This is a genomic window from Paenibacillus agaridevorans (genome assembly GCF_018604145.1).
GTDB classification, from domain to species: Bacteria; Bacillota; Bacilli; order Paenibacillales; family Paenibacillaceae; genus Pristimantibacillus; species Pristimantibacillus agaridevorans.
Map to the genome: position 1 here is coordinate 7,803,530 of NZ_CP075889.1, position 41,471 is coordinate 7,845,000.

Sequence of the window (41,471 nt, forward strand, 5' to 3'; positions counted from 1 at the left end):
TCGACGATAAAACGCGCGAATATGGAGATCCGAATCCCGTCTTCACGAGTACCAGTGTCGGACTCCGCAACGGGGACACGTTCCCGGTGTCCTATTCGACTTCGGCTACGGCGGACAGTGCTGTTGGCGAGTACGACATTATCCCGTCCGTCGCGGATCAAGGAGGCAAGCTGGCGAATTACGAGGTTCAGACGGAGAAGGGGAAGCTGACGATCTCCAAGGCGTCTTATACGGTGACGGTCGATGATAAAACGCGCGAATACGGAGAGCCGAATCCCGTCTTCACGAGTACCAGTGTCGGACTCCGCAACGGGGACACGTTCCCGATATCTTATTCGACTACCGCTACCGAGGTCAGTGGGGTCGGGACCTATGCAATTACGTCAAACGTGATGGATTTGGACAATACACTCAAGAACTACGAGGTGCAATCCGTTCCTGGCACGCTTGCCGTAACGAAAGCGCCGCTAACCGTGACGGCTGATAATCAAACGCGAGAATACGGCGAAGCTAATTCCGACTTCACGGGCACGAGCGTCGGTCTTCGCAACGGGGATACATTCCCGGTGTCTTATTCGACTTCTGCTACGTCGGACAGCGCCGTCGGCAAGTACGACATTATCCCGTCCGTTGCGGATCAGGGAGGCAAGCTGGCGAATTACGAGGTCCAGATGGAGAAGGGACAACTGACGATCACGAAGGCGCCTTTTACGGTGACGGTCGATGATCAAACACGCGAATACGGAGATCCGAATCCGGTCTTCACGAGTACCAGTGTCGGACTTCGCAACGGGGATACGTTCCCGGTATCTTATTCGACTTCTGCTACGGCGGACAGCGCCGTCGGCGAGTACGACATTATCCCGACCGTCGGGGATCAGGGAGGCAAGCTGGCGAATTACGAGGTCCAGACGGAGAAGGGGCAGCTGACGATCTCCAAGGCGCCTTATACAGTGACGGTCGATGATAAAACGCGCGAATACGGAGAGCCGAATCCCGTCTTCACGAGTACCAATGTCGGTCTTCGCAACAGAGACACGTTCCCGATAACTTATTCGACCGAGGCCGTGCCAGGCAGCGCCGTGGGTCAGTATGACATAACCCCGACCGTTGCGGATCAGGGAGGCAAGCTGTCGAATTACGAGGTCCAGACGGAGAAGGGGAAGCTCACGGTTACCCAAGCGCCGCTAACGATTCGGCCTACCGATGCCAGTCGGTTATACGGCGAAGTTAACCCCGCGTTCACGGGAACGCTCGACGGGCTGAAAAATTCGGATGATATCCCCGTCGCTTATACGACAGCGGCCACGGCCGAAAGTCCCGTTGGGGATTATCCCATTACATCGGCGGTGACGGAGCCGGACGGAGCGGCGAGCAATTATCGGATTACGTTTCAGCAGGGGAGTCTTGCTGTCGGGAAGGCAGAGCTCAGCTTTGCCGCCACGGATGCGGAGCGTGTATACGGACAACCGAACCCGTCATTAACCGGAACGTCTTCCGGGCTTAAGAACGGCGATGCGATCACGGCCGATTATAACACCGCCGCCTCGGAGGCCAGCTCCGTCGGCAGCTATGAGATCACAATCGGCCTGAACGATCCGGACGGCAGGCTAGTCAATTATTACGCAACGCTCGTTCCGGGTACGTTGACCGTTACGAAAGCGAGCTTGCTGGTCACTCCTCATAACGCTGTCCGTTGGACCTCTCACCCGAATCCGGATCTGACCGGGGCGATATCAGGCCTGGCCAATCAAGACGAGATAACAGCGCGGTACCGTTCAATCGCGGTCGAGGATAGTCCGGCAGGGGAATATCCGGTCACGGCGGAACTCGACGATCCGGACGGCAAGCTGAGCAATTATGACGTTCAATTGATGGAAGGAACGCTTAAGGTATACGATCCGCCGCGCATCGGGTTCTCGGGTTCGGACGGACCGCATGAGGTGACGGGAGATATTTCGCTGCCTTCGCATGACGCCGAAGGGTACGAGGTCGTCTGGACGTCGTCCTCCCCTGACACGGTGGTCACCGCTACCGGGAAGGTCAATCGTCCTGCATTCGTGCCCGGAGATTCGGGCGATATCCGCGTTATAGTAACCGCGGAGACGAGGATAGACGGTTCGGATTACTCAGTCGAGTATGAGATCGTGGTCAAAGAAGCCGATTTGACGAATGAACAAGCAGTGGAGTGGGACTTGGATGCATTAGAAATCGGCTATGCGGATGGCGATAGCGCGGATCAGGTGACAGGACCTCTGCAGCTTCCGGTTGCCGGAGAATGGGGCAGCGGCATCATTTGGACATCATCCCGTCCGAACATCGTAAATGCGGAGTCCGGAGAAGCGAGCAGGCCCGCTTACACGGAAGGGGATGCTTCCGTCGAACTAACGGCGACCGTAACGAAAGGCACCGTAAGCGAGACGAAGAAGTTTACGGTCCGGGTGCTTCGCCTCGATCCCGTCGCGGTGAGCTTGCATACGGATCTATCCCGGTACACGATGATTTACGGTCAAGAGAAAACCATTGAGGTTACGGCAACGTATTCGGACGATACCGTCAGAAGCCAACTATCCGGGGTAACCTATACCGTGCTTGACGCTTCGATCGTCGAGGTCGATTCGAACGGGCAAGCGCAAGCTAAGGCGCCAGGCACGACCAAGGTGACGATAGGCTATGAAGGGCTGACCATCGAGGTCGAGCTGACGGTTTACCTGCCGTATACGGGCACGCCTCAAAATCGTCCGACCGCAACGATCATCCGGCCGGACGGGACTGAGACGACCGTCGACATCGGAATCGACCGGATAGAGGAAGGCGTCGTGACGATTAAAGAATCCGGTATGGTTATACTGGATCAAACGACAGTCGACAAATTGCTTGCCATGAATCCGGAGGCGGCGCTCCTCCTTCAAGGAGACAGCGCGACGATTGGCGTAAAACTGGCGGGCCTTCAGTCGGAAACGGAGTCGGAAGCTCGGACGACTTGGATGTTCGGAGCGGAACGACTAAGCGAGGCTCCCGAATCCGTTAAGGCGAGTGGACTGCGCAGTGAGTTGCTTACGGATTACGTACGTTTCTCGGCCGGCTTGAACGACGAGGTGCCTTTCCAGATGCAAACGCTGCTGCTTGGCGATGGCGAAATGCCGGACGGCGCGGTTCTCGTTCGCATCGACGAGCAGACGGGACAATTCCGATTCGTGCCGGCGAGCTTCGCGATGAAAGACGGACGGCCGGTCGCCGAATTCAAGGTGACTGGCCCCGGCATCTATGCCGTCTTGACCCATCAGGTTTCCTTCAAAGATATGGACGGGCATTGGGCGGACCGGGAAGCCGAGCTCTTGGCTTCCAAACTGATTGTTCAGGGACGCGGCGACGGAGGTTTCGATCCGGAGGGTCGGCTGACTCGCGCCGAAGCCGCGGCGCTGCTCGTAAGGGCGCTGGGGCTTCGTCCTACTGCATCGGGCCAGGGGGATGGAACGTTCTACGACACGGCCGGGAAGTGGTATGAGGACGAGGTTGCGGCGGCTTATGGCGCCGGTTTGATTCAAGGTTACGCAGCCGGGGAGTTCCGCCCGGATGAAGGCATCTCCCGCGAGCAACTGGCCGTCATGATTATGCGTGCCGTTCGTTCGGCGGGAACGGACTTTGGCAATGTCCGTCAGGGAGTCCGGCTTACCGATGCCGCCGACGTTTCCGATTGGGCCGCGGATGCGGTCCGGGAGGCGGCGGAAGCGGGTATCGTGCAGGGCAACGAGAGGGGAGAATTTCAGCCGAATCGTTCCGTTACCCGGGCCCAAATGGTTGTTATGCTATACCGGATGTTATCCGGCATGCAGTACATTTAGAACGCCTATAGAAGCGAGAAGGGGCCCTGCGCGTCAATCATGATGACGCGCAGGGCCCTTTTGCCCTTTAGACCGATTCGCAGTACCTTATCCATAAACCCTATTACCAAGGAATCGAAAATCTATAACGCGCGTTCCTCCAGGTCAACGTTCCCGTCACGATCAGAGCGGCTAGATAGATCAGTAGGGAGCAGGCGATCGAGGTGATGACGCACCAAACTTGCGGCATACCCTGGCCGACAAAGTAGGTATAGGACCAATGTCCGCCTATCGCCATGAGCATGGAGCAGATCCCGACCTTAATATAAGGGCGAATGCTCCAATAGAAGCCGATCGAGCTTGAGATGGACACAAAGTTCAGGAGCGTCTGCATCACAATGCCGATACCGATGCCGAAGGCAACGCCGCTGATGCCGAATTGGCTGCCTAATACGAAGATCGAGATCCCCCGGAATACGGTGGCGATGACATAATTCCATAACATCGTTGTCGCGCGGCCGAGTCCGAGCATAATGGCATGAAGCGGGGCGTCGAAATAATGCAGGAAAAACATCGGCGCCAATATGGCCAAGAGCACGCCTGCTTCGGGCGCGTTGTAGATCAGCGTCGTGATCGGAGTGGACCATTCGTAGAGGATAACGGTGGCCGGGGCGCCGATGAGAAGTCCCAAGTTGATCGCTTGATTCATCCGTTCATGGATGAGCAGACTGTTCTTGTTCGCCGCAGCCTCGCCAATCGCGGGGATGAGAGCGGTGGACAAGGACTGCGTAATGAAGCTCGGCATAAAAAGAAGCGGGAACGCATAGCCGGCGAGCAGGCCGAATTGCTTCGTTGCCGCAGCCGTCCCAATGCCGGCCAGCGCCAGGCTGGTCGTAATCAGCAAGGGTTGGAACGTGTTGTACAACGAATGAACGACGCCGTGCCCCGTCGTCGGTAGTCCGATCTGCAACAGCTCTCCGAGCGTGCGCCGGCCATGCTTGAGGTGACGCGCCCAGGTCTCGCCCGGCAGCTTGGACTCGCCGTACAGCTTGTAGCTTAGAGCCAGGAAAGAGAGGCTGATCAACTCGCTGACGACCGAGGCAGCCATGGCTCCGGCAGCCGCATAAGCAACGCCATATGGCATCAATAGGTGAACCAATGCAAGTACGATAGCGATCTGAACGGTATGCTCCAGCACATCGGAAGCGGCAATGGTCTTCATCTGCTGCATCCCGCGGAAGTAGCCCTTTAATACGGCCGATACGGCAACGATCGGCGCGATCGGCGTAATGGCGAGCATCGCGTAATAAGCGCGCTGATCGCTTAACAGGATGGAGGCAATCCACTCCGAACCAAGCAAGACGACGGTCGTGAGCGTGACGCTCAAGAAGCCCGTGACAGCGAGTGAGACATGCAGGATACGCCTCACTTTCTCGCGTTCGCCGCGAGCGTGCGCTTCTGCGACAAGCTTGGAGATGGCCACTGGCAAGCCAAGCTCCGTAATCGTAATGACGAGCGGGACGAGCGGATGCGCCATCATCAGGATGCCGATACCTTCCGCGCCCAGTACGCGAGCGATATACATGCCGCTGATGAAGCCAAGAATACGGTTGATAAAGGCAGCGGCAGACAAGACCAGCGTACCTCTCATAAACGATTGCCCGTGTTGTGACATGATGGATGTCCTCCTGTTTCTCGAATATTCTAATGTATTCAGAAATCGGAGAAGCATGCGAACAAGCCGATTGCCGGATAAGTCCGGCAACGCCAAAAGCACCGACCCTTCAGCAGGGACGGTGCTTTTGAGCTTCATATTTATGGGAATTCTTTATTTCGACACGGATTGGAACCACTCGTTAACTTCCTTCGTCACTTGCTCGCCGCCGTTGGCGTTCCAATTGGCAACGAATTCGTCGAAGGCGTCAACCGGCAGTTTGCCGTAGATGATTTTGTTAAACGTCTCCAGCTCGGATTGGCGAAGCAAGTTCCACTTCTCGATCATCGCCGGCGTAGCCGCACCCGTAAAGTAGTTTTGCTTGCGGATGTCGATTTGGTCCATGACGACTTTCGCTGCGTACCAGTTCTCAGGTTTGCGGAATGTCTCCTGCTGCTTCTCGTAAGGCGTCTCCGCCTTCTCGCCGTTCGCGAGCTTAACAAGCGACTCCATGTAGAGGCCGGGAATACGTGCCGGCCCGGTGATGAACGGGAACTTATCAAAGAAGTCTTTGATCTTTTCTTTGTCGTTGGTTGGCTGGCCATCGATGATATCCCAGTCGTAGCCTTGGGCGAAACCGTATTCGTAAGGGCTGCCTACAGCTGGATTGGCCAAATTGTCGAGCAAATAGTTGTAATACAAAATAATGGCTTCCGGATGTTTTGCGTCTTTATTGATCATAAAGCTGCTGTTGACGCCGGAGTTCTGCCATTTGGTGCCGATCAAGCCGTCCGGTCCTGCAGGAATCGGGTATGCTTTGTATACCGATCCCGGCACGTTATTAATCAAATCCGGTGCCGGCCAGTCCGGAACCCAGTTCGCGCCAGGCAAGACGCCGGCGTTGCCTTTGGTCCAGATTTCAGCCGATTTGCCTTCGTCCCATAGCGCGGAGTCCGGGTGAATGTAGCCTTTGTTCATCCATTCCTGCAGCTTGGCCAGCGCCTGCTTGGCGCCAGCATTAACGGAACCGTACTCCAGGTTGCCGTTCGCGTCCAGGTTCCATTGCTCTTGCACGGCGCCGTAGGCGCCGAACAGCCAGTCCAGTCCGCCCATCCAGGTATTGGTGTTGTTTTTCAAGGAGATCGCCAGCGGATAGACGTCTTTCGGAGCCAATCCGTCCGGGTTCTCGTTTTTAAATTTATCCATAATGACTTCGAGCTCGGCAATGGTGGTCGGAGCCTCGAGCATCAGCTTCTGCATCCAGTCTTCGCGGAGCCATAGCAGCGTGTCGTCATTGTCGGTGTATTCCATGATCGGAAGGTTCCACTTCTTGCCGTCCTTCGTGAACGGGTACCACAGCTCAGGATTGTTCGCGGCATGCTCCTTCCAGATCGGGCTGGCGTATTTTTCGAACAGCTCGTCGACCGGAATGAACTGCTCGGAATCGATTAGTTGGTTCGTCAATACCGGGTCGGTAGGGACGAATACGAAGTCCGGCAGCTTCTCGCCCGATGTCAGGGCAAGCTGAAGCTGCTGTTTGTATTGATCCGCGCCGGCAGGATACCAGGTGCCCTTGTGCTTCATGCCGAGCGTCTCTAGCATCCAACGGTCATGAACGTTGTTTTCGTTGGTTTCGCCTTTCGTATATTCCTTCGGCATAATAACCGTGCTGATCTCGATCGGCGGATCGTATTTGCCATTGTCGAATGCGGCATCGGATTCGGACGTCGCGGCGCCCGGACTAGCCGTAGGGTCGGCCGCACTCCCGCTGTTATCGGCATTGCTGCTGCATGCCGATGCGATGAGCGTCATTGCGACAAGCGGCAGCCATAACTTCTTCATGTTCCCCATTTCGAATATCCCCCTGCTGTGTAAGATGTGGTTACAATAGCTACTTTACCAACAGGCACGCGGGGTCTTCTATAGGATTTTCTCAGTTTCCATAGGACTCTGTCATGTTGTTAGTGACCTTCGCGGAATTCTTGCGGCGTCTGTCCGTACTGCTTCTTGAACACTTTGATGAAGTAGGCGGGGTCCAAATAACCGATCTCCATGCTGATCTCGTACACCTTCTTATCGGTCGTCTTCAGCTTGTGGCAAGCCGTCTCCATGCGGAGTCGGTAGACAAAATCGCTGACCCCTTCGCCGGTCTCGATCTTGTACAGCTTGGAGAGATGCGTCGGATGCAGATTGACATGATCGGCAAGGGCGCGCAGCGAGACGTCGAGACGCAGATTCGCTTCGACGAAGCTCTGAATTTTCCTGACGTAGACGGAACGTATGTCCTTGACATCGTTCGAAGCCGTCTCTTTCAGCTTGCCCAGCGCGCCAAACGCCCAATTGCGAAGCTTGCCGATCGAAGCAAATGCTTCTCCGGTACGCAGGAGCTCGATGTCCCCGCCAAGAAGACCTTCCAGCGTATGGCCATGGCGATGGCAGTAGTTCGTAAATGAGGAGGCGATCAGATACCCGGCCTCCAGACAATGCTCCCAGGAATCGGACCATCTCTCGTCGAGCTCCGCGAATACTTCCGTCAGCTTCTCCTCGGCGGACTCCCATCTTCCGGCCTCGAGCAGGGCCCCCAGAACTGGCGGCGCATGGATGACATCAAGCACCCCGTTTGTCGCTCCGCCGCCCAAGTCGCCCGCGCGGATAACGAATTCTCTTTCGTCCCCGACAATCTGCCTGAAGTAGGCCAGCGCATGGCGGTACCGATCCGACAGCTTGTTCGGGAAGTCGAAGGAGTCCGTCATGACGATGGACAAGGAACCGTTTAAATATTGTTTCACCTTCGCTTGCAGGTGCATGGCAGCCTTCTCCAGACTGCTTTCTTTGCCCGCAATCGCCGGATTCTCTTTGAACTGAAGCAGGAAGGCCAGATAACCGTGTTCTTCCTTCACGCCCCACGCGTGCGCGAAATCGCCGAATATCTCCTCGGCTATATTCATGATGGCGTATTCCATCAGATGCTGGCCGTTGTTGCGGTATTGTCCGAATTCCTCTTCCATGCGGACAAGCATGAGCGCGCATTCCCCGAAGCGGTAGGGAAGCCCGTAACTATCGAGCCGCCGCTCCCACTCGTCTAGCGGCAGTCTCTCTCCCCGAAAGGCGCTCAGCAGAAGCTGCCCGCGCAAGAACGGCATATTTTCCCGCAGAATATGCCGGGTACGTTCGAGCGAACTGACCGTTCCCCACTCGGTTTCCAATTGCTCGATGGCCAGCTTGACCGCTCCGAGCAATTCTTGATCCGTAGGAGGCTTGAGCAAATAATCCACGGCTTGGTTGCGCAGCGCTTCCTTGGTATATTCGAAGTCGGAATAACCGGACAAAATGATGCATTTTACCCTTTGATCGGACTCGCGGATTTTCTCCATGAGCTCGATTCCGGTCATCTCCGGCATAAGCACGTCGGAGATCACGATATCGATGGGATGCGACTCCATGATTTGCAGCGCCTCCTGCGCGGAATACGCTTTATGAACGACATCGATGCCCAGCGTATGCCAAGGCTTGGTCGTGGATAGATTGTCTACCCAGTGGGCTTCGTCGTCAACGATGATCATTTGCATGTACTTGTTCTCCTCCTTGTGCGTATGGAACCGGCCCCGCGTCAGCGGAAGGAAGCTCCCATATCATCTCCGTCCGGAGTCCACCCAGTCCCGATTTCGTAAATGCGATCCGGGATTTCCCGCCGAATTGATGCATGATCCGCTGATTCGTATTCCAGAAGCCGTATCCCGTATCATCCTGGAGCGGCTGCCTCATCTTGTGGTTCAGCGCGTCTAATTGCTCCTCGGACATCCCGGGGCCGTCATCCTCCACATAAAGCTTGCAGAACCCGCCCGACATCTCGCCGGTGATGCGAATCTCTCCGGACGAGTAGGTTTTGCCGACGCCGTGGATGACGGCGTTCTCGACGATCGGCTGAAGCATGAGTCTTGGAACATGCTGCTTCAGCATCTCCTCGGGTATATCGATATGGTAATGAATGCGTCCATTGCGGAGCTTCTGGATATCCAAATAATTGACGATCAACTGAACCTCCTCGCTCAAGGAGGCGGTGGGACGTTCCAAACGGGTCATATACCGGTAGTAGGCGCTTAAATTGTGACCCATCGAAACGACGGCCTCTTCTTCCTTCATTTGGGCCATGTTAATCATGTATCCAATGCAATTGTACAGAAAATGCGGGTTAATCTGGGCCTGCAGCTGCTTTAACGTTGCTTCCCGCGCCTGCAGCTTCTCCTTCAGGACGTTTTCGATCAACTCCTGAATTTGGTTGGACATATCGTTGAACCGGTAAAACAGAAAGGCGAATTCGTTGTTGACGTTCGAGTTCATCCTGACCGAGAAGTCGCCCCGCTGCACGCTTTGCAAGCCGAGTATGAGCTTGCGGATGGGACGCTGCACGTTGCGATACAAGAGCACGGAAGCGGATATGCCTACCGCGAATAGCAGCGCCATCGCCGCGTAGAACAGGTTGCGGCTAAACGAGATCGGTCCGAGAATGCGGTCGAGCGGCACGATGTCCACCAAATGCCAGCCCAATGGGGCGGACACTACCGAGCTGACGAGGTACCGTTTATCGTCGAGCTCCACGACTTCCTGCATGGTATCTCCCAGCTCCTGTTCGTCCAGCAAGCGGACCAACTGATTCGCGAGCTCCGCATCGGCGCTTCGATTAAGGATTAAAGCCTCGCCCTTGCGATAGAGCATGGGATCGCCTTGCCCGCCCGCCTTATAGGTATCGAGCAGATTCTGGATGTTGGCTGGATAGAAGCTGGCTTGTACGACCAGATTGCTGCCGGTAAGCGAGCCTTGCTGCCCGAACGAATCGGCATAGAACCAATGAAATGCCTTCGGCTGCTCGGGTGTTGCGGTCGTCCCGTCTCCGTACAGCCATCTGCCCGTCCCGTTCCGTCTCAAATAATCTTCGTCGTACACCGCTATGCTGTCCGTATTGGAGAGCGCCTCTTTGTTCTGCTGCGAGTAGACGGTGAACTGCACCGGCCAAATGTTCATGACGCCGGATTGCAGCGCCATTTTCTCCTGAATGACGTATCTCGTCTGCATGCGGTCGTACAGATCGTCCCAGACATTAAGACCATTAAACTTCTGGACGTTCGGGTCCTTCGAGAAGGTCAGGACGAAGTCCATTGTCTGGTCGACGCGCGACTCGATCTGACTGGACAGGAACGAAAGCTGCTTAATATTCGACGACTTGAGCTCCTTGTCGATAACGTTCGAGGAGACGCCGTTGGAGTAGGCAAAAAAAAGGATAACCGGGACGAACAGGATGATAAGCAGCCCGTTTATTTTTGCGAACAAACTCATTTTGGAACTTACTTTTTGTCTGACCATGCTTATGCCTCTTCCGAGCCCCATTACCGATTCTCCCTCCGCAATTTCCATAACAAAACCCTATCGATCCTAACAATGTCCTATAGTTCGGTTATCGTACCTGTTGCTATTATATAAAGCAAGACTACGACCCGGATACAAGAAATGTTTAGAAAGGGAGAGAACCATGGACTCAATGACTTCAACAGATCCCAGTCTCAGGGCCAAAAGGGGAGCGGGAAAACGAACGGGATACCGGGTGCCTTGGGTATTGCATCTGATGGTGCTGCCTGCCGTGCTGTCCGTTTTCGTCTTTTCCTATCTGCCGATGGGAGGCATCGTGATGGCCTTCCAGGACTACAAAGCGAGCTTGGGTTTTACCGGTTCTCCGTTTGTCGGCCTGAAGCACTTCCGATACATGTTCGAGAATGATTATTTTATGAAAATAACGATGAATACGCTCATATTCGCCTGCTCCAAGATCGTATTGAACCTCATTATTCCGTTCTTGTTCGCCTTGCTGCTGAACGAAGTGAGGAATATGGGCTTCAAACGATCGATTCAGACGCTGGTGTATTTGCCGCACTTTCTATCATGGGTGACGCTTGGAGGCATCCTGATCGATCTGCTTGCGCAGACAGGCATCGTCAATCAACTGCTCACGTTTTTGTTCGGCACCAAACCGATCTTCTTCCTCGGAGACGGCACCTGGTTCCGCCTGACGATTATCTTTAGCGATGTCTGGAAGGAGTTCGGCTTCAATACGATTATTTTCCTCGCTGCGTTATCCGGCATCAACCCGGCTCTGTACGAAGCGGCGGAAGTCGACGGCGCAAGCCGGCTTAAGCAAACGCTGCATATTACGATTCCGTCGCTCACGCCCATTCTTATCGTGGTCGCCACGTTGGCGCTCGGCAACGTGCTGAACGCGAACTTCGACCAGGTGTTCAACCTGTATAGCCCGATGATCTATCAGCAGGGCGATATTATTGACACGTTTGTTTATCGCGAAGGTCTGCTCAGCGGCCAATTCAGCTTTGCGACGGCGGTCAGCCTGTTCAAGTCGATGATCAGCCTGGTGCTTATCGTCATATCGTACCGCTTGGCCTACCGATACGCGGGTTACCGCATTTTCTAGCTATGAACGACCGAATTTGCTTAATTGGGAAGGGTGATCCGCGTGTACCATAAAACGCTGTCTTACCGTATCTTCAGCGTATTCAATTACATCCTGCTTGCGATAGTCTCCATAGGCTGCTTGCTGCCGCTGTACCATCTGCTTATGGTGTCCTTCAGCGATACTTCCGCGGCGAACGCGGGACTCGTGACGCTCTGGCCCATCGGATTTACATGGGATGCCTACGCCCAGACGTTCGGCAACGACAACTTCGTCACATCGCTTTGGGTTTCGCTTAAGAGAACGGTTCTCGGAACGGCGCTTGCTCTGGCCGTGAATTCTGTTGCCGCCTACGCGCTCTCGAAGGACAACCGCGTATTCCGCGGCAGGAACGTCTATCTCTGGTATTTCGTCATCACGATGCTCTTTAGCGCGGGACTCGTGCCCGGCTACATCCTGATTTTGAAGCTGGGCTTGCTCAACAACCTGCTTGCGCTCATCCTGCCGGGTCTCGTGGCGGTCTACAATATTATTTTGCTGCTTAATTTCTTCCGGTCGGTGCCCAAGGAGCTCGAGGAAGCAGCCTTTATCGATGGAGCGGGATACTTCCGCAGCTTCGTCTCCGTCTTCCTCCCGGTATCGTTGCCGGCGATCGCGACCATCGCTTTGTTTACGATGGTAGGCCATTGGAACGCCTATTTCGACGGCCTCATCTATATGAAGGGCGTGGAAAATCTGCCGCTTGCGAGCTTTATGCAGACGTTAATCGTGCAAGGGAGCACGACGGGATTCGATCCGAGCGTCATCGCCAATATGTCGCAGCGAACGCTGAGAGCATCCCAGATCTTTATCAGCGCCTTGCCGATTCTGCTCGTCTATCCGTTCCTGCAGCGCTTCTTCGTAAAAGGCATCGTCATCGGCGCCGTCAAGGAGTAGACAGGTTCTACGGACCTGAGATATCGCAAGGGCGACCGTTCGTTCAAGAGCGGTCTATAGATCGCAAGAAGAGCCGCTTCCTTTATGGGAACGGTTCTTCTTGCGATTGTTGCGGATATTATGCACGCTGTTATAATTGAATCATAATTTCGATTTTTGAATTCACAATAGAACAGGATGGGATCCTTTGAATAAAAACGAAGTGGAAAATGAGTTGCCTCCCAATTATGATCAATTAAAAACAGCTGCGAACCGGACGTCCAATTGGAGAGAACGACTAGCTGCCGTGGAAGAGTTAGGTCAGTGGAAAACGAAACAAACCATTGATGTGCTATTGCATAGACTGAATAACGACAGCGTGTATAAGGTTCGAGAAGCTGCCTTTGGCAAGCTCAAACAATTCGGTGAAGATGTCCAGCTTCCGCCAAGAAAAAAAGGCGACTTAAGCAGAGAGGTTGCCAAAATTCTGGTAAGAATAAAGAAAAGCTTGCCGAAAGGTCATGCTTATCCAGATTTCAAAGAGAAGTTCAAAAAGATGAGACTTGATATTTATGATACCTGCGAAGGCGAAAAGGGCGACGACTTCGATAAGTGGCTTGAAGACGCGTGGGCTTCGTTAGCGACAAGGTAGTCCGGAACTGAGTATGCGGGATATGACAGAAATGCTGGAAGCAAGAGCGGCGGGGTAATAAGAAGTGCAAATAGCGGTGCAGGGATTTCCAATCCTGCGCCGCTATTTGCATTTAGCCGGTTGGCGAACCAATCAACTTCGTATTAATTGGGATGAGGCAACGCGACAGAACGTTTCTCCGTGCTCGAGCGGATGACGGCGTCCAGCACCTCTTGATTGCGATACCCGTCCATGAAGTCCGGAAGGCCGTCCGGGGCGAGGCCGTCCAGCAGCGACAGGAAGTCGCCGTACTGCGACACTTTGCACCGTTCGGGAACGTCGATGACCGCCTTGGCAAGCTGTCCCGGAGCTTCTTCGCGAATCCATACGAGCTGATCGGGATTTAGCGTGGACGCATGCAGCGTTCCGAGATCGCCATAGACCGATACCTCATGCTGATTGCCCGAGCCGATCGCGTTGCGCGACGATTGGAAGATGCCGACGGCATCGCCGGTCATCCGCGCCTGAAAGCTTACGAAATCATCGACCTCGACCTTGACCATCTCCCCGGTAGCGGGATCCCGCCGCTCAGGAACGAAGGTGCGCAGCTGCGCCGACAGCTCCTGAAATTCGCCGAACAGAAACCGCGCCAGATCGATCATATGCGAGCCCAGATCGCCGAGCGTTCCCGTGCCGGTGATGTCCTTGTCGAAGCGCCACAGATACGGCGTGTCGTTCGGGACGGCTCCCCAGCTTTGCAAGTACTGGATCGAGAAGCTGCGCACCGTGCCCAACTTGCCTTCCCGAACGAGCTCGCGCGCATAGCGGAAGGCCGGCGTGTAACGATAGCTGAAACCAACCATGCCGGGCACCGGCTCCCGTTCGTACAGCTTCAGAAGCTGCTCCGCTTCAGCGAAGACGCGGGTGAACGGCTTCTCCGCGAGATAAGGTTTGCCTGCCGCAAGACAAGCGCGCAAGATATCCGAATGGACGTTGTTCGGCGTTACGGATACGATCGCGTCGACCTCGGGGTCTACGATGAGCCTTACAAAATCAGGGTACCTTTTGCCGGACTCAATGCAGAGCTGTTCTCCCTTCTCCGCCAACGCCCGCTCATCCACGTCGCTTACGGCCACAACCTTATAGCGGCGCTCATCCGCCATCCAACGGATATGCGAATGCGCCATGCCGCCGAGTCCGATCAATCCGATTCGATATGTCCTCATAGCTGCTCCTTTAATTGGCTGAGTATTTTCATCACTGTATATTGTCGTAACGCTCGTAAGCGTCCGTATAAATCTTAATCAGCTTCTGCAAGCCCATGTCGTTAAGCTTTTCGACGTAAGCGTCCCACTCTTGATCGACGCCGCCTTTGGTAATCCACTTGGCGCGCGTACTCCTAATATAGCTTTCGATATCGGTGGTCAGCGTCGGAAGCTCCTCGTACTCCTCGACCGTGTACATGACTTCCGGATAAGGCTCCGTCACATAGTCCTTGCTCAGGCTGTCGAGCTGCAGCTTTAAGCCGTCGCCGCTTGAGGGGTCGAGCTTGATGTTTTTCTCGAATTCGGGGCTGACGTATTTCGGGCCGAAGTCGCGCAGGGAGCTGTCCCAGTACCAGGCGTCCGCGCTTGTGCCGTCCGGCGGATCCATAAGCGTGTACGTGCCGTCGGCGTTTTTCTCGATCGAGGTGCCGATGGCGCCCCAGAAGTTCTGGATGCTGGCTTCGCCGGTGTAGAACTGATCCGCCCAGCGCGCGGAAATTTCGGGATATTTGTTGCTTGTCGTAATCAGCACCTCGTTGCGACGGAAGCTGAGACCGTTGGGATCGCCAATCTGATATTTATTTCCGTCCGGTCCGGTAATCGGCACGATCGTTTCGTATTGGTCGCTCCACTGGCCGAATACCGCATCCGGCGTCCACTGGTAGGAGAAGCCGACCAGCGCCGCATCGGGATTTTGGCGTTTGGCCGTCAGCATCGTGTTGTCCTGAGTGAATGTTTCCTTATCGATCAGCCCTTCGGAGAACAATTTGTTTGCCCACTCGATTCCAGCTTTGTAGGCTTCGGAGGTTGGGAAATATTCCAGCTTGCCGTCCTTGACGATCATATGATTGCCGCGAATGTCGGTTATGCCGAACGGCGAGAACAGATTCATGTCGACATCCTTGGAGTCGCTGTACGGAATTTCGTCCGCCTTGCCGTTGTCGTTCGGATCCTGCTCTTTAAACGCCTTCAGCACATTGTACAGGTCGTCAAGCGTCTCCGGCGCCTTCAACCCCAATTTGTCCAGCCATGCTTTGTTGATGACCGGCTGTACGGAGGAGTAGGGGCGCGACGGCAGCCTTGCGGGCAGCGAATAGATTTTGCCGTCCGGGAATGTGCTCAGTTTTTTCATATCCGGCATTTCGGCCATCGCCGCTTTCAGATTCGGCATATATTGTTCAATGTAGTCGTCCAGCGGACGGAACAAATTGAGGTTGTTTACGATATCGGAATCGCCGAAGGCCATGTTGCCGATAATGATGTCCGGCATTTTGCCGCTTGCCAGCATGACGGATTTTTGCGTTTCCCAATCGCTGTTGGAGATGACCTGCCAATTGATCTTGACATTGGAGTTTTTCTCGAGCTCTTGCAGCCAGGTATTTTTCGTAAACGTATCGCCCATGTTGCCCCATCGAATCGTCAGCGCATTCAACGTCACCGGTTTGTCCGTAATCGGCAAACCTTCTTTGTTAAAGCCGCTTCCGGGCTCGCTTGTCGATTTGCTGCCGGACTCGTTCGATCCGCCATTGTCGGGATCCGCTCCGTTGCTGCAGCCGGCCAGCACGGCCGTCCCCAATACGGAGATTAAAGCCAAGCCGGATAACATTTGTTTCATCTTCGCCATGTCGAACTCCCCTTTAATAGAATTAGTGTAACACGCCATGCATTCCCGCTGCTTATCAACTCTTGACGGCGCCGATCATCACCCCCTTGTTAAAGTGCTTCTGCACAAACGGATAGAGGCACATAATAGGGAGCGTCGCGACGATAATGACGGAGTAACGAAGCAGATTGGCCAGGCGCAGCGCGATCTGGGCCGCTTCTCCCGTACCCAGAGCATTCTGCATCTGATTGGTGACCAAAATGTCCCGCAACACGAGTTGAAGCGGATGGAGATCTTTATTCTGCAAGTAGATAAGCGCGTTGAAGTAAGAGTTCCAATGGCCGACCGCGAACCATAAGGCGAGCACCGAAATGATGGCTTTGGACAGCGGCAGCACCATAAGCGCAAAGAATCGAAGATTGCCGCAGCCGTCGATCTGCGCGGCTTCCCATAGCTCGGCCGGTATGCCCGTGCGGAAGAAGGTGCGCGCCACGATGATGTCGAATACGGCGACCGAGAACGGAAGCACCATGACCAGGAACGTATCGTACAGATTGAAATCGCGGATCGTCAGAAAGGTAGGCACCAGGCCGCCGTTAAAGAACATGGTGAAAATAAAGAAAAACGACAGCGGCTTGATGCCGACCAAATCCTTCCTCGACAAGGCGTAGGCCGCCGACAGGTTGACCGCGAGCCCGATTGCGGTGCCGACAACCGTATAAGCTATCGTGTTCCGGTATCCGATCCATATATTCGAATGATTGAACAGCTCCTTGTAGCCGTCCCATGTAAATCCTTGAGGCCAGAGCCACACTTTCCCGTTGCCTACGGCCGACGGATCGCTGAAAGACGCGATAACGATAAAATAAAGCGGATATAATACAAGGATAAGCACAATGACGGACCAGGTATACAATAACGTTTCCAGCAGCTTGTCGTTATCGCGCTTTCTTTTCATAGGCAGAACATGATTCGTTGCAGTCTCCATGGCTGTACGTCCTCCTTTCTGTTACCAGAGACTATTCTCCGAATATTTTTTGGCTATTTGGTTGACCAAGATGAGCAGCGCAAAATTAATGAGCGTATTAAAAAGATTAATGGCTGCCGAGAAGCTGTACTGCGAGCTGAGCAATCCGATTTTGTACACGTACGTCGAGATGACCTCGCTGCCGGAAATATTCAAATTGTTCTGCAAGAGGTAGGCCTTCTCGAAGCCGACGCCAAGCAAGCCGCCGACTCTCAGGATCAATAGGGTAACGATTGTCGGGATGAGCATCGGAATATCGATATACCATATTTTCTGCCAGCGCGTTGCGCCGTCCACTGTCGCCGCCTCGTACAAGCTTGGACTGACCGCCGACAACGCCGCAAGGTAGATAATGCTGTCCCAGCCCGTATGCTGCCAGACGTCGGACCAGACGTAGATGCTGCTGAACAGACTCGCCGAGCCCATGACATTGGGCGCCTCCGCGCCGAATAATCGGAACAGATTGCCCATGAGACCGTTGCCGGGAGACAGCAGAATCATCATGAGACCCGCGATTACAATGGTAGAGATGAAATGCGGCATATAAGTGATCGTCTGGAATACCCGCTTGTACCGGTTCGCTCGCAGTTGATTCACCAGGATGGCGAATATAATCGGAATCGGAAACATCGCGAAGCTGTACAAGCTGATCAGTACCGTGTTTTTGATCGTGATCCAGAATTGATAGGACTGAAAAAACTTTTCGAAGTATTTGAGTCCCACCCAAGGACTATCCATAATTCCCAAAGCCGGCTTAAAATCTTTAAACGCGATAATGACCCCGTACATCGGCTTATAAGTAAAACATAACAGCAGCGTGACTGCCGGGAGCAAAAGCAAGTACAGCCCCCAGTTTTTGCCGATTCGGAGCATATACCGCTGCAGATGGCCCTTCGATGAACTGTTGATCAAGTGTCCGAACCTCCTATTGCTGTGTGATGGGTCATCCCTGTTCGATTTCTTCCCCTCGCCCTGATTATACGGGGCCCTGGCGATACGATTTGGACCATCTAAAGGACATATCTGGACCTTTTGCGGAGGCGGATTCCCTTTTCTCGCTACGGTCCGGCATGAAATATAGCCTAATCCAGACTTTTTACTGTCCATTCCGGACATTTCGCGGCAGGAGCGGAGCAACCGGGTTGCATTTTCGATTTCCGGTATTATAATCATCTGACAACGCTATACATGGCGGTGACGCGAGGACGATCGAAGGGAGCTGCGAAGCAGGTGGCGGAACGGGCCGAGAACAAGCTGTATCCGATCAAACATTATGTCAGGATCATTATTATCATCTCCATATCCGCGCTGATTCTGGACCTTATCATCAGCTTCGCGACGATCGCGATCGTCAAGCAGCAATCCGCGCGGGATTTGCGGGACACGGCGTATTTGTACATCAACAGGATTAACGGAGATTTCTCTTATATCAACCACTTTATGGGATGGACGCTGGCCAACGACGACAATGTCAATATCATGAGCACGCATGAGTTGAACGACACCGAATTCATCAAAGCCAACGATATGTTATTCCGAAGATTCGTCGAGCTTCAAAAAAGTTACGACCGCAATTACAACTTTTTTCTCTTCTTTAGCGAGAAGGACATCATGCTCAACGTGGCGCCGATGGGCTTGACGTACAAGGAATTTCAAGAGCTGAAGGGGCAGATGAACACTTACATGGATCGCAGCGTGGGTTACGATCCGTTTTATTCCCGCTGGTCGACCGTCCAACTGGACGGGACATTTTATATCCTTAATGTTTTCCTTTACCATGGCAACTATATGATCTGCCTGATCGCGGCCGACGATCTGATCGAGCCGCTGCGCCAAATCAATTTGGGCGAAAAAGGTTACGCCTCCTTATGGACCGAGGACGGGAGCCTCGTGACGAGTCCGATGTCGAACAACGGAAAGCGTGCCCCTGTCGAGGAGGGGCGTTACGCTTGGCTCATGCCGTTCCAGACCAAAACAACCGTTAAAGGCGAGTTCGACAACGCGTCGTTTTTCGTCAGGCTGGTCATCCAATTCGGCGCTTTCGAAAAAATCATGATCGCCCAGCTGCTTATCATGCTGATGGCCGTTATCGTGGCCTGCTCCTTAAGCTTTATCATGCTTTATTTCCGAAACAAGGTGCTGCAGCCGATCAAAAGCTTCTCGTACAATCTGGCCTTTTGGACCGAGGATGGCGAACCGATCGACATCGCGAGCAACAATATCGCCGAGCTGGAGAAAGCCAATAAGCAGTTCACGGGGCTGGTTCAGCAAATCAAAACGTACAAAATCGACATTTACGAACGGGAAATCGAGAAGCAACGCATTCAGCTGGATTATATGAAGCTGCAGATCAAGCCGCACTTCTTTCTAAACTGTCTGACGACCATACACAGCATGGCGCAGATGGACATGACCGAAGAGATCCAGCAGATGGCGATGTCCACGTCGATCTACTTCCGATACATCTTCCAGAACGGCCAGGACTTTGTCCGCATGGAAGACGAGATCGAGCATGTCCGCATCTATCTCGAAATTCAGAAGAACCGTTATCGCGACGCCTTTCTTTACCGAATAGAAGGAGCGGAGCAGGTGCCGGATCTGCCGATACCGCCGCTTGTGCTGCAAACCTTTATCGAGAATGCGATCAAATACGCGGTCTCGCGGGATCAGAAATCGCTCATAACGCTGATCGTCAGACGCCGCCGGATCGGGGACGAGATCGCGACCGTCATCCGGATCACGGATACAGGGCCCGGATTCCCGCCGCATGTCCTGGAGAAGCTGCGCCAAAGACTGCCGCTCGATCAGACGCATGGAACGCGGATCGGCATCATGAATACGATTCAGCGACTGGAGTCCCTGTACGGCGGACGCGCTCTGATTCGCTTCCGCAACCGCGCCGGCGGCGGAGCCGGCGTCACGCTGTACCTGCCGGAGCTTCCGGTCCATCCATCCGAGACAGGAGGTCAGCCGAATGCAAGCATTGCTCGTAGATGACGACTACTTTGTTGTGACGGCGCTGGAGAAGAAGGTCGATTGGGCCTCGCTTGGCATCGACACGGTGCACACGGCCCATAATGTGGCGCAGGCGCGCGACATTTTGCAGCGGCATCCGATCCAAATTCTCATATCCGATATCGAGATGCCGCAAGGAAGCGGGCTTGAGCTTCTTGCATGGATTCGCGAGGAGCGTTACAACGTGCAGGCTATTCTGCTCACCAATTACGCCGATTTCAACTATGCGCAGAAGGCGATCGAGCTGCGCAGCTTCGAATATTTTCTAAAGCCGATTCAATTCGACAAGCTTATGCTCATTATTGGAAAAGCGGTCGAACGGGCCAAGGAGCAGCAGCGGGAGGAAGAGGCCATTCAGGAGGGGTATTACTGGAAACGCAATCAGGCGAAGATGCTGGAGCACTTCTGGCGCAAGCTGATCAGCGACAGCGTCTCCGCCCCTTTGAGGCCCGCCGACGTCGCCCGCGCCGCCCGGGAACAAAATCTGTCATACGGCATGGATGATTTTGTTCAGCCGCTGTTGCTTAATTTTTTTCATGCGGCGGGCAGTATGGGGATGGAAGAAAAAAATCTGTTCGATTTTGCGCTGCTAAACGTTTTATACGAGCTTTACCAGCATGCGGAATTTACGGTGGAGACGGCGCTGGAATACAGCGAAAATAATTGGATTGCCGTGCTGAAATGGAAGGGGGCGCCGAATTCTCGATTGCTCGGGGAGTTATGCGCATCGTTTATTCAGCAAGCCAATCGCTCGCTGAAATGCGATGCCTGCTGCATCATCGGCATGCCGTCAAGGCTTGGGGAGTTCGGCGCAAGCATTAGGCAATTGCTGCAACTGAACAAAGGGATTGCCAAGCGGCGCAATCGGGTTTTTGCCGCGAGCGACGTTATTGATCCGGCTGAGGAAGGCTACGCGCCTCCGGATCTGCCTCGGCTGGAGGGGCTGCTGGAGATGGGCCAGCCCGATGTTTTTTTGCGGGAGACGTCCTCGTATTTAAGCTTTCTATCGTCTCGCAATTATATCACTGTCTCTACCCTGGGCCTGTTCCAGCTCGATATGATGCAGCTCGTCTACGCCTTTCTCAAGTCGAAGGGCATTCAAGCGCATCAATTGTACAAAGGCAAGACAGGCGAGCGGCTTTTGGCCGAATCTTTGCATTCGATCGAGGATATGGAGGCTTACCTGCAGCATTTGGTGACGACGGCCTTGTCCTACCGCGATTTCGCCGAGCAGCCTACAACCGTTGCCGAGGAGATCAAACAATATATACATTCGCATTATGGCGAGGACTTGACCCGCCTTAGTCTGGCTGAGGTCTTTTACCTCCACCCCGACTATCTGGCGCGGATCTTTAAAAAGGAAACGGGCGTATCGCTGGGTACCTATGTCATCAGCGCCCGAATCGCGGCAGCCAAGCAATTGCTGCGTACGACGACGATGTCGGTGTTCGCCGTAGCGAAAAAGGTCGGTTATGCGAACTACTCCTATTTCGCCAAGGTGTTCAAGCAAGAGACCGGCATGTCGCCGAACGAGTATAAGCAGGGAGGGCGAGAGGGCTCGATTTGAAATCCCAAGTCTCTTTATCATAATACCTCTTCATAAAGAATAGATTTAGGGAAGGCATGTCTTATTCCTATTGAAGAGGGGTTGAAATACGATGCATCTTTCTGCGGCAACGATTGCGATGTTAGGCATTGGCACAGCCGTGCCCCAATATGTACTCGATCAGACCGACACGGCGCAGCGTTTGACGCACGCCCTTAGCGGGGCGCCGGACGCCGCACGCTGGGCTAAACGGATTTTCAAGAAATGCGGGGTGCAAACCCGCTATACATGCGAGCCCGATTTGCTCGAGCCAGCCGAGAACAACCGTTATTTCGCCCAATTGTCCGGATTGCCGGTTCCGACTACGGCCGATCGAATGTCGACCTATAAGCAAGAGGCGATTCCGCTGGCGCTGCAGGCGGCCAAGAAGGCCATGACCGATGCCGATATCGGACCGGAGGCCGTTACCCATCTGCTCACGGTCAGTTGCACCGGGCAATTTCTGCCGGGACTTGATGCGACGCTCGTCCGGCAGCTTGGACTTCCCCTTTCGGTCAACCGCATTCCGCTGACCTTTCTCGGCTGCGCGGCCGGTCTTAAAGCGATCGGCATGGCGCGGGACATCGTCGCCGGACATCCGGACGCCGTCGCGCTGATCGTCAGCGTAGAGCTGTGCACGATCCATATGCAATCGACATCGGATCGCGAGGCGCTGTTTGGAGCGTCGTTTTTTGGCGATGGAGCTTCCTCATGCGTCATCGGGAGAGCGGAGCAGGGGGATGGCCCGGTATTCGCGCTTGGCGAGGCGCGCAGCAGCCTGATGCCGGGTACGGCCGGCGAGATGATATGGGAGGTCGGCAATCACGGATACGATCTGTTTTTGTCCCCTCGCATCTCCCAGCTGATTGGGGAGAAGATTCCCGGCCAGCTTGCTCCGCTTTTGCGGGATGAGGATCCTTTTCCGGGAGTTTGGGCTATCCATCCCGGGGGCAAGGGCATTATCGACGAGCTTGAAGCAGCGCTAGCATTGTCCCCGGACCATACCCGGTTTAGCCGCGACGTGCTGCGCGATTATGGAAACATGTCCTCAGCGACCATCTTGTTCGTGCTTAAGGCGATCCGTGACACGTTTATTCGGGAAGGGGCCGATAGAACGGAGGGATTTTGTCTGGCCTTTGGTCCGGGACTTTCTTGCGAAATCGTACCGATTGCCTATCTGCCTGCTTCGGAGGACGGTGCGGCGATCGGCGCAAAAGCAGGGATGAGCGCCTATGTTTAGAACGTTTCGCGAACGCGCCTCGGCTTACGAGCTGATGGACGACCGGTCGCAGGGCGGAGAGGAGCTTAGGGAGGCTCTGCGGCATCTGCGCAGGTTGAACCGACTTTTTAGCGCGGCAGCCCCTACCTTGTTTGGAGTAAACCGCTTATGGTCGGGGGCGGGCAAGCCGCGGCGATTGGAGGTGCTCGATATCGGGGCGGGCTCCGGCGACGTCAATGCGGCTTTGCTCAGGTGGGCCGATGCGCAGGGCGTCGAACTGACGGTGACGCTGGTCGATCGGACGCCGGAGGCCTGTGCGGAAGCGGCCGCCTATTTTGCGGACGAGCCCCGGGTCTCGGTGATGTGCCGCGACTTGGCGGATCTCGATGCGCGGGGGGCCGACATCGTGACGGGCTCGCAGTTTCTGCATCATTTTGCATCCGAGGAGCTGCCGGACGTCGCTTCCGCCATGCTGCGGGCTTCCAGGATCGGCATCGTTATTCAAGATATACATCGGCACTGGCTGCCTTGGGCGGCCGTATGGCTCGCGGCCCGACTGGTGTCAACCAACCGGTATATTCGCAATGATGGTCCGTTATCCGTTGCCAAAGGTTTCCGCGCGGAGGACTTTGAGCAATTGGACAAAGCGCTGGGCTCGCCCGGGCTGACCTGCAACTGGCGGCCCTTGTTTCGCTATGTCGTTACCATTGCGGCACAACCGGGAGGCGTCGCGGATGAGTGATCGCGGGACGTTGGACGTTGCCATTCTCGGTGCGGGCATAGCCGGCAGCTGCATGGCGATTCTGATGGCGCGGCGAGGCTGGAAGGTGGCGCTCATCGATCGCCGGACGTTCCCGCGCCATAAAGTCTGCGGGGAGTTTCTATCTCCCGAGGCGGTCGACTCGCTGATCGCCTTGGGACTTGGAGACTGCCTGCAGTCGCTGGAGCCGGCAGTCATCCATCGTGCCCGGCTGATCCTCGGAAACGGCGCTTCGATTATCGCTCCCTTGCCTGGTCCGGCATGGGGCATCAGCCGCTACCGTCTCGATGAAGCTCTGCATGAGGAAGCGAGGCTTGCGGGAGCCGAAGTCGTGACGGAAACCGCCGTTGCCGCGGCCCACTTGGCGAGCGACGGGTACGAGCTGCAGACGCGGCAAGGCGCCAAGTCGGTCCCGATTCGATCGCGGACCGTAATCGGCGCATGGGGAGGAAACGGCCGCGTACCGGATTTTCCGGATGCGGAGCGTAGACGTCCTGCCGCGTGTCCGTACATGGGTATCAAGATGCATTTGTCCGGTATCGAGATGAACGGGGATTTGGAGCTTTATTTTTTCGAAGGCGGTTATTTGGGGCTGTCTTCTGCCGGGCAGGGCATCGTTAACGCAGCGGCGCTGTTGGACAAGCGCGCCTTCCGACATTCGCCATCGACGGTGATCGGTTGGCTCAAGGAAGCCGAGGCTCGTCACCCCGCGTTAGCAAGAAGGATGGAGGAGGCCCTCCCCCTTGAGGAATCGCAAGCGGCGATTGCGCCCGTGCGCCTTTATGACGCTCCGCTCGCCTGGAACGGCATCCCTTTAATTGGCGATGCTTGCGTGACGATACCGCCGCTGTGCGGGGACGGCATGTCGATGGCGATCCGTTCCGCGCAGCTCTGCGCGGAGTCGGCCGATCTGTTTTTGAGGGGCGAAGCGACGCGAGAGCAGTGGAGGCTCGATTACGAGGGGGCGATCGCCCGGCATTTTCGAGGTCCGCTCAGGTGGGGACGACTGCTTCAGCGCACGGCGGGCCATCCCGCGTTTTCGATGCTGGCCGCCACGGCCGCAAGCCGTTTGCCGGGCGTCGTTCGACAATTAGTTAAAGCCACTCGGCTTGGCAAGATGAATACGCCATCATGATAAGCTTGCAAGCTGTAAGCACTGCCGTGACAACCGTATCGCCTGCCGCCGATGAGTATTCCGGCGGCTATTTATATGATTTTTCGGAATACAAGTTGCCATATTGAGAAGTTAAGATCATTTGCTGTGAACCGTATCACAAATAGGGAGAAATTTTTGTTACAATGTAGACTATGGCTAGCAATTAGGGACGGTGATTAACATGGGTAGAAAGCAGGCTTTTACAAGATCAGAGTTGCTTGACCAAACCAAAAGAGTGCTCCTCGAATACGGTTATGAGGGGTTTCAACTTAAGTTGTTATCCAAGAGCCTGGTTGGAGCAAGAAGCACGATTTACCAATATTATGCCAACAAAGAAGAGATAGTTGCTGCATGTATGAAACGATCCATGGAAAGTGTATTACAGAAGGCGTCGGCTATTAATGAAACGGATTGCATGAACGCCCTTCAACATCTGCTAGATGTATATCTGGAGGAAGCTAGTTTCCATCAATTGCTTGGAAATGCTCATAAAATAAATAAAGCCAATTCTGAGGCTGCAGCCAATGACCTTGAATTTGTTGAGCAAGCGCATGTGAATTTAAAAAATCAACTGGAGCGATTGTTTGTTCGTGCTCAAGAAGAGGGACACTTGAATACAAGCATCCCACTTCCTGCCATTATAGGTGTATTTTTTAACCTGATTGAAACTCCCAATATGATGAATATCCCTACACCTCAGTGGAGTAAGCTGTTATACCAAATGTGGCTGGGAGGGGTAGGAAGCCGATAAGGAACACGAATATATTTGACACGCGTGTCGTATAAAACATATAATGAATACGCGCCGGACGAAAAACGATTAATTTGACACGCGTGTCATCTATTTGTGCTGAGGAGAGGAATAGCATATGTTTTTGGCATTGAAAGAATTGAGACACAGCAAGACAAGGTTTTTGATGATTGCTATCATTTTTGTGCTTATTTCTTGGTTGGTGTTTATATTGTCTGGGTTGGGGAACGGGTTATCCACGCTTGCGGCTTCGACGTTTAAGACGATGAGGGCTGATTATGTGGTTTTCGAACAAGGGTCGAAGGCTTCAATGAGTAAGTCTTTATTGTCTAATGATTTGTCGGCTAAATTAGCAGAGATGCCGAATGTAAGCGCCGTTTCACCTATGGGAACCATCATGGCATCGGCAATCAAAGGGAGTAGCAAGTTGAATGAGGATAAAGTAGATATAGCGATTATTGGAATTAATCCGGGGAGTTTTCTAGAGCCGGCGATTATTGAAGGCACGGGGCTGGCAACCGATCAGATGACGAAGGTTATCGTTAATGAGACGATGAAAGACGAGGGATTTAAGCTAGGGGACACCTTCCAATTAGATGGTTTTACGGAATCGTTGACGATTGTCGGCTTTGTCAAGAATCAGACGTATAACCACGTAGCAGCTGTATTTACTTCTATTGAAGAGTGGCGTAGGCTTGCGTTTGCGGCGCCAGGCTCGGACAAGGGAGTCAAGGACCCCGTCAATGCGATTATGCTTCAAGGTAAAGATATTGATCGGAATACGATCAATGAACAGCTTTCGGGTACCGATACGGTTACCCGTGCGGCAGCGGTACAGGGAATGCCTGGATACAAAGAAGAGAATGGCACAATCATGATGATGCTTGCGTTCCTGCTTGCGATCTCAGCCTTCATCATTGGCGTTTTCTTCTATGTATTCACGATGCAGAAGTCCAACCAGTTCGGAATAATGAAAGCGATTGGAGCCAAGAATGGATTTTTAGGTAAAGCCGTCGTCTCACAGGTGTTCGTCCTGTCGCTCTCAAGCATTATCGTTGGCATCTTATTGACTTATGGTACCGCGGCAATCATGCCCAAAAGCATGCCGTTCATGCTGGATACGAAGCTGGTGTTCACGTATTCCATTGTATTGCTGGTGATCTCATTGCTTAGTTCGTTGGTATCGGTTCGCACGATTTCGAAAATTGATCCGCTTAAGGCACTTGGGAGGGTTGAGTAATGACTGAGGGCTTGCAAATAACAGAAGCTTCCAAATATTACAACGAGGGATTGAATCGTATTGCAGCATTAGACCGAGTGTCCATAAAAGTGGAGCCAGGCGAGTTTGTCGCGGTGGTAGGTCCGTCCGGTTCTGGAAAAAGTACCTTCCTATCCATCGCGGGTGCACTGCTCAAAGCTTCCGAGGGAGAGGTCATACTACATGGGAAGGACATATCGAAGCTGTCAGGCAAACAACTATCCGATATCCGATTGCACGAGATTGGTTTCATCATGCAGGCCTCGAATTTGGTTCCATACCTGAACGTTCTTGATCAGCTGCTTGTCGTGAAGCGGATGTCGGGAAAGGTTCGTCCGGCAGACAAAGCTATGGCTATAAAGTTGCTTGAAGAACTTGGTCTAGGCACTAAGCTGAAGAGCTACCCGGAGGAGCTGTCCGGGGGCGAGAAGCAGCGTACCGCCATTGCTCGCGCGTTAATTAACGATCCCAATGTCATATTGGCGGATGAACCTACTGCAAGCCTGGATACCAAGCGCGCCCATGAAGTTGTCTCCTTGATTGCCCATGAGGTGAGATCACGCCAAAAAGCGGCAATTATGGTCACGCACGATGAGCGGCTGCTTACCTACTGCGATAAGATATACCGGATGGAAGACGGAAAATTATCTCCAGCGAACCTGGAGTCCATGGGAGAATATCGATTCCTTTACAGCTTGGAGAAATAGCGATGCCTTTAATTATGCACATAAACGTCCAGAACCGGGTAAACCGATAGGCTCCCATACAGGAGACGAGAACCGTACCACAAGTGACGGTGAATAATTTGATTTAAAGAAAGGTATGTGCTGTAAGAGCGTTATTTCATAATCCCCTGGAGAAGGGTTCCAAGGGGATTTTTGCGCGACTAAAAACGACATCCCTTGTCATTTACTTTTGTACAAGACAGATAGGTGTCTGATTACTTGCTATAATGAATGTACAAAAAAAATTAATAAATGAGGGATTATGATGTCAGTCGTGAGCCTATTAGCTTCTCAATTAAGCCGAAACGATGAGGAGCCGAACATTGAACTGGCCCGCAAGTTAGCTAACGAAGAAGATCATGCGGGTATAGAAGTTATAATCGAAAATCTGTCTGGCAAGGACAAAAAGATTCAATACGATTGCATGAAAGTAGCGTACGAGATCGGGCAAGTTAAGCCCGAACTCATAAGCAAGTATGCATCGACTTTCGTAGAGCTGCTGAAAAGCCGCGATAACCGTTTGGTATGGGGCGGCATGACAGCGTTATCCACGATTGCGGGGGTAGCTTCGGAATCCATAATGGCTCATCTTAACACTATAAAAGAAACTATGAAATCAGGCTCGGTTATTACAATCGATAAGGGCGTCCTAACGCTTGCGAAGCTGGCAGCCGTCAGTAAGAAAAACAATGACGAGATTTTTCCGTTTTTGCTCCAACACCTGGAAGCTTGCAGAACGAAGGAAATTCCACAGCATTCCGAAAGCACGCTTGTTGCCATAACGGATGAGAATAAAGAGAAGTTTTTGAATGTTTTACGAACAAGAGAACCAAATTTAACGGCTCCCCAACTCAAAAGAGTCAAACGAATATACAAAAAATTAGGTTCTTGATTCAATACCCTCATGATCCTAACAGACACCAGGAGGGTGTCTATTCATTGTGCAAAGGTGAAATTGCGGGCAAGCGTCCGGTAAGAAATGAACGGGAGCAACTGTAACGGAAATGAAAGGCGTTATTTCAGCAAAAAGCGGCACTTTGCAAATCTAACGCTGACAGCCCTTATAATGGGCAAAAGTACGCGGTTTGCCTGGATTTCTCACGAATAACGTCGCGGAGTTCCGTTAGATTTTAAAATCACGCCAAACGATCCCTATAAGGACTCTCACTTCCGTTAACCCGTTGGCGATAATGGATTGCAGCTTCATTTCCAGTTTTGCACACAATGAATCGACGGCCACATTGTTGCTGGTGTCCATTAACATTTCGGCAGCAGGGCGCGGACTTTCAGTAGAGCGAGCACTCGGCCAGCGAGGGAAGAGCGCAGTGAGGTCGGAGCTAATCGATAGGTTTGTTAATATGGTCCCGATAGTAGTCAAAATACAACTGATTTTGCGTACCTCTCACGGCATAGAACACGTCGGATACAGACTTGTTGCGCTGCTGAAGCACCTGCTCCATCCATTGGACGGTCAGCCCGTTTTGGGCAAGATTGTCTTCCATGATTTTACCGTCCATAATCAGCTCGACAGGGAACGATTGGACGGCCGCGGCATGCAGCTTCAGATCCTTGCGCGTCACCCACTCATACTCGCTTTTTTTCTTGACGGACAGCTTCCCGTGATCCTCCAGGCACGCGTACTCAACCTCCTCCATATTGAAAATATCTTTTTCACGCAAAGATTGGGCCAGAGAGTCCAATGTGTAGCGGATTTTTCGCATGTTGTCCTCGAGAATTTTGCCGTTTTCGATAACGACGGTCGGAGTGCCGGATACTACCCGGTTCCATGCCCGGTTTTTGAGCGCGATTTTGGACACGAGGAAAGAGATGCCGAAGAACATCAAAAGCGATACGACGATGAGCCAATGGTTGAGCTTATCGTTAAACGCCAAATTCGCCGCAATGGCGCCCAGCGTGATGCCGCTCACGAAGTCATGGAAGGTCATATTGGATATCGTCTGCTTGCCTAGAATTCTCGACGTGATCATGAGGAGGATAAAAGCGGCGATCGTTCGAAAAATAACTTCTACTTATGCTTGCAATGGAAGGACTCCTTGATCCAATTTGTGGGAGCTGTCGTAAGGCTCGATAATAACACTATTGACGATTATAATGAAAGGTAATCATGGTTTACGGAAAGGTTGCCGGCATCATGCGCAAAAAAAGCTTGCTTAAAAAAATGATTCTTCTTGGAAGCGTACTCAGTATACTGCCCGTCGTCGCGATCGGGCTGTTCGCCTATATCCAGTCCTCCAAACAAGTACAAGAGAGGGTCAATCAAGCCGAGGTTCAATACCTGAGCCAATTAAACGCGAGCATCGAGCAAGTGCTCAAAACGGTGGAGCATACGCTGACGAACCTTTCGGAATCCCGCGTCATGGAGGATGCGATGTACAGCGAAATGGAGGCGCCCAGCTTTCAGCTATACAATAATCTCAAGAGCGAGATTACTCACCTGCAGTCCTTTGATACGAAGGTAGAGGACGTTATCATCGTGAACAAACAGCGCAACTGGCTGATCAAAAATTCGGGCATCAAGCGGCTGAACGAGCATCCCGACGAAGCAACGTACCTTGCGAAATTCGATTTGACTCCGCATACCTCGTGGCAGCTTGTGGCCAAAAGCGACTACAAGGATCCCATCTCGAGCCAAAGCTGTCCCTATATGATTAGCCTGGTTAAGCAATTGCCCCATATTACGATTCACAAATACGCGCTGGCCATCGCGAATATCCCGGCGTGCAGCATTACGGGTCTTATGACGGACGGAGAGGGACAAGAGGAAATCCTCGTGGTAAACGAGGACGGTCAAATCATCTTGCACAAGGACAGGACGATGATCGGCCAGCCGTTCTCCGGCCATCCCGTTGCCCAGGCGGAGCTTGCGATGAAGGGCGCTTCCGGCCAATTGCATGCGGAGCTGGACGGCCGACCTTATACGGTGACGTATATGAAATCCGCCTTTAACGGCTGGACGTATATGTCTGTCGTATCCATCGACCAGTTGACGTCGGAATCGCGGCAGATCGGCTGGTTTACGCTGGCGGTCAGTCTGTTCATTCTGCTGCTGTGCTTCGGCATCGTCTGGTTGTCCACGAACAAGCTGTACAGGCCGCTCAACCGTTTGGTTACCGCAATCGAAGGCGGAAGCGAGGGCAGTGAACCCTCGGCGCGCAATGAGGTCCAGGTTATCGAGGATCATATCAAGCAGTTGTTCAACTCCAACTCCAAGCTGGAGAACGAGATGCGCAGCCAGGCGCAGCAGGTCGGCGCATTGTTCTTGCACCGCATGCTCAGCGGCAGTCTCAAGGAGACGGAAATTCGGGAGAAACTGGAACATTTCGGACTGAGCCGCGACTGGGAGCATATGGCGGTCCTGGCCATACAGGTCGACACGCTGGAGAATACGCATTACGAATCCAAAGATCTGGAGCTGCTGCTATTTGCCGTGTCCAATATGACGGAGGAGGTCGTGCCGAAGGAGCAGCGACTTCCCGTCCTGCTGATGGACCGTTCCGTCGTTGTGGTCACCGGTTACGAGGGCGGAGGGCGCGAAGCGGCAGACGAACATGTCTACCGGCTGACGGAGAAGCTGAAGGATCTGATCGCCCGTTATCTCGGGTTGTCCGCCAGCATCGGCATCAGCGGCATCTTCTTCGATATGAAGCATGCCGCGCGCGCCTACGAGGAAGCGCTGGAGGCGCTGACCTACCGAATTCGGCTCGGCAAAGGGATTATCGTGCCGTATGGCAGCCTGAACGCGGGCAAGTCCTCGATCATTGCGGAGTATCCGGCCCGGACGGAACACGATTTGGTGCAGGCGATCAAGCTCGCGGAGCAGGAGGAAGCGCTGACGCTGCTGCGAGGCTGGATGTCGGATGCCATTCACCAGATCGAGCTGCCGGATCACTACCAGTTGTCGCTGGTTCGGCTGCTCAACCGCATTCTGCTGCTTGCCCAGGAAGAGGGAATCACGCTCGGCAAAAGCGGCGCATACCGGATGTCGTTATACGAGGAAGTTCTGGCGCTGCATGTCAGCGAGGAGATCGAGGAGTGGTTCAAGGAGAAGCTGGTGCTTCCGATGCTCCGTCAATTCGGCGAGCGTCGCAGCTCGCAGGATCAGAAGCTGTCGGAGCGCATTATCGATTTGATCCGGAATCATTATGAATCCGAGTTTACGTTGGAGGATTGTGCCGCGCGCCTGCATTATAATGCAAGCTATCTCAGCAGCGTTTTCAAGAAGGAGACCGGCCATACGTTCAGCGAGTATCTGGCGGGCTACCGGCTGCAGATCGCCAAGCAGTGGCTGACGGAGACCGATATGACCGTCAAGGATATCGCCGAACGGCTGAAGTACAACAATTCCCATAACTTTATCCGGGCCTTCCGCAAGCAGGAGGAGATGACTCCGGGACAGTATCGCTCGCAATACGGAGGCAAGTAAACGGGAGGCGCCATATCCTGCATAATCATTTCATTGGAAAACCCCGCAATCCCTTGCGCGGCAAGGGAACTGGCGATATGAGTATAGGCGATATGCCTCTCGGCAGCTTACGATGACGGAGCAACAACCACTACAGATCGAGGAGTTGAAGAAGCGTGAAGCGGAGAGCTGCAATCGGCATGTTTATGACGCTGACGCTGCTTGCCAGCGCATGCGGCAACAGTAATGGCAACGATTCAACGGGGGGAAGCAACAACGCGGGAACAGGAGGTACGGAAGGAAAGGCCGCGCCGGCCAAAATATCCATTATGACGCCGCTGCATATGGCGGAGACGCCTGATCCGAAGATCGAGCAGCTTATTGAAGAAAAGCTGAACGTCGATCTGGACATTCAGTGGATTCCGGCATCGACCTTCCAGGACCGGATGAATGCGGCGTCCGCGACAGGCAGCTTGACGGACATCGTCAACATCACCATCACGGGCGCGAACAGAGAGGCGATCCGGGATGGGCAGTTCTGGGATATTGCGTCTTACATCGATCAATATGAGAACCTGAAGAAGCTGAAGCCGGAAGTATTGAACAATACGAAGGTGGACGGCAACCTGTACGCGCTGTATCAAGGACGTCCGCTCTCCCGCCAGGGCATGATCTACCGTCAGGATTGGGCGGAGAAGCTTGGACTGTCGGCGCCGCAGACGCTGGACGAATTGTATGCCATGATCGAGAAGTTTACGAACGAGGATCCCGACGGCAACGGTCAAAAGGATACGCTGGGTCTGGCCGATCGAGGCGATCTCGCTTCAGGCGCTTTCAAAACAGTCGCGTCGTGGAACGGAACCCCGAACGAATGGGGCGTACTCGAAGGAAAGCTGGCGCCTGCCTTCCTGTTCCCTTCTTACAAGGAAACGATGAACTTCTTCAAGAAGCTTAGGGAGAACGGCTACATCAATTCGGACTTCCCGGTAACGAGCAAAACCGATCAGCAGAATATGATCAGCAACGGCAAAGCCGGCGTGTATATTGGATGCATGTGCGACGTGCAGCAGCTGTATACGGGCTTGTCGCAGGTGCAGCCGGACGCCAAGCTAGATGTTCATAATCAGGTGAAGGGATCAAGCGGCGAGTTTACCGTATTTTCCGGACCGGGCTTCAACCACCCGTATCTGTTCCCGAAATCGGCGATCAAATCCGAGGAAGAGCTCAAGCAAGTGCTTGCGTTTATGGACGGTCTGATGAGTCCGGAAATCGCCAATCTGCTGTATTGGGGAATCGAAGGGGAACATTATACCGTCACAGGCGGCAAAGCGGTGCCGGTATCCGACCAGGCCAAGATCGATCGCGACGTCAAGCCTTATAATACGATCGAAGTAGGCGATCCGGCGACGAACGGACGTCTGGAGGGAAGCTACGATTATGCGCCGATGCAGAAGGCGCAGGACCTGTTCGCGGACAACGATTCGTATGTCGTGTCAGACCCGACGCTTACGCTGGACTCCGACACGTTTACGAAGCATAAGGACCGTCTCGCGCAGATCATTACGGACGCCACATACAACTATATGCTGGGTTCGCTGGACGAGGCTGGCTTCGACAAGGAAGTGGAGCGCTGGAAGTCGGAGGGCGGCGCTCAAATGATCGAAGAATTTAACGCCGCGTACGAGCAAAGCAAGTAAGAAAACACACTAACAGTTTTGAACTCGCACTACCGGTTTGCCGCGGCTGCTCCGCCCGGAGCGGCCTGCGGCAAACCGATTCATCAATCGCTATATTTAAACCATGTTTTCCGGACGGATAACACGGGTATTTGTTATGCGGAATTAACGCATTACGGCGACACTAGCGGCAATTGGGAGGGCGGAAGAGATGAACAACCAGCTGACGGCGCCATCGGGCGGAAGAGGCCGCTTTATGCGAAGCCTAATGAAAAACAAATGGCTGTACCTGATGATTTTGCCCGGCTTGCTCTACATTATCATCTACAAATACATTCCGATGTACGGCCTAATTATTTCGTTCCAGAACTACAAGCCTTACCAGGGCATTATGGGAAGCGAATGGGTCGGCTTCGAGCATTTCGAACGATTGTTTCAGTCTCCGGATTTTTGGATGATTTTCTCCAACACGATTATTTTGTTCGCGTTGCAGCTCGTTATCTATTTCCCGATTCCGATTATCCTGGCCCTTATGCTGAACGAGCTGAGATCAGAGGGCTACAAACGGACTATTCAGACGCTGGTTTATTTGCCTCACTTCATGTCGTGGGTCATCGTCGTTTCGATCAGCTTTGTCATCTTTACCGTGGACGGCGGCATCGTCAACAGCGTGCTGGAGATGCTAGGTTTCCAAAAAATCAATTTCCTGCTTCAGGCGGAGTGGTTCCGTCCGATGTACATTCTTCAAGTGATTTGGCGCGAAGCGGGCTGGGGCACGATTATTTTCCTCGCGGCGATCGCGGCGGTGGATCCGCAGCTGTACGAAGCGGCCAAGATGGACGGAGCGGGCCGCATAAGGCAAATGATAAGCATCACCTTGCCGGCGATTCGGAGCGTGATCGTCGTGCTGCTCATTCTGAAAATAGGCGATGTGCTGGAGCTGGGTTTCGAGCATGTATATTTGCTGCTCAATTCCGCCAACCGGCATGTTGCGGAAATATTCGATACGTATGTGTACGTATCCGGCATTCAGCAAGGCCAGCTCAGTTATTCGACGGCAGTCGGCTTCTTTAAGGGCTTCGTGGGACTTGTCCTGGTCATCGGGGCGAACAAGCTGGCCAAGAAATACGGCGAGGACGGCATCTACTAGAGGCCGTGCGGGAACCGGGAGGAGGAAATCATATGGTTGGCGACAAAACTTGGAGCGGCCGATTGTTTAACGGAGTTAATATGGTGCTGCTGGGCCTGATCGGGCTCGTGACCGTGCTGCCCTTCGTTCACGTATTCGGCAGTTCCTTCGCGACGGCGGGAGAGATCGCCTCGAAGAAATTTTTGCTGGTGCCGACGGAATTTACGCTGGATGCGTACCGCTACATCTTTTCAACCAGCACGTTGCCGAAGGCCATGCTGGTATCTCTTGGAGTGACGGCGGCAGGCACGCTTTGGAGCATGCTGATCTCCGTATTGACGGCCTACGGGCTGTCGCGCAAAGATTTGATGGGACGCAACGGCATCATGTTTTTGTTTGTGTTCACGATGCTGTTTAACGGCGGGATGATCCCGACGTTTCTGGTCGTCAAAGAGACGGGACTGCTGGACTCTTATCTTTCTTTAATTGTTCCCGTTTCTATTAATGTGTTTAATATGATTATTCTCAAGACGTTTTTCCAGGGGCTTCCGGACGCCCTCGAGGAATCGGCGAAGATCGACGGCAGCAACGATGTCGGCATCCTGTTCAGGATTATTATCCCTTGCTCGTTGCCGGCGATTGCGACGATCTCGTTGTTCTACGCGGTAACGTACTGGAATACGTACATGCACGCCGTCCTCTACTTGAGCGATGCCGGCAAATGGCCGGTGCAGGTGCTGCTGCGTCAAATTATCGTGCTGGCGAGCGGGTTGAGCTACGACAACGCGGTATATACCGACGCGCCGCCGCCGTCCCAGGCGGTCAAGATGGCGGTCATCGTCGTCGCGACCCTGCCCGTGCTCGTGGTGTATCCGTTCCTGCAGAAGCACTTTGCCAAAGGCGCGCTGCTGGGCTCGGTGAAGGCATAATTAGGTTGTTCAAAAAGTCCGCTTCCCATTACGAAGTAACCCCTGATAACCGAACTTTTTGAACTCGCACTTAAAGGAGGAGAATAAAATGTGCGCAAGAGATTGGGCCGTCCGCACGGCGGATTCGATCATGAGGCAGTATCCGACGCTGTCCATGCATCCTCATTTGAGCGACTGCTGGAATTACGAGAGCGGTTGTCTGCTGCTCGCGCTGGCGCGGCTCTACGAGGAAACGGGCTCGAAGGCGTATTTAAACTATATTCGAAGCAATATCGACCTTTTCGTGGATGAGGAGGGGCGCATTCGCAGCTATGCGCTGGAGGACTACAACCTTGATCAGGTCAATCAGGGCAAGGTGCTGCTGTTCTTGTACCGCGCGACGGACTCGGAACGTTATCTAAAGGCCGCGCTTGTATTGCTGCGCCAGCTGGAGGGGCAGCCGCGGACCGACGAGGGCAGCTTCTGGCACAAGAAGATTTATCCGTACCAGGTATGGCTGGACGGGCTGTATATGGCGGGGCCGTTTCTGGCCGAGCTGTCCCGCCTGTTTAATCGTCCCGAGCTGCTGGACGACGCCGCTCGGCAACTGTTGATTGCCGAGCGGCGCACGCGCGACCCGAGAACGGGCTTGCTGCATCACGCCTACGACGAGAGCCGGGAGCAGGAATGGGCGCATCCGGAGCATGGAAGGTCGCCCCATCCGTGGTTGCGCGCGATCGGCTGGTACGGCATGGCGGTCGTGGATACGCTCGATTACATGCCCGAAGAGCATCGGCTGCGCGGACAACTGATCGGCACGTACGAGCGGCTGTTCGCGGCGCTGGCCAAGGTGCAGGACCCGCCGAGCGGACTTTGGCATCAGGTGCTTGGCCAGGCTGGGCGAACCGGCAATTACGTGGAGAGCTCCGGCTCGGCGATGGTTCTGTATGCGGCTCGCAAGGCGCTGAACCGTGGATATTTGAGCCGGCGCTACGAGGAGGTCGTCGAGCGCGGTTTCCAAGGCTTGCTGCGTCATGCGGCATCCGTCGATGGCGACGGGAACGTCCATGTGAGCGGCATTAACCGCGTGGCGGGGCTTGGAGGCGAGCCTTACCGGGACGGCTCCTTCACCTACTATATAAGCGAGCCGGTCGTTGCTGATGACGCCAAGGGGGTTGCTCCGTTTATTTATGCGTGTCTGGAGACGGCCCTTTGCGAGGTTTCGGCAGTTGGAGAGGAAGGTAGTCATGACAACTAACATGGATGAGACAGAGCGTGCTTCCTTCCGGGCCGCCTTCGCCGATCTGGATGCAGCGGAACGGGTCGGCAAGCTTAACAAATCTGAAGACAAGGCGACGCTGGGGTACTTCGTCGATACGGGCGTCAAGTTTTCGGCCTCCTCGCCGCTGCTGGAGAACGCTTATTACGAAGCGGTGCGCAGGCTGCTGGATTGCGTCAAGCCGAACGGAGAAGGGCAGCCGATACTTCAGGAGGGCGGCGTCTATTACGGATGCTGGCTGGAGAGCACGGGCACGATCAACGCCGAACTGTGCGCGCGGTTCATGCCGGCCGTGACAGAGGCGACGTACAGGCAGTTCGCGGAGCTGCAGCGCGAGGACGGTCTGCTGCCGTACAAAATAACGGAGGCGGGAGCGGTGTTCAAGCAAATACAGCTTGTGACCCCGCCTGCGAGAAGCGCATGGAACTATTACGCTCTCCATAAGGGGCGAGTCGCGGACGACTACCTGCCGCTCATGTACGAGGCGCTCTCCCGTTACGACGACTGGCTCGCACGGCATCGCGACACGAGGGGGAGCGCCTGCGTGGAGGCGTTCTGCGCATTCGATACGGGCCATGATCTGTCGCCGAGGTTCTGGCATGTGCCGGATACGCCGCATCTTGACGATCCGGCCTTGCCTTACCCGGACTCGGCGCTTGTGCCCTTTTTGGCGCCGGATCTTACGGCAAGCGTCTATTGCAGCCGCCGTTATCTGGCGTTCATGGCGCGCGAGCTCGGGCTGCCGCATGAGCCGTGGCAAGAGAAGGCCGAGGCCAGCTTTGCCAGTCTGATGAAGCATTGCTTCGAAGAGGAGGATCATTTCTTCTACGACGTTGACAAGCAAGGACGTCACGTAAAGGTGCAGTCCGACGTTCTGCTGCGGGTCATGGCAAGCGAAGTGGGGGACCGGGATTTCTTCGATCGCATGCTGAGGCTTTATTTGCTTAATACGTCGAAGTTTTTCGCCAAATATCCCTTTACGTCGCTCGCGATGGACGATCCGCGCTTTGATCCGTTCGCCAGCTACAATACCTGGGCGGGAGCGACGAATTTCCTGAGCTTAATCCGGGCGCCGCATGCGTTCGAGCATCATGGACGCTACGTCGAGCTGACCTGGGTGCTGCAGCCCATCGTTTCCGCGATGGCGCGGATGACCCGGTTCGGTCAGGTTCTAAGTCCGTGGACGGGCAAGGAAGGTTTCGCCGAGTCGTATTCGCCGGCGCTGTTGTGCATGCTGGATTATGTGGAGCGGCTTTGCGGCATCCTGCCGACGACGTCGGGGGAGCTGTGGTTCACGGGGCTGCTGCCGTATCCGTTCGACCACGGCGAGAAGCTGGCCGAACGTACCGCCTACAGCCGGGAGGTCGACGGTAAGAGCTTCGAACTGATAAACGGGGAGGAAGAATGCCGCGTCTATATGGACGGCAAGCTCGCCTTCCGTTTCCCGGCGGGCATCCGGCTTATTACAGATCGCGCCGGACAGCTCACGGGCCTTATCGGCATGAGCGCAAGACGGATAGAAGGCGCCATCCAGATCGGCGGCGCCGGGGAGGGAATCCCGTTCGGCGCGGACGGAAACGAGGAGCTGGCGTTTGAGGCCGGCGCGTTCCGCTCCGTATCCGCACCTGGAATTGTGTACCCGACTTACCGGTGACTGCGCGCGCGGATGTCGCTCTTGGATACAACTTTGATTTAACAGGAAGAACATGCGATAATGTTCCGACATGATTCCTGGAGGCAGAACCAACTTTGAAACAGTATCCTTTCGAATACGATCATTCCCGTCCCTTTCTTCAGCAAGTCGGAGAGTGGGTTGCGGATGTGTTCTACGACATATTGCCGGAAGCCGGCTTCGAGGTTCGCGACGAACAAATTTATATGGCTTACCAATTGGAGCGGGCATTTGCCGAGAAGCAGACGATCTTCGCAGAGGCAGGCGTAGGAACGGGCAAAACGCTGGTGTATCTGTTGTATGCGATTTGCTACGCTCGTTATACCCGTAAACCTGCGATTATTGCCTGCGCGGACGAGTCTCTCATCGAGCAACTTGCGAAGCCGGAAGGCGATCTTGCCAAGCTGGCTCATCATTTGAGCCTAACGATCGACGCCAGAATGGCGAAGTCCGCGGATCGTTATCTATGTTTGGCCAAGCTGGACCAAGTAAAGACCGGCGACGAGGATTACGATGTGTATAGCGCGGTACGGGCCGGATTGCCAGCTTTTGTTCATCAATATAAAGCGATGCAATCCTTCCATCCCTATGGAGACCGCAAACAATATCCGCACTTGGACGACCATCAATGGAACAAAATCAGTTGGGACACGTTTCAAGATTGTTTCTCTTGCGATCAAAGACATCGCTGCGGACAGACATTAACCCGCGAACACTATCGGAAGTCTACGGATTTGATTATATGCTCGCATGATTTCTATATGGAGCATGTGTGGACATACGAGGGGCGGAAGCGGGAAGGCCAGCTCCCGTTATTGCCGGACCACTGTGCCGTTGTATTCGACGAAGGACATCTGCTGGAATCGGCAGCGCAGAAGGCGTTGACTTACAGCTTGAAGCATTCGGGGTTCGAAGAATTGGTCTGCCGTTTGTTGAAAGGCGAGATCAGGGAATCATTGGCTGTGCTTATTGACGAAGCGATTGACCGCAGCGAATCCTTATTCTACACGCTTTCGAAACATTGCGAGGATATTCCCGGCTCCGAGCGCAAACGGATTATTTTGGGCGAAACTTTGCAAGAAGAAGTGCGTCTGTTTCGTCTAGTAATCGAAGCCATCGAAGAAGAACTGGTTTTCGAGAGCGATCTTTATACTTTGAACGAGTATCAGCTGCGGATCGTCGAGGAGCAATTGGAGACGATCCAGAAAGCCCTGAGTTTGTTCCAGAGCTCCGACGCATTGATAAGTTGGGCAACCGAAGCAGAGGATGGACTCACCTTGGTCATCATGCCCAGAGCGGTTAAGGAAGTGCTCCGCGAAAGGGTATTTGCCCTGAATATGCCGATTGTTTTTTCGTCCGCGACGTTATCGGTGGGCGGTTCATTCGACTATATAACAAGCAGTCTGGGAACGGATCGTTATTTATCCTTTAGCACCCAATCTCCATATGATTATGAGAACCAAATGAAAGTCGTAGCTCCGCAATGGACGCAAAGGGCTTCGGGCGAGGAGAAAATGAAAGCTGCTGCGGGACTGCTGGCCGAAACTGGCGGCAGGGCGTTGATTTTATTCAACGGCAGGGAGGAAATGCTCCAGTTCAAGGAGTTGCTTCCTTCCTATCCGGAACTCGCGAACATGCGATTTTGGTTTGAAGGGGACGCGGAAATCAGCCACCTTATCGGCTATTTCCAACGGGACGAAACAAGCGTGCTGTGCGCTTTAACGCTGTGGGAGGGCCTCGACGTCCCTGGTCCTTCTTTGTCGAACGTCATCATCTGGTCTCTGCCCTTCCCGCCTCAGGACCCGGTGTTTATGGCGAAGCGGGAAGCCGCGGCGGCTCCGCACGAAGAAGTAGACCTGCCTTATATGCTGCTTCGTCTGCAGCAAGGTATGGGACGATTAATCCGCTCCGGCGCCGATCGGGGTATCGTAGCGATCTTAAGCGAGGAAATCCACCATGACGCGAAGCTTCGAGAGGCGATCGAGAAATTATTGCCGCAGGGAGTTCAGTTGCAGGATGTGGAGCCGGGACGCGTATCGTCAACGGGCAGCCATTTTTGATCGACAAACGGAACTGAAAGGCTTTATTTCATCAAAAAGCGCCATTTTTGCAATTCTAACGGAACTGACAGCCCTTAAGAGGGGCATAAGTTCGTGGTTTGCCTGGATTTCTCACGAATAACGTCGCCCAGTTCCGTTAGATTCTACTATCGCGCCAAATGATCAAAATAAGGCTTCTCAGTTCCTTTACGGGTTGTCCATGATCGATTATAGTTTCATTTCCAGCTTTGCACACAATGAATCGAAAGTCTCTTATATTTGATAAGTAACCGCAGTCCGGTCATGCCGGCTGCGGTTATTTATGTTGTCCTTTCAAGCAAGCTCTGCTAAAATGAACTCAACTTATTAAAGCGATTTAATAAGTCTTTGATTTTTGTTGGAAAGGTTGGGGACGTTATGACGAACGAATCGTTTCTGTACCGGATCCGGGCAGGACTTATAACGATGGGAAGCGCGACGAAGGCGGAGCTCAGCCAGCG

The 41,471-nt window shown here is 53.8% G+C and carries 30 protein-coding genes (2 of these 30 running past the window's edge); 21 read left to right on the forward strand and 9 right to left on the reverse strand.

The genetic code is table 11. From position 1 onward, the window contains the following. Nucleotides 1-3,845: the 3' portion of an MBG domain-containing protein gene (locus tag KJW29_RS31260; RefSeq protein ID WP_214627532.1), read on the forward strand. The gene continues 1,843 nt to the left of window position 1, outside the view; the window shows 3,845 of its 5,688 coding nt (coding positions 1,844-5,688); the start codon falls outside the window, past its left edge; the stop codon is at nt 3,843-3,845. A 103-nt stretch (nt 3,846-3,948) separates the two neighbouring features. Here the strand turns inward: KJW29_RS31260 and spoVB are convergent, their stop codons facing one another. The 4 genes from spoVB to KJW29_RS31280 form a co-directional block, all read right to left on the reverse strand. Continuing rightward, nucleotides 3,949-5,499, reverse strand: a complete 1,551-nt coding sequence (gene spoVB / locus KJW29_RS31265) for a stage V sporulation protein B (protein WP_214627533.1) — start codon at nt 5,497-5,499, stop codon at nt 3,949-3,951. A 153-nt stretch (nt 5,500-5,652) separates the two neighbouring features. Further along, a complete protein-coding gene (locus KJW29_RS31270; RefSeq protein WP_214627534.1) occupies nt 5,653-7,329 on the reverse strand; it encodes a type 2 periplasmic-binding domain-containing protein in 1,677 nt (558 codons plus the stop codon). Nucleotides 7,330-7,439: 110 nt separating this feature from the next. Continuing rightward, nucleotides 7,440-9,047, reverse strand: a complete 1,608-nt coding sequence (locus KJW29_RS31275) for a response regulator transcription factor (protein WP_214627535.1) — start codon at nt 9,045-9,047, stop codon at nt 7,440-7,442. Beyond that, a complete protein-coding gene (locus KJW29_RS31280; protein WP_246608455.1) occupies nt 9,028-10,839 on the reverse strand; it encodes a sensor histidine kinase in 1,812 nt (603 codons plus the stop codon). The genes KJW29_RS31275 and KJW29_RS31280 overlap by 20 nt, the downstream gene beginning before the upstream one ends. Before the next feature lie 259 nt (nt 10,840-11,098). Between KJW29_RS31280 and KJW29_RS31285 the strand changes: the two genes are divergently transcribed. The 3 genes from KJW29_RS31285 (at nt 11,099) to KJW29_RS31295 (ending at nt 13,502) form a co-directional block, all read left to right on the forward strand. Beyond that, nucleotides 11,099-11,956, forward strand: coding sequence for an ABC transporter permease (locus KJW29_RS31285; RefSeq protein ID WP_246608921.1), 858 nt, complete (start codon nt 11,099-11,101; stop codon nt 11,954-11,956). A 42-nt stretch (nt 11,957-11,998) separates the two neighbouring features. Next, a complete protein-coding gene (locus KJW29_RS31290; protein ID WP_087572138.1) occupies nt 11,999-12,871 on the forward strand; it encodes a carbohydrate ABC transporter permease in 873 nt (290 codons plus the stop codon). Between the two features lie 187 nt (nt 12,872-13,058). After that, nucleotides 13,059-13,502, forward strand: coding sequence for a HEAT repeat domain-containing protein (locus KJW29_RS31295; protein ID WP_214627537.1), 444 nt, complete (start codon nt 13,059-13,061; stop codon nt 13,500-13,502). 143 nt (nt 13,503-13,645) lie between these two features. Here the strand turns inward: KJW29_RS31295 and KJW29_RS31300 are convergent, their stop codons facing one another. The 4 genes from KJW29_RS31300 to KJW29_RS31315 all read right to left on the reverse strand — a co-directional run bounded on the left by KJW29_RS31300 (nt 13,646) and on the right by KJW29_RS31315 (nt 18,249). Continuing rightward, nucleotides 13,646-14,707 carry a Gfo/Idh/MocA family protein gene (locus tag KJW29_RS31300; RefSeq protein WP_214627538.1) on the reverse strand — a complete coding sequence of 354 codons (1,062 nt, stop codon included), beginning with the start codon at nt 14,705-14,707 and terminating at the stop codon, nt 13,646-13,648. A 31-nt stretch (nt 14,708-14,738) separates the two neighbouring features. Continuing rightward, on the reverse strand, nt 14,739-16,361 hold the full coding sequence (locus tag KJW29_RS31305) for an extracellular solute-binding protein (protein WP_425517585.1): 1,623 nt from the start codon (nt 16,359-16,361) through the stop codon (nt 14,739-14,741). A 64-nt stretch (nt 16,362-16,425) separates the two neighbouring features. Next, the gene (locus tag KJW29_RS31310; protein ID WP_214627539.1) at nt 16,426-17,337 is read right to left on the reverse strand and encodes a carbohydrate ABC transporter permease; all 912 of its coding nucleotides are present in this window, start codon (nt 17,335-17,337) and stop codon (nt 16,426-16,428) included. Nucleotides 17,338-17,358: 21 nt separating this feature from the next. Next, complete coding sequence (locus KJW29_RS31315) at nt 17,359-18,249, reverse strand: ABC transporter permease (protein WP_214631403.1); 891 nt, start codon at nt 18,247-18,249, stop codon at nt 17,359-17,361. A gap of 357 nt (nt 18,250-18,606) precedes the next feature. Here KJW29_RS31315 and KJW29_RS31320 point away from each other — a divergent pair, with 357 nt between their 5' ends. The 9 genes from KJW29_RS31320 (at nt 18,607) to KJW29_RS31360 (ending at nt 28,737) form a co-directional block, all read left to right on the forward strand. Beyond that, the gene (locus KJW29_RS31320; protein ID WP_246608457.1) at nt 18,607-20,373 is read left to right on the forward strand and encodes a sensor histidine kinase; all 1,767 of its coding nucleotides are present in this window, start codon (nt 18,607-18,609) and stop codon (nt 20,371-20,373) included. Next, nucleotides 20,351-21,958: a response regulator gene (locus KJW29_RS31325; protein ID WP_214627541.1), complete on the forward strand. Its 1,608-nt coding sequence runs from the start codon at nt 20,351-20,353 to the stop codon at nt 21,956-21,958. The genes KJW29_RS31320 and KJW29_RS31325 overlap by 23 nt, the downstream gene beginning before the upstream one ends. 91 nt (nt 21,959-22,049) lie before the next feature. Then, nucleotides 22,050-23,216: a type III polyketide synthase gene (locus KJW29_RS31330; protein ID WP_214627542.1), complete on the forward strand. Its 1,167-nt coding sequence runs from the start codon at nt 22,050-22,052 to the stop codon at nt 23,214-23,216. Further along, entirely contained in the window at nt 23,209-23,937 is a 729-nt protein-coding gene (locus tag KJW29_RS31335) for a methyltransferase domain-containing protein (RefSeq protein WP_214627543.1), read from the forward strand. The genes KJW29_RS31330 and KJW29_RS31335 overlap by 8 nt, the downstream gene beginning before the upstream one ends. Beyond that, on the forward strand, nt 23,930-25,090 hold the full coding sequence (locus tag KJW29_RS31340; RefSeq protein WP_214627544.1) for an NAD(P)/FAD-dependent oxidoreductase: 1,161 nt from the start codon (nt 23,930-23,932) through the stop codon (nt 25,088-25,090). The genes KJW29_RS31335 and KJW29_RS31340 overlap by 8 nt, the downstream gene beginning before the upstream one ends. A gap of 202 nt (nt 25,091-25,292) precedes the next feature. Then, nucleotides 25,293-25,862 carry a TetR/AcrR family transcriptional regulator gene (locus KJW29_RS31345; protein ID WP_214627545.1) on the forward strand — a complete coding sequence of 190 codons (570 nt, stop codon included), beginning with the start codon at nt 25,293-25,295 and terminating at the stop codon, nt 25,860-25,862. A 118-nt stretch (nt 25,863-25,980) separates the two neighbouring features. Then, nucleotides 25,981-27,102, forward strand: coding sequence for an ABC transporter permease (locus KJW29_RS31350; RefSeq protein ID WP_214627546.1), 1,122 nt, complete (start codon nt 25,981-25,983; stop codon nt 27,100-27,102). Beyond that, the gene (locus KJW29_RS31355) at nt 27,102-27,827 is read left to right on the forward strand and encodes an ABC transporter ATP-binding protein (protein ID WP_214627547.1); all 726 of its coding nucleotides are present in this window, start codon (nt 27,102-27,104) and stop codon (nt 27,825-27,827) included. The genes KJW29_RS31350 and KJW29_RS31355 overlap by 1 nt, the downstream gene beginning before the upstream one ends. A 280-nt stretch (nt 27,828-28,107) precedes the next feature. Continuing rightward, entirely contained in the window at nt 28,108-28,737 is a 630-nt protein-coding gene (locus KJW29_RS31360) for a hypothetical protein (RefSeq protein WP_246608458.1), read from the forward strand. A gap of 445 nt (nt 28,738-29,182) precedes the next feature. Here the strand turns inward: KJW29_RS31360 and KJW29_RS31365 are convergent, their stop codons facing one another. Next, nucleotides 29,183-29,866: a DUF421 domain-containing protein gene (locus tag KJW29_RS31365; RefSeq protein ID WP_343222841.1), complete on the reverse strand. Its 684-nt coding sequence runs from the start codon at nt 29,864-29,866 to the stop codon at nt 29,183-29,185. A 131-nt stretch (nt 29,867-29,997) separates the two neighbouring features. Between KJW29_RS31365 and KJW29_RS31370 the strand changes: the two genes are divergently transcribed. The 8 genes from KJW29_RS31370 to KJW29_RS31405 form a co-directional block, all read left to right on the forward strand. Further along, the gene (locus tag KJW29_RS31370; RefSeq protein ID WP_214627548.1) at nt 29,998-32,289 is read left to right on the forward strand and encodes a helix-turn-helix domain-containing protein; all 2,292 of its coding nucleotides are present in this window, start codon (nt 29,998-30,000) and stop codon (nt 32,287-32,289) included. Nucleotides 32,290-32,468: 179 nt separating this feature from the next. Beyond that, nucleotides 32,469-33,965 (forward strand): extracellular solute-binding protein, encoded by a 1,497-nt coding sequence (locus KJW29_RS31375; protein ID WP_214631404.1) that lies wholly within the window; start codon nt 32,469-32,471, stop codon nt 33,963-33,965. 190 nt (nt 33,966-34,155) lie between these two features. After that, nucleotides 34,156-35,094 (forward strand): ABC transporter permease, encoded by a 939-nt coding sequence (locus tag KJW29_RS31380; protein ID WP_087572157.1) that lies wholly within the window; start codon nt 34,156-34,158, stop codon nt 35,092-35,094. A 32-nt stretch (nt 35,095-35,126) separates the two neighbouring features. Then, nucleotides 35,127-36,002 (forward strand): carbohydrate ABC transporter permease, encoded by an 876-nt coding sequence (locus KJW29_RS31385; RefSeq protein WP_187103569.1) that lies wholly within the window; start codon nt 35,127-35,129, stop codon nt 36,000-36,002. Nucleotides 36,003-36,090: 88 nt separating this feature from the next. Continuing rightward, the gene (locus tag KJW29_RS31390) at nt 36,091-37,239 is read left to right on the forward strand and encodes a glycoside hydrolase family 88/105 protein (RefSeq protein WP_214627549.1); all 1,149 of its coding nucleotides are present in this window, start codon (nt 36,091-36,093) and stop codon (nt 37,237-37,239) included. After that, nucleotides 37,229-38,914, forward strand: coding sequence for an MGH1-like glycoside hydrolase domain-containing protein (locus tag KJW29_RS31395; protein ID WP_425517477.1), 1,686 nt, complete (start codon nt 37,229-37,231; stop codon nt 38,912-38,914). Before KJW29_RS31390 ends, KJW29_RS31395 begins: the two co-directional genes overlap by 11 nt. 95 nt (nt 38,915-39,009) lie before the next feature. After that, nucleotides 39,010-40,992, forward strand: coding sequence for an ATP-dependent DNA helicase (locus KJW29_RS31400; protein ID WP_214627550.1), 1,983 nt, complete (start codon nt 39,010-39,012; stop codon nt 40,990-40,992). A 396-nt stretch (nt 40,993-41,388) separates the two neighbouring features. Further along, nucleotides 41,389-41,471 carry the beginning of an ROK family transcriptional regulator gene (locus KJW29_RS31405; RefSeq protein WP_214627551.1) on the forward strand. The gene runs 910 nt beyond the window's last position, so the window shows 83 of its 993 coding nt (coding positions 1-83); it begins with the start codon at nt 41,389-41,391; the stop codon falls past the right edge of the window.

What these genes read in the sequence shown, in the direction of transcription:
- KJW29_RS31310 (WP_214627539.1), bottom strand. Translation starts at nt 17,337, where the DNA reads ATGGAGACTGCAACGAATCATGTTCTGCCTATGAAAAGAAAGCGCGAT.
- KJW29_RS31275 (WP_214627535.1), bottom strand. Translation starts at nt 9,047, where the DNA reads ATGCAAATGATCATCGTTGACGACGAAGCCCACTGGGTAGACAATCTA.
- KJW29_RS31280 (WP_246608455.1), bottom strand. Translation starts at nt 10,839, where the DNA reads ATGGTCAGACAAAAAGTAAGTTCCAAAATGAGTTTGTTCGCAAAAATA.
- spoVB (WP_214627533.1), bottom strand. Translation starts at nt 5,499, where the DNA reads ATGTCACAACACGGGCAATCGTTTATGAGAGGTACGCTGGTCTTGTCT.
- KJW29_RS31270 (WP_214627534.1), bottom strand. Translation starts at nt 7,329, where the DNA reads ATGGGGAACATGAAGAAGTTATGGCTGCCGCTTGTCGCAATGACGCTC.
- KJW29_RS31385 (WP_187103569.1), top strand. Translation starts at nt 35,127, where the DNA reads ATGGTTGGCGACAAAACTTGGAGCGGCCGATTGTTTAACGGAGTTAAT.
- KJW29_RS31345 (WP_214627545.1), top strand. Translation starts at nt 25,293, where the DNA reads ATGGGTAGAAAGCAGGCTTTTACAAGATCAGAGTTGCTTGACCAAACC.
- KJW29_RS31370 (WP_214627548.1), top strand. Translation starts at nt 29,998, where the DNA reads ATGCGCAAAAAAAGCTTGCTTAAAAAAATGATTCTTCTTGGAAGCGTA.
- KJW29_RS31340 (WP_214627544.1), top strand. Translation starts at nt 23,930, where the DNA reads ATGAGTGATCGCGGGACGTTGGACGTTGCCATTCTCGGTGCGGGCATA.
- KJW29_RS31330 (WP_214627542.1), top strand. Translation starts at nt 22,050, where the DNA reads ATGCATCTTTCTGCGGCAACGATTGCGATGTTAGGCATTGGCACAGCC.
- KJW29_RS31390 (WP_214627549.1), top strand. Translation starts at nt 36,091, where the DNA reads ATGTGCGCAAGAGATTGGGCCGTCCGCACGGCGGATTCGATCATGAGG.
- KJW29_RS31300 (WP_214627538.1), bottom strand. Translation starts at nt 14,707, where the DNA reads ATGAGGACATATCGAATCGGATTGATCGGACTCGGCGGCATGGCGCAT.
- KJW29_RS31355 (WP_214627547.1), top strand. Translation starts at nt 27,102, where the DNA reads ATGACTGAGGGCTTGCAAATAACAGAAGCTTCCAAATATTACAACGAG.
- KJW29_RS31395 (WP_425517477.1), top strand. Translation starts at nt 37,229, where the DNA reads ATGACAACTAACATGGATGAGACAGAGCGTGCTTCCTTCCGGGCCGCC.
- KJW29_RS31375 (WP_214631404.1), top strand. Translation starts at nt 32,469, where the DNA reads ATGTTTATGACGCTGACGCTGCTTGCCAGCGCATGCGGCAACAGTAAT.
- KJW29_RS31380 (WP_087572157.1), top strand. Translation starts at nt 34,156, where the DNA reads ATGAACAACCAGCTGACGGCGCCATCGGGCGGAAGAGGCCGCTTTATG.
- KJW29_RS31285 (WP_246608921.1), top strand. Translation starts at nt 11,099, where the DNA reads ATGGTGCTGCCTGCCGTGCTGTCCGTTTTCGTCTTTTCCTATCTGCCG.
- KJW29_RS31325 (WP_214627541.1), top strand. Translation starts at nt 20,351, where the DNA reads ATGCAAGCATTGCTCGTAGATGACGACTACTTTGTTGTGACGGCGCTG.
- KJW29_RS31350 (WP_214627546.1), top strand. Translation starts at nt 25,981, where the DNA reads ATGTTTTTGGCATTGAAAGAATTGAGACACAGCAAGACAAGGTTTTTG.
- KJW29_RS31315 (WP_214631403.1), bottom strand. Translation starts at nt 18,249, where the DNA reads ATGCTCCGAATCGGCAAAAACTGGGGGCTGTACTTGCTTTTGCTCCCG.
- KJW29_RS31360 (WP_246608458.1), top strand. Translation starts at nt 28,108, where the DNA reads ATGATGTCAGTCGTGAGCCTATTAGCTTCTCAATTAAGCCGAAACGAT.
- KJW29_RS31335 (WP_214627543.1), top strand. Translation starts at nt 23,209, where the DNA reads ATGTTTAGAACGTTTCGCGAACGCGCCTCGGCTTACGAGCTGATGGAC.
- KJW29_RS31305 (WP_425517585.1), bottom strand. Translation starts at nt 16,361, where the DNA reads ATGAAACAAATGTTATCCGGCTTGGCTTTAATCTCCGTATTGGGGACG.